The 56,117-nt window shown below is 69.7% G+C and carries 56 protein-coding genes and 1 tRNA gene (2 of these 57 only partly in view); 22 read left to right on the top strand and 35 right to left on the bottom strand.

All coding sequences use genetic code 11. The features are described from left to right. From AC3WRM_RS01145 to AC3WRM_RS01130, 4 genes are all read right to left on the bottom strand, one after another. A protein-coding gene (locus AC3WRM_RS01145) for an RtcB family protein (RefSeq protein ID WP_492246765.1) crosses the window boundary here: on the bottom strand, positions 1–194 show its 5' portion. 1,045 nt of this gene lie to the left of the window's left edge; 194 of the gene's 1,239 nt are visible here — the first part of the coding sequence; the start codon lies at positions 192–194; the stop codon falls past the left edge of the window. Between the two features lie 53 nt (positions 195–247). Continuing rightward, a tRNA-Arg gene (locus AC3WRM_RS01140) sits at positions 248–326 on the bottom strand. Positions 327–356: 30 nt separating this feature from the next. After that, a complete protein-coding gene (locus tag AC3WRM_RS01135) occupies positions 357–734 on the bottom strand; it encodes a WhiB family transcriptional regulator (protein ID WP_492246766.1) in 378 nt (125 codons plus the stop codon). 163 nt (positions 735–897) lie between these two features. Next, complete coding sequence (locus AC3WRM_RS01130) at positions 898–1,050, bottom strand: hypothetical protein (protein WP_492246767.1); 153 nt, start codon at positions 1,048–1,050, stop codon at positions 898–900. Between the two features lie 166 nt (positions 1,051–1,216). Here AC3WRM_RS01130 and AC3WRM_RS01125 point away from each other — a divergent pair, with 166 nt between their 5' ends. Genes AC3WRM_RS01125 through AC3WRM_RS01105 form a run of 5 tightly spaced genes read left to right on the top strand, consistent with a single transcriptional unit; the run spans position 1,217 to position 5,045 of the window. Further along, entirely contained in the window at positions 1,217–2,047 is an 831-nt protein-coding gene (locus tag AC3WRM_RS01125) for a histidine phosphatase family protein (RefSeq protein WP_492246768.1), read from the top strand. A 45-nt stretch (positions 2,048–2,092) separates the two neighbouring features. After that, a complete protein-coding gene (locus AC3WRM_RS01120) occupies positions 2,093–2,653 on the top strand; it encodes a DUF3090 family protein (RefSeq protein ID WP_492246769.1) in 561 nt (186 codons plus the stop codon). Then, complete coding sequence (locus tag AC3WRM_RS01115) at positions 2,650–3,444, top strand: SCO1664 family protein (RefSeq protein ID WP_492246770.1); 795 nt, start codon at positions 2,650–2,652, stop codon at positions 3,442–3,444. Before AC3WRM_RS01120 ends, AC3WRM_RS01115 begins: the two co-directional genes overlap by 4 nt. 8 nt (positions 3,445–3,452) lie before the next feature. Continuing rightward, positions 3,453–4,316, top strand: coding sequence for a Rossmann-fold NAD(P)-binding domain-containing protein (locus AC3WRM_RS01110; protein WP_492246771.1), 864 nt, complete (start codon positions 3,453–3,455; stop codon positions 4,314–4,316). A 39-nt stretch (positions 4,317–4,355) separates the two neighbouring features. Beyond that, positions 4,356–5,045 carry an SDR family NAD(P)-dependent oxidoreductase gene (locus AC3WRM_RS01105; protein ID WP_492246772.1) on the top strand — a complete coding sequence of 230 codons (690 nt, stop codon included), beginning with the start codon at positions 4,356–4,358 and terminating at the stop codon, positions 5,043–5,045. Between the two features lie 21 nt (positions 5,046–5,066). Here the strand turns inward: AC3WRM_RS01105 and AC3WRM_RS01100 are convergent, their stop codons facing one another. Beyond that, on the bottom strand, positions 5,067–6,995 hold the full coding sequence (locus AC3WRM_RS01100) for a primary-amine oxidase (protein WP_492246773.1): 1,929 nt from the start codon (positions 6,993–6,995) through the stop codon (positions 5,067–5,069). Positions 6,996–7,097: 102 nt separating this feature from the next. Next, on the bottom strand, positions 7,098–7,790 hold the full coding sequence (locus tag AC3WRM_RS01095; protein ID WP_492246774.1) for a TetR family transcriptional regulator: 693 nt from the start codon (positions 7,788–7,790) through the stop codon (positions 7,098–7,100). Positions 7,791–7,972: 182 nt separating this feature from the next. Here AC3WRM_RS01095 and AC3WRM_RS01090 point away from each other — a divergent pair, with 182 nt between their 5' ends. The 3 genes from AC3WRM_RS01090 (at position 7,973) to AC3WRM_RS01080 (ending at position 11,508) form a co-directional block, all read left to right on the top strand. Then, positions 7,973–9,082, top strand: a complete 1,110-nt coding sequence (locus AC3WRM_RS01090) for a ferredoxin reductase (protein ID WP_492246775.1) — start codon at positions 7,973–7,975, stop codon at positions 9,080–9,082. 41 nt (positions 9,083–9,123) lie between these two features. Beyond that, positions 9,124–10,278, top strand: coding sequence for a fatty acid desaturase family protein (locus tag AC3WRM_RS01085; RefSeq protein ID WP_492246776.1), 1,155 nt, complete (start codon positions 9,124–9,126; stop codon positions 10,276–10,278). Between the two features lie 807 nt (positions 10,279–11,085). Next, on the top strand, positions 11,086–11,508 hold the full coding sequence (locus tag AC3WRM_RS01080) for a hypothetical protein (RefSeq protein WP_492246777.1): 423 nt from the start codon (positions 11,086–11,088) through the stop codon (positions 11,506–11,508). Positions 11,509–11,542: 34 nt separating this feature from the next. Here AC3WRM_RS01080 and AC3WRM_RS01075 read toward each other — a convergent pair whose 3' ends face one another. Together AC3WRM_RS01075 and AC3WRM_RS01070 are read right to left on the bottom strand one after the other, a co-directional pair. After that, positions 11,543–12,214 (bottom strand): NADPH-dependent F420 reductase, encoded by a 672-nt coding sequence (locus AC3WRM_RS01075; protein ID WP_492246778.1) that lies wholly within the window; start codon positions 12,212–12,214, stop codon positions 11,543–11,545. Continuing rightward, a complete protein-coding gene (locus tag AC3WRM_RS01070) occupies positions 12,211–13,305 on the bottom strand; it encodes an LLM class flavin-dependent oxidoreductase (RefSeq protein ID WP_492246779.1) in 1,095 nt (364 codons plus the stop codon). The genes AC3WRM_RS01075 and AC3WRM_RS01070 overlap by 4 nt, the downstream gene beginning before the upstream one ends. Before the next feature lie 179 nt (positions 13,306–13,484). On the opposite strand from AC3WRM_RS01070, the gene AC3WRM_RS01065 reads away from it, so the two are divergent. Both AC3WRM_RS01065 and AC3WRM_RS01060 read left to right on the top strand, forming a co-directional pair. Further along, positions 13,485–14,222, top strand: coding sequence for an NERD domain-containing protein (locus AC3WRM_RS01065; RefSeq protein WP_492246780.1), 738 nt, complete (start codon positions 13,485–13,487; stop codon positions 14,220–14,222). Between the two features lie 98 nt (positions 14,223–14,320). After that, positions 14,321–15,220, top strand: a complete 900-nt coding sequence (locus tag AC3WRM_RS01060; RefSeq protein ID WP_492246781.1) for a bestrophin family protein — start codon at positions 14,321–14,323, stop codon at positions 15,218–15,220. A 40-nt stretch (positions 15,221–15,260) separates the two neighbouring features. Here AC3WRM_RS01060 and AC3WRM_RS01055 read toward each other — a convergent pair whose 3' ends face one another. The 12 genes from AC3WRM_RS01055 to AC3WRM_RS01000 all read right to left on the bottom strand — a co-directional run bounded on the left by AC3WRM_RS01055 (position 15,261) and on the right by AC3WRM_RS01000 (position 29,517). Beyond that, positions 15,261–16,049, bottom strand: a complete 789-nt coding sequence (locus AC3WRM_RS01055) for a TspO-related membrane protein (protein ID WP_492246782.1) — start codon at positions 16,047–16,049, stop codon at positions 15,261–15,263. Positions 16,050–16,099: 50 nt separating this feature from the next. After that, positions 16,100–18,082 carry an ABC1 kinase family protein gene (locus AC3WRM_RS01050; RefSeq protein WP_492246783.1) on the bottom strand — a complete coding sequence of 661 codons (1,983 nt, stop codon included), beginning with the start codon at positions 18,080–18,082 and terminating at the stop codon, positions 16,100–16,102. A gap of 9 nt (positions 18,083–18,091) precedes the next feature. Further along, on the bottom strand, positions 18,092–19,279 hold the full coding sequence (locus tag AC3WRM_RS01045; protein WP_492246784.1) for an XdhC family protein: 1,188 nt from the start codon (positions 19,277–19,279) through the stop codon (positions 18,092–18,094). Then, entirely contained in the window at positions 19,276–19,761 is a 486-nt protein-coding gene (locus AC3WRM_RS01040; protein WP_492246785.1) for a (2Fe-2S)-binding protein, read from the bottom strand. Before AC3WRM_RS01040 ends, AC3WRM_RS01045 begins: the two co-directional genes overlap by 4 nt. A 10-nt stretch (positions 19,762–19,771) precedes the next feature. Next, positions 19,772–22,102: a molybdopterin cofactor-binding domain-containing protein gene (locus AC3WRM_RS01035; protein WP_492246786.1), complete on the bottom strand. Its 2,331-nt coding sequence runs from the start codon at positions 22,100–22,102 to the stop codon at positions 19,772–19,774. Positions 22,103–22,209: 107 nt separating this feature from the next. After that, the gene (locus tag AC3WRM_RS01030) at positions 22,210–22,779 is read right to left on the bottom strand and encodes a nucleotidyltransferase family protein (protein WP_492246787.1); all 570 of its coding nucleotides are present in this window, start codon (positions 22,777–22,779) and stop codon (positions 22,210–22,212) included. Positions 22,780–22,854: 75 nt separating this feature from the next. Next, a complete protein-coding gene (locus AC3WRM_RS01025; protein ID WP_492246788.1) occupies positions 22,855–25,308 on the bottom strand; it encodes an MMPL family transporter in 2,454 nt (817 codons plus the stop codon). A gap of 34 nt (positions 25,309–25,342) precedes the next feature. After that, a complete protein-coding gene (locus tag AC3WRM_RS01020) occupies positions 25,343–25,981 on the bottom strand; it encodes a TetR/AcrR family transcriptional regulator (protein ID WP_492246789.1) in 639 nt (212 codons plus the stop codon). Positions 25,982–26,070: 89 nt separating this feature from the next. Beyond that, on the bottom strand, positions 26,071–26,751 hold the full coding sequence (locus tag AC3WRM_RS01015) for a DedA family protein (protein ID WP_492246790.1): 681 nt from the start codon (positions 26,749–26,751) through the stop codon (positions 26,071–26,073). Next, positions 26,748–27,251, bottom strand: coding sequence for a GtrA family protein (locus AC3WRM_RS01010; RefSeq protein ID WP_492246791.1), 504 nt, complete (start codon positions 27,249–27,251; stop codon positions 26,748–26,750). Before AC3WRM_RS01010 ends, AC3WRM_RS01015 begins: the two co-directional genes overlap by 4 nt. After that, on the bottom strand, positions 27,248–27,994 hold the full coding sequence (locus AC3WRM_RS01005; protein WP_492246792.1) for a polyprenol monophosphomannose synthase: 747 nt from the start codon (positions 27,992–27,994) through the stop codon (positions 27,248–27,250). Before AC3WRM_RS01005 ends, AC3WRM_RS01010 begins: the two co-directional genes overlap by 4 nt. Positions 27,995–28,008: 14 nt before the next feature. After that, complete coding sequence (locus tag AC3WRM_RS01000; protein ID WP_492246793.1) at positions 28,009–29,517, bottom strand: hypothetical protein; 1,509 nt, start codon at positions 29,515–29,517, stop codon at positions 28,009–28,011. A gap of 92 nt (positions 29,518–29,609) precedes the next feature. Here AC3WRM_RS01000 and AC3WRM_RS00995 point away from each other — a divergent pair, with 92 nt between their 5' ends. The 5 genes from AC3WRM_RS00995 to AC3WRM_RS00975 are packed head-to-tail and all read left to right on the top strand — an operon-like array spanning position 29,610 to position 33,690. Beyond that, positions 29,610–30,272: a response regulator transcription factor gene (locus AC3WRM_RS00995; protein ID WP_492246794.1), complete on the top strand. Its 663-nt coding sequence runs from the start codon at positions 29,610–29,612 to the stop codon at positions 30,270–30,272. Beyond that, on the top strand, positions 30,269–31,579 hold the full coding sequence (locus tag AC3WRM_RS00990; RefSeq protein WP_492246795.1) for a sensor histidine kinase: 1,311 nt from the start codon (positions 30,269–30,271) through the stop codon (positions 31,577–31,579). The genes AC3WRM_RS00995 and AC3WRM_RS00990 overlap by 4 nt, the downstream gene beginning before the upstream one ends. Before the next feature lie 45 nt (positions 31,580–31,624). Continuing rightward, a complete protein-coding gene (locus tag AC3WRM_RS00985; RefSeq protein ID WP_492246796.1) occupies positions 31,625–32,020 on the top strand; it encodes a hypothetical protein in 396 nt (131 codons plus the stop codon). A gap of 1 nt (position 32,021) precedes the next feature. After that, positions 32,022–33,236: a glutathionylspermidine synthase family protein gene (locus tag AC3WRM_RS00980; RefSeq protein WP_492246797.1), complete on the top strand. Its 1,215-nt coding sequence runs from the start codon at positions 32,022–32,024 to the stop codon at positions 33,234–33,236. A gap of 34 nt (positions 33,237–33,270) precedes the next feature. Beyond that, positions 33,271–33,690, top strand: coding sequence for a DUF350 domain-containing protein (locus tag AC3WRM_RS00975; protein WP_492246798.1), 420 nt, complete (start codon positions 33,271–33,273; stop codon positions 33,688–33,690). Positions 33,691–33,880: 190 nt separating this feature from the next. Here the strand turns inward: AC3WRM_RS00975 and AC3WRM_RS00970 are convergent, their stop codons facing one another. The 3 genes from AC3WRM_RS00970 to AC3WRM_RS00960 form a co-directional block, all read right to left on the bottom strand. Continuing rightward, complete coding sequence (locus AC3WRM_RS00970) at positions 33,881–36,406, bottom strand: Ig domain-containing protein (protein ID WP_492246799.1); 2,526 nt, start codon at positions 36,404–36,406, stop codon at positions 33,881–33,883. Positions 36,407–36,812: 406 nt separating this feature from the next. Next, entirely contained in the window at positions 36,813–38,051 is a 1,239-nt protein-coding gene (gene bcmE / locus AC3WRM_RS00965) for a thiamine pyridinylase (RefSeq protein WP_492270904.1), read from the bottom strand. Positions 38,052–38,262: 211 nt separating this feature from the next. Continuing rightward, positions 38,263–39,594, bottom strand: a complete 1,332-nt coding sequence (locus AC3WRM_RS00960; RefSeq protein WP_492246801.1) for a cytochrome P450 — start codon at positions 39,592–39,594, stop codon at positions 38,263–38,265. Between the two features lie 215 nt (positions 39,595–39,809). Here AC3WRM_RS00960 and AC3WRM_RS00955 point away from each other — a divergent pair, with 215 nt between their 5' ends. Continuing rightward, positions 39,810–40,154: a hypothetical protein gene (locus AC3WRM_RS00955; protein WP_492246802.1), complete on the top strand. Its 345-nt coding sequence runs from the start codon at positions 39,810–39,812 to the stop codon at positions 40,152–40,154. 165 nt (positions 40,155–40,319) lie between these two features. Here AC3WRM_RS00955 and AC3WRM_RS00950 read toward each other — a convergent pair whose 3' ends face one another. The 5 genes from AC3WRM_RS00950 to AC3WRM_RS00930 form a co-directional block, all read right to left on the bottom strand. After that, positions 40,320–42,230, bottom strand: coding sequence for a potassium transporter Kup (locus AC3WRM_RS00950; protein ID WP_492246803.1), 1,911 nt, complete (start codon positions 42,228–42,230; stop codon positions 40,320–40,322). A 178-nt stretch (positions 42,231–42,408) separates the two neighbouring features. Further along, positions 42,409–42,921: a phosphotransferase-like protein gene (locus AC3WRM_RS00945; protein WP_492246804.1), complete on the bottom strand. Its 513-nt coding sequence runs from the start codon at positions 42,919–42,921 to the stop codon at positions 42,409–42,411. A gap of 7 nt (positions 42,922–42,928) precedes the next feature. Next, positions 42,929–43,267 (bottom strand): MerR family transcriptional regulator, encoded by a 339-nt coding sequence (locus AC3WRM_RS00940; protein WP_492246805.1) that lies wholly within the window; start codon positions 43,265–43,267, stop codon positions 42,929–42,931. A 234-nt stretch (positions 43,268–43,501) separates the two neighbouring features. Then, the gene (locus AC3WRM_RS00935) at positions 43,502–44,098 is read right to left on the bottom strand and encodes a peptidoglycan recognition protein family protein (RefSeq protein WP_492246806.1); all 597 of its coding nucleotides are present in this window, start codon (positions 44,096–44,098) and stop codon (positions 43,502–43,504) included. Next, on the bottom strand, positions 44,098–44,244 hold the full coding sequence (locus tag AC3WRM_RS00930) for a twin-arginine translocation signal domain-containing protein (RefSeq protein ID WP_492270906.1): 147 nt from the start codon (positions 44,242–44,244) through the stop codon (positions 44,098–44,100). The genes AC3WRM_RS00935 and AC3WRM_RS00930 overlap by 1 nt, the downstream gene beginning before the upstream one ends. A gap of 495 nt (positions 44,245–44,739) precedes the next feature. Here AC3WRM_RS00930 and AC3WRM_RS00925 point away from each other — a divergent pair, with 495 nt between their 5' ends. Beyond that, positions 44,740–45,081 carry a hypothetical protein gene (locus AC3WRM_RS00925; protein ID WP_492246807.1) on the top strand — a complete coding sequence of 114 codons (342 nt, stop codon included), beginning with the start codon at positions 44,740–44,742 and terminating at the stop codon, positions 45,079–45,081. Between the two features lie 558 nt (positions 45,082–45,639). Here AC3WRM_RS00925 and AC3WRM_RS00920 read toward each other — a convergent pair. The 5 genes from AC3WRM_RS00920 to AC3WRM_RS00900 all read right to left on the bottom strand — a co-directional run bounded on the left by AC3WRM_RS00920 (position 45,640) and on the right by AC3WRM_RS00900 (position 50,406). Continuing rightward, positions 45,640–46,191 (bottom strand): hypothetical protein, encoded by a 552-nt coding sequence (locus tag AC3WRM_RS00920; protein ID WP_370200957.1) that lies wholly within the window; start codon positions 46,189–46,191, stop codon positions 45,640–45,642. Between the two features lie 115 nt (positions 46,192–46,306). Next, positions 46,307–46,900 carry a DUF305 domain-containing protein gene (locus AC3WRM_RS00915; RefSeq protein ID WP_370215000.1) on the bottom strand — a complete coding sequence of 198 codons (594 nt, stop codon included), beginning with the start codon at positions 46,898–46,900 and terminating at the stop codon, positions 46,307–46,309. Between the two features lie 745 nt (positions 46,901–47,645). Then, a complete protein-coding gene (locus tag AC3WRM_RS00910; RefSeq protein WP_370200961.1) occupies positions 47,646–47,918 on the bottom strand; it encodes a heavy-metal-associated domain-containing protein in 273 nt (90 codons plus the stop codon). 50 nt (positions 47,919–47,968) lie between these two features. After that, entirely contained in the window at positions 47,969–48,295 is a 327-nt protein-coding gene (locus tag AC3WRM_RS00905) for a metal-sensitive transcriptional regulator (protein WP_370200963.1), read from the bottom strand. Then, positions 48,292–50,406, bottom strand: coding sequence for a heavy metal translocating P-type ATPase (locus AC3WRM_RS00900; protein WP_370200965.1), 2,115 nt, complete (start codon positions 50,404–50,406; stop codon positions 48,292–48,294). Before AC3WRM_RS00900 ends, AC3WRM_RS00905 begins: the two co-directional genes overlap by 4 nt. Positions 50,407–50,521: 115 nt before the next feature. On the opposite strand from AC3WRM_RS00900, the gene AC3WRM_RS00895 reads away from it, so the two are divergent. From AC3WRM_RS00895 to AC3WRM_RS00885, 3 genes are read left to right on the top strand one after another with little or no spacing between them, the layout of a single operon-like run. Continuing rightward, positions 50,522–50,746, top strand: coding sequence for a hypothetical protein (locus AC3WRM_RS00895; protein WP_492246808.1), 225 nt, complete (start codon positions 50,522–50,524; stop codon positions 50,744–50,746). 22 nt (positions 50,747–50,768) lie between these two features. Further along, positions 50,769–51,158, top strand: coding sequence for an ArsR/SmtB family transcription factor (locus tag AC3WRM_RS00890; protein ID WP_492246809.1), 390 nt, complete (start codon positions 50,769–50,771; stop codon positions 51,156–51,158). Next, the gene (locus AC3WRM_RS00885; RefSeq protein ID WP_492246810.1) at positions 51,155–51,802 is read left to right on the top strand and encodes a cation diffusion facilitator family transporter; all 648 of its coding nucleotides are present in this window, start codon (positions 51,155–51,157) and stop codon (positions 51,800–51,802) included. The genes AC3WRM_RS00890 and AC3WRM_RS00885 overlap by 4 nt, the downstream gene beginning before the upstream one ends. 325 nt (positions 51,803–52,127) lie before the next feature. Here the strand turns inward: AC3WRM_RS00885 and AC3WRM_RS00880 are convergent, their stop codons facing one another. Both AC3WRM_RS00880 and AC3WRM_RS00875 read right to left on the bottom strand, forming a co-directional pair. Then, a complete protein-coding gene (locus tag AC3WRM_RS00880) occupies positions 52,128–54,098 on the bottom strand; it encodes an ATP-dependent nuclease (protein WP_492246811.1) in 1,971 nt (656 codons plus the stop codon). 322 nt (positions 54,099–54,420) lie between these two features. After that, positions 54,421–55,416 (bottom strand): hypothetical protein, encoded by a 996-nt coding sequence (locus AC3WRM_RS00875; protein WP_492246812.1) that lies wholly within the window; start codon positions 55,414–55,416, stop codon positions 54,421–54,423. Positions 55,417–55,703: 287 nt separating this feature from the next. On the opposite strand from AC3WRM_RS00875, the gene AC3WRM_RS00870 reads away from it, so the two are divergent. Both AC3WRM_RS00870 and AC3WRM_RS00865 read left to right on the top strand, forming a co-directional pair. Beyond that, on the top strand, positions 55,704–56,009 hold the full coding sequence (locus AC3WRM_RS00870) for a hypothetical protein (RefSeq protein WP_492246813.1): 306 nt from the start codon (positions 55,704–55,706) through the stop codon (positions 56,007–56,009). Continuing rightward, positions 56,006–56,117, top strand: the beginning of a protein-coding gene (locus AC3WRM_RS00865) for a hypothetical protein (protein ID WP_492246814.1). Its footprint extends 152 nt past the window's final position; 112 of the gene's 264 nt are visible here — the first part of the coding sequence; it begins with the start codon at positions 56,006–56,008; its stop codon lies beyond the right edge, outside the window. Before AC3WRM_RS00870 ends, AC3WRM_RS00865 begins: the two co-directional genes overlap by 4 nt.

The following is a 56,117-nucleotide window of genomic DNA, read 5'->3' as shown; positions in this document are numbered from 1 at the left end:
CCCTTGCCGAGGTGCACGTCGGGCATGACGCGCAGGCCGTGGACCCACGGCAGGCGCGAGATGGTGCGCAGCTGCGCGAGGGCGGCGTCCTCGACGTCGGCCGGGTCGGCCCACATCAGCGTGTCCGCGACGGCGCCGGGCAGGCGGGTCGGGAACGCCGTGGCGTCGGGCGGGATGGTGGTGGTGGTGGTCATGGTGGGTCGCCTCCTCGGGCGGTCGGTGTGGATGTCGTGGTGGACGTGCGTGCTGGGTCTCCCCGGGAGGGCTCGAACCTCCGACCTCCCGGCTCGCGACCGGGGGCTCTGTCCAGCTGAGCTACGGAGAGAGGGCCGCCCGACGGCGTGGTGCGGACGCCGTCAGGCAGCGGTCTGGGGCGTGGTCCGCGAGCGGCTGCCCCGCGGCCTCCCCCTGGTGGGGACGGAGGCCAACGGGGCGCCGTCGGCGAGCAGCACCCCACCCCAGACACCGCTCTCGGACCTCGCGGTCGCGAGCGCCAGGCAGGTCTCCCGGAAGGTGCACGTCCCGCAGACCGCCTGCGCGGCGAGCAGCTGGCCGTCGTCGCTCGGGAAGAACAGCTCGGGGTCCTGGCCCGCGCACGCCCAGTCGTCCGCGAGGACGCGCGGCGTCGGGTGGGCGAAGGCCGCGACCACGCCGTGCGTGGTCAGGACCGACGCGACCGTGCTCTCGGTGCGCGCCACGGTCCTGGCGCGGGTCCTGCCGTTCTGCGTCTCCATCGGTGGTCACCTCCCGGGTGGGTCGTCGGTTCGTGCTGGGTCGTGGCTGTGCGTGTGGGGTGGAGGGGTTCGGACGGGGTCTGCGACGTCCGGACATGCGAAGGGGCCGCCCCCTCGAGTCGTGCGACTCGCTGGAGCGGCCCCGGGCCGGTGCATGGTGCACCTAGGTCACGGGTCGCTCCGTCGCGGGCAGCTTCTCGCCTCGCGGGTCCTGGTTCCCCTGGGGGGAGACGTCCTGCGGGACCACCGAGGCAGCGTGCATCGCGCGCTCGGCCGAGAGGCCGATCGCTTCGAGGCTGCTGCGATACGTGGTCACGGGTGGGTCTCCTGCTGCGAGGGTGGCGGGTGGCCGGCTGGCGCACCGGGGACCACCGTAGGGGGCGCGACGCGTGGTCGCCAAGTGATTAACCGCGGCGGTGCCGAGGACGGGCCCGACGCACCACGTCCGGTGGGATGCGGGGGGCGCCTCTAGGCTCGTGGACATGGCCACTCTCGTCCTGCTGCGGCACGGCCGCACGACTGCCAACGCGTCCGGTGTGCTCGCTGGTCGACGGCCCGGGGTGCTGCTCGACGACCACGGGCGCGACCAGGTGTCGCGGGCGGGCGAGCGGTTGACCGACGTGCCGCTCGCGGCGGTCTACTCGAGCCCGATGGAGCGCTGCCGCGAGACGAGCGCGGCCGTGCTGGCGCACCAGGGCGCCTCGATCGCGCTGCGGGTGGAGGACGCCATCAGCGAGTGCGACTACGGCTCCTGGCAGGGACGACCGCTGGAGGAGCTCCGGAAGGAGCCGTTGTGGAAGGTCGTGCAGTCGCAGCCGTCCGCCGCGGTGTTCCCCGGCGGTGAGTCGATGACGACGATGCAGTCGCGCGCGGTCGAGGCCGTCCGTCGGATCGACGCCGAGGTGGAGGCCGAGCACGGCGCCTCCGCGGTCTGGGTGGCCGTGAGCCACGGCGACATCATCAAGGCGGTGCTGGCCGACGCGCTCGGCATGCACCTCGACCTGTTCCAGCGCATCCAGGTCGACCCCGCGTCGATCTCGATCGTCCGCTACACCGAGGCCCGTCCCTACGTCCTCGCGCAGAACACCCATGCCGGCGACCTCGGCTGGCTGCGCCCGGCCGCCGACGCCGCGGCCACCACCGACGCGGTGCCCGGCGGGGGTGCCGGGCCCGGTGACCGGCAGAGCGCGGCAGATGGTCCCGGCGGGGGTGCCGGGCCCGCCGGGCCGCCGGCAGGATCCGAGGACGAGCCCGCGACGCTCGACGAGCTGGACGACGGTCCGGCGGAGCTGGCGGGACCCGGCCGTTCCTGACGTCGCCGCACGGCGGCACGTGGCAGCGGACCCTAGAGTGGAGCCATGGCCACCATCGTCCACGGATTCGACTGGCCCGACCGCTTCGTCGTCGGCACGGTCGGCTCACCTGGCGCGCGCACCTTCTACCTGCAGGCGAAGGCCGGTCGCGAGCTCGTGAGCGTGGCGGTCGAGAAGGAGCAGTCGGCGGTGCTCGCCGACCGGCTCGACGAGGTGCTCGACGAGCTGATGGCCGAGGACGGCAACCCGTTCAGCATCCCGGCGAGCGCCCCGGACGGCCTGGCCGACCACGAGCCGCTCGACCAGCCGGTGGAGGAGCAGTTCCGCGTCGGGGCGATGGGTCTGGGCTGGGACCCGTCGACCGCGCAGATCGTCATCGAGGCGTTCCCGGTGCTCGACGTGGAGGCCGAGGCGGACGCCGACGGCGTGGTCGAGGTCGATCCGCCGGAGGCGCTCGTGGTGCGCATCCCGGTGGGCAGCGCCCGCGCGTTCGCCCAGCGCACCCGCGAGGTGGTCTCGGCGGGACGTCCGGCGTGCCCGATCTGCGAGGTCCCCATGGACTCTCCCGACGACCACGTCTGCGAGCTGCCCGACGAGTTCCGGTGAACGAGGTCCCGGTGTCCGCCGACGTCGAGCCGGCGCTGCTGCACGACGAGCTGGTGCTGACGGGCCGCGTGGTCTCGGCCTCGAACGCGACGTTCGTGGCGACCGTCGGCGACGTCCAGGTGGTCTACAAGCCGGTGGCCGGCGAGCAGCCGTTGTGGGACTTCCCCGACGGGCTCCTCGCGCACCGCGAGCTCGCCGCGTACCAGGCGTCGCAGGCGACGGGATGGGACGTCGTGCCGCCCACGTGGCTGCGCGACGGGCCGCACGGTCCGGGCATGGTGCAGCGCTGGCAGACGAGCGACCCCGACCAGGAGGCGGTGACCATCGTCCGCGCGCGCCGCGTCCCGGAGGGCATGCTGCACGTGTTCGACGGCGTCGACGAGCGTGACCGACCGGTCTCGCTGGTGCACGAGGACACCCCCGCGCTGCGGCGGATGGCGGTGCTGGACGTCGTGCTGAACAACGCCGACCGCAAGGGCGGCCACGTGCTGGAGATGCCCGACGGCCACCGCTACGGGGTCGACCACGGCCTCACGTTCCACACGGAGCACAAGCTGCGGACGGTGCTGTGGGGCTGGCTCGGCCAGCCGCTCACCGACGACGAGCTCGACGGCGTGCGCCGGCTGCGCGCCTCGCTCGACGACGACGCCGGTCTCGGCGGTGTGCTGCCCGACCTCGTCACGGCGGCGGAGGTGCAGGCCTTCGGCGACCGCTGCGACGCCCTGCTGTCCGCCGGTACCTTCCCCGCGCCGCACGGACCCATGCCGGCCGTGCCGTGGCCACCGTTCTAGGAGGAACCATGACGTCCCCGGACACCCTGCTCGTCGGTTGCGGTCGGCTCGGGGCCGACGTCGGCCTGCGGCTCGCGGCCCTCGGCCACCGGGTGGTCGGCATCCGCAGGCAGGCCGACCAGGTGCCGACCCCGCTCGTCGGGCTCTCCGCCGACCTGTCGCGCGAGGAGCCGACGCTGCCGGACCTCGACCTCGACCTGCTCGCCGTCGTGCTGACGGCGCGACCGCGCAGCGAGGAGTCCTACCGCGCCACCTACGTCGACGGCATGCTCCGTGCACTCGACGCCCTCGAGCGACAGGGGGCGCACCCCCGTCGCGCCGTGCTGGTGTCCTCGACAGCCGTGAACGGCGACGGTGACGAGATGATCACCGAGCGGACGCCTCCGGCGCCCGCCGACGCTCCCGCCGCCGTGCTGCTGGAGGCCGAGGAGGCGTTCCTGGACCGTGTGCCCACCGGCAGCGTGCTGCGCCTGTCGGGTCTTTACGAGGGCACACCGCGCCTGGCGGAGGAGGTGCGGGCGGGCGAGGTGAGCGATCCGCACCGGTGGACGAACCGGATCCACCGCGACGACGCGGCGCGGGCCGCGGTGCACCTCCTGACCCAGGTCGAGGCCCCGGCACCCGTCTACCTCGGCACCGATGACGAGCCGGCCCTGCGGGGCGACGTCGCCGCGTTCCTGGCCGAGCGGCTCGGCCTGCCGTCGCTGCCGCCTGCGGACCCGGCGCAGGGTCACGGCAAGCGGATCTCCAACGCGCTCCTGCGCTCGACCGGCTGGGCGCCCCGCTACCCCACCTACCGCGAGGGGTTCGTGGACGTCGCCGCGTCGGCAGGGTCGTCCGTTCGCGCTGCCGGTCCCTCTGACCGCGACTAGCGTCGAGAGGGCATCCCACCCGATCCCAGGAGGACCCCCGTGACCACCATCGCCATCGTCGGAGCCGGCCGAGGACTCGGAGCAGCGGTCGCCCGCCGCTTCGGCAAGGAGGGCTTCGCCGTCGCGCTGCTGGCCCGCAACCAGGAGCGCGTCGACGCGCTGGCCGCGGACCTGCACGCCGAGGGCATCGACGCCCGGGGGTGGGCCACCGACGTCCGCGACCCCGACTCGCTCGCACGGACGCTGGAGCAGGCCAACGAGACGCAGGGTCCGATCGAGGTCCTGCAGTACAGCCCGCTCCCCCAGAAGTCGTTCCTGCGGCCGCTCCTGGAGACCACCGTCGACGACACGAGGGGCGCCATCGAGTTCTCCGTCTACGGTCCGATCGCCGCGGTCCACGCCGTGCTGCAGAACATGCGCTTCGTCGGACAGGGCACGGTCCTGTTCGTCAACGGCGGCACCGCGGTGCGCCCCGCGCCGACGTTCGCCGGCACCTCGCTCTCGTTCGCCGCGCAGTCGGCGTACGCGCGGATGCTCCACGACACGCTCGCCGACGAGGACATCCACGTCGCCCAGCTCGTCATCCCCGGGTCGATCGAGGAGGGGCACCCGCAGAAGGACCCGAAGGTCCTCGCCGAGACGCTGTGGTCGATGCACACCGGCCGCGACGAGTTCCGGGTGTTCGCGACGGACATGGACGACGAGGTCTCCGAGACCTCCTCCGACTGACGACCAGGCCGGGCGCCGGCATCAGTGGCAGGCGCCCGGCCCGGTGTGGCAGGCCGACGACGGCTGGGGCTCGACGTCGAGTGACGGGTTGCGGTCGAAGAACCCGACCGGCTTGAGCCAGAACGACACGATGTCGGCCGGCATCACCGGCCAGTCCTCGGGCCGCGTGATGTGGTGGATGCCGAACGTGTACCAGAGCACGACGTCGGTGTCGGTGGTCGAGCGGCCCTGCTGCACCCACTCCGGCAGGCCGTGGTCGACCCTGCTCTGGTTGACGAACTCCCCCGCGGGCCAGCGTTCCTCGGCGTCGTGCGGGGTCACCCAGACGGTGTGGCCGATCACCTGCGCGCGCTGCAGCACCGGGGAGGCGGGGTCGAAGAACGACGGGATCGCCCCGCCGGGCACGAGCTTGTAGGAGACGGGCGTGCCGAGCCCGTTGAGCGACCGCTCGTTGACCACCTTCCACGCGCGCTGGCTCTCCCAGCGGAAGTCGTCGTGGCCCTCCACCGCGATCGGTGTGCTGACCTGCCGGATCCCGAGACCGAGCGGGTTCTCCGGCCCGATGGGGTCGACGACCGTCTCGCTGCGCACGACCGTGTTGGTCCGGCCGTCTGGCTCGAGGTCGAGCCGCGCCACCACGAAGTGCTGGTGGTACGGGGCGTAGGTGCGCTCGTCGACCAGCGTCCCGTGCGGGTGCGGCTGGCCCTCCTCGACGTGGGTGACGACCATGATGCCCGTGGCCCGCACCTCGCACTCGATGTTGCCGTCCTCGTAGAAGCGCCAGTAGGTGATGTACTCGTAGTTCGCGACCGTGACGTGGAACGACACGACGAACCGACGCTGCCGCCGCACCTCCGCGGTGGGCCCGTGCGCCCCGTGGTCGACGTGCTTCCAGCCGACGGCGCTGTCCTCCTCGTGCAGGCAGATCGCGTTCGCGATGGTGTACGGCTCACCGGCGCTGTCGTGCAGGACGGCGTCGAGGTAGCGGATCTCCCCCAGGCAGTCGCAGCCGAGCTCGAGCGACTGCGTCATGAAGCCCAGGCCCCACTCGCCGATGTCGAAGGCGGTGCGCCGGTAGTGGTCGACGCTCGGGTCGCGATAGGGCACCACCATCTCGGCGAAGCTCAGCTGGTGCGCGACCTTGCGCGTGCGGCCGGCGTCGTCATAGGTGACGGCATGCAGCGTCATCCCCTCGCGGTGGTTGAAGCCCACCCGCATGGTCCAGTTCTGCCATCGGAGCTCGTGGCCGTCGACCTCGAAGCCGATGCCCTCCGGCTGGGTGATCTCGAGGGGCTTCCGCGGCGGACGATGACCCTTCAGCCGGTCGGGGACGTGCCGCGGCACGTACTCGCCCATGACCTCGGGGCGCGCCACGGCGTGGGTGTCCTCGACGCGCAGCAGCTCCATGCTGTTGAGGTCGATGACGCAGTGCAGGCCGTTGACCGGACCGGCATAGGGGTTGGCGCCCTCGGCCGCGCGCACCCAGGTGTCGGACCAGCCGATCCGGCGGTCCCTCCACTCCTGCGGCATCACCGCGTCGCCGTAGGTCCAGGTGTCCATGAACACGAGCGACAGGTCGGTGATCCCCCGCTCGGCCAGCGCGGCGACGACCTCGGGGTGCGCCCGCAGCACGGCGTCGGCCTCCTCCCACTCGTCGACCGTGACGTTCGGCTGCACGTCGGGAACGTGCTCGAAGCGGACGACGGCGTCGGCGGAGAGGTCGACGCGGGCACGGAAGGTGCGGTTGGTGGCACGCTCCAGGCAGATCGCCTCGACGACGCGCGGCGGCACCGTGCCGTCGGCCGCGAAGACGTCGAGCGCCTGCTTCGACGGCTGCAGCCCCTCGATCGAGCAGTAGCGCCAGCCCTCCCCGACGCCGTGCTCGGCGGAGAGCAGGGCGGTGGTGGCGCGGAACTCGTCGGACGTCAGCGGGTCAAGCGGATGGCTCACCTGTCGATCATGCCCGTCACGAGCCGCCGGTGGCGAGGAAAACGTCGCGATGTCACCGGAACGTCACGGAATCGGTACCGTCGACCGCGCCCGACGTCGCGCCTATCTGGTGGTGGTGTCGTCGGTGGCCCGCAGCCGACCGCTGCCACCGCGGTCCTGCGGGCGCGAGCGCCACTGGATCGCACCGATCGACAGCATCCGCAGCTGGGTGGTGGTCGTCCGCGTCACCTCGCGCTCGAACGCCGGCGTGCCGGGCCCCTGCAGGAGCCGCTCGGCGGCCGCGACCATGGCGATGACGATGAGGTTGGCCGAGGTGCGGAGGTCGTCGGTGGACCAGTGCACGGCACCGGGCAGGCGGGCGAAGTCGGTAGCGATCTCCGCCTCGAAGAGGTCCAGCTCGTGGCGGATCGCCGCCCGCACGCCCGGGAGGCCGCCGACCCGTTCGCGGCTGATGAAGCCGAAGTGCTCGGGGTCGGCCCGGACCCGGTCCACCAGCACCTCGACGGACGGACCGATGACACCGCCCACCGACGGCTGCGCGGCGCGGACGTCGCGCAGCGTGCGCCGCAGGCTCGAGAACGACTCGTCGACGAGCGCCAGCCCGAGGTCCTCCGCGGAGGTGAAGTGCCGGTAGAAGGCGGTCGGCGCGATGCCGACCTCACGCGCCACGTGCCGCAACGACAGGGCCGACAACGAGCTCTGCTCGGTGAGCGTCAGGGCGGCGTCGAGGATGGCCCGACGGGTGCGCTCCTTGCGCTCGGTGCGCGTGGGGAGCGCGACGGGCTGGTCGTCCATGAGCCAGATCATACGCATCGGTGGACACGTGACCACCGACGCGAGGCCCTGACCTGCGCAAACACCGGACGTGCCCGTAGTCACAGCGCCAGGACGTTGACATCCGGGATGTCACATACCGACAGTTGGTGGACAGGTGTCCACCAACACCATCCATCCCGACCCGTGAAGGACACAGCCCGATGACCTCCACCGCCGCGCTCCCTCCGCTGGCCCAGCGTGTTCTCGGCTCCCGCCTGCTCGCGTCGCTCACCTCGCCGCACGGCGTCGACCACTACCTGCGCCAGATCAACCCGATGTGGGCCGCCACCGACGTCCGCGCCCGCGTCGTCGACGTGACGCGCGAGACCGACGGCGAGCACCCCGTCGCCACCCTGACCCTCGAGCCGACGAGCACGTGGCGCGGACACCGCTCCGGCCAGTACGTGCAGGTGGGCCTCGAGGTCGGCGGCCGTCGCACGACCCGCTGCTTCTCCATCTCCTCCGCCGCCTCGCTGCCCGGCGAGCGGTTCACCATCACGGTCCGCGCGCACGAGGAGGGGATCGTCTCCAAGTACCTCGTCCGCGAGGCCCAGCCCGGCCTGATCCTGCACCTCAGCCAGGCCGAGGGTGCCTTCACCGTGCACGAGAGCGCGGCGACGCCCACCAACAACCACCTCGTCATGATCTCCGGCGGGTCGGGCATCACGCCCGTCATGTCGCACATCCGCACGTTCCTGCGCGACGGCTACGACGGCCACGCCCAGCGCAAGATCACCTTCGTCCACTACGCCCGCTCCCCCGAGGACCAGATCTTCGCCGACGAGCTGCGCGAGATCGCCGCCGCCGACAACGGCATCACCGTGCACCTGCGCTACGGCCCGCACCTGTTCGACGCCGACGAGCTGCGGCTCATGGTCGGCGGCGACTACACCGACATGGACACCTGGGTGTGCGGCCCCGCCGGGCTCGTCGAGCTCGTGCAGGAGGCGTACGGCGACTCCCCCCGGCTGCGCGTCGAGTTCTTCAAGCCGCCGGCCTTCGCGAAGGACGACGACGCCGAGGGCACCCTCGCCTTCAACCTCGCCGGGTCCACGGCCTCGAACGACGGCTCGAGCATCCTCGAGCAGGCCGAGGCCGCCGGCCTGACGCCCGAGTTCGGCTGCCGCATGGGCATCTGCTTCTCGTGCACGTCGCGCAAGACCGAGGGCACCGTCCGCAACATCCTCACCGGCGAGACGTCGTCGCTGCCCGACGAGGACGTGCGCATCTGCGTCTCGGCCCCCGTCGGCAGCTGCGCCGTCGACCTCTGACCACCGACCTTCACGACCTCCCCATCCCGGAAGGACACGACATGACCACCATCCCGTTCGTCCCTCGCGCCAAGAAGACCAAGACCCGCGCGTCCGACCCGAAGGTCCCGAACCTGACGCCCGAGCAGCTGGAGGCGTTCGGCAACGAGATGGACGCGCTGCGCCAGCGCATCCTCGCCGACCTCGGCGAGGAGGACGTGAAGTACATCCGCGGCGTCGTCAAGCGTCAGCAGCAGCTCGAGGTCGCCGGCCGCGCCCTCTTCTACGTGCCGCCGGCCTGGCCGCTCGCCGTCGCCGCGCTCAGCCTCTCCAAGATCCTCGAGAACATGGAGATCGGCCACAACGTCATGCACGGCCAGTACGACTGGATGGGCGACCCGAACCTCAGCTCGCGTATCTACGACTGGGACAACGTGTGCCCGGGCGAGCAGTGGAAGTACAGCCACAACTACATCCACCACACGTTCACGAACATCCTCGGCAAGGACCGTGACATCGGCTACGGCATCCTGCGCATGGACGCCGACCAGAAGTGGCACCCGTACTACCTGGGCAACCCGGTGTACGCGCTCCTGCTGATGATCTTCTTCGAGTGGGGCGTCGCGATGCACGACCTCGAGGTCGAGAACATCGTCAAGGGCAAGCGCAAGATCGAGGAGAACGCGCACATGCACTCCGCGATCATGAAGAAGGTGAAGAAGCAGGCCCTGAAGGACTACCTGGTCTTCCCCGCCCTCACCGGGCCGCTCTTCCCGCTGACCCTCGCGGGCAACGCCGCCGCGAACCTCATCCGCAACGTCTGGGCGTTCAACATCATCTTCTGCGGCCACTTCCCCGCGGGCGTCGCCACGTTCACCGAGGAGGAGTGCGAGGACGAGTCGCGCGGCCACTGGTACTACCGCCAGCTGCTCGGCTCGGCCAACATCAGCGGCGGCGAGCTGCTGCACCTGATGTCGGGCAACCTGTCGCACCAGATCGAGCACCACCTCTTCCCCGACATCCCGGCCCGCCGCTACCGGGCCATCTCCGTCGAGGTCCAGGAGATCTGCGAGCGCTACGGCATCGAGTACAACACCGGACCGCTGCACAAGCAGCTGTTCAGCGTCGCCAAGAAGATCTGCCGCTTCGCCCTCCCCGACCGCAAGCCGCGCGAGGCCGCCCCGGCTCCCGCCGAGGCCGCCCCCGCCGCCGCCTGACGCACCAACCCCACGCCGCCCCCACCCCTCGCCGGGTGGGGGCGGCGTCGGCGTGTCGCGACGTCGCCTGCGGCTGCGCTGGCGCGGGTCCTCGTGGAGATAGGGCTGCGTTGGCGCGGGTTCTCGGGGAGGTGGGGCTGCGTTGGTGCGGCTTTGACTCGTCCTGCGCTCCGAAAGGGCCTCGACCGGGCGGCTGGGCGGGAGCCGGCTTCGGGTCTCGGGCTGTGGCCCGCGGGGGACGCAAGATTCTGCGTTCGTGCGCTGGCACTCGAAGGATGCTGCGTTTGCTACGGGATCCCGTCGTGAACGCAGAAGCGTTCCGATCTCAACGCGCGAAGGCAGAATCTTGGCTGCCCTTTGCGTTGGGGAGACGAAGGATTCTTCCTTCTCGTGGACCGTTCCACGAGAAGGAAGAATCCTTCACGCCCTCCGCCGCTCAGCGGTGGATCTGCCACCTGAACAGCGCCCGTACGGTGGCAGATCCACCGCCGGACCGCGCAAACGCAAAATCTTGGGCCAATCGCGCACGAAGGGAGAATCTTGGGTGCAACGCGGGCCACAGCCCGAGAACCCCGACCAGCGCGCCCGCCAGCCGCCCGGTCGAGGCCCTTTCGGAGACCACCTCCACGAGAAGCCGAGGCAGCGCAGCCCCACCCGAGGGAGAAGCCGCGCCAACGCACCCCCACCCGACCACGAGACCGCAGCAGCGCAGCCCCACCCAACGGAGAAGCCCCCGCCCCGCAGACCGAGCGCGTGCCCTGTGGACGAGCGCTGGGCCACCCCGAGCCGGGTGAGGACCCTGGGGGGATGAGTCCTCTCGACCGCTCGCTCTCCTCCATGGCTGCCCTCACCGCCGCGTGGCGGTTCGTCGACGGCGGGCACGGGTACTCGGCCCCGCAGCTGTTCGTGCTCGTGCTCGACCGTCGGGGGCGGGTCACCGGCGACGTGATCCAGCTGTACGACGAGCAGTACGCGGAGGCACCCGACGAGGAGCTGCTCGGCCTGCTCGTCGAGCGGCTCGTCGAGACCGTCGAGGAGCAGGCGCCCGGGGGCGGGGTGGCGGTCATGAAGGCCCGCCCGGGGCGCTCGACCGTCATGACCGCGGCCGACCTGCGTTGGTGCCGGGCCCTGCACCGTCAGCTGCGGATCGCGCCGTTCGCGAGCCGTCCGCTGTTCTTCGCCACCGACGCCGGACCTCGCGTCGTCGCGCCCGACGAGCTGATCGGCTGACCCTGGACGGGCGACCGCGGCCGACCGAGCACGGCTAGGCGCGGGCGGCGAGCACCTCACGACCGCGCTCGGACTCCGGGAAGCGCGCCACCATCGCGCGCAGCTCCTCGGCGCCGACGTTCGCGCCGAACGGCTCCGTCCCCGGCTCGAGCCGCACGCCGTCGGCGAGGGACCCGACGACGACCGGCTCGAACCCGAGCTCGTCGACGAGCCGCGACACCACGGCCACGGCGTCGCCGTCGTCACCCGCGACGGCGATCGCCCGCCGGTCCGCCGAGCCCGACGGCTGGGCACCGTCCTCGAGGTCGTGGTAGCCCATGTGGTTGAACGCCTTCACGACCCGCGCGCCGGGCAGGAACGCCTGCACGACCTCGCTGGTCGACGTCCGCGGGTCGGTCAGGTCGTCCCGGACGCCGTCGACCTCCCACCAGTAGTTCATCGCGTCGACGACGACCTTGCCCGCCAGCGCGTCGACCGGGACGGTGCGGTGCTTGCCGAGGGGCAGGGCCAGCACGACGACGTCGGCGCGGCGGGCGGCGTCCTCGGCCACCGTCGACGTCGCACCGGGTGCGAGCACGTCGACCGTGAGCTCGATGTCCTCCGCGGGCCCCGACCCCGCCACGAGCACCTCGTGACCCGCCGCCACGGCGAGCCGGGCGAGGACGGTGCCGACCTTGCCGGCACCGAGGATGCCGACGGTGGTCATGCCTGCGCCGTCCCGGCCGCGACCGTCGTGTCGGCCGCGAGCAGCTCGCGCACCCGCGGGATCACCTCGGTGCCGTACAGCTCGACCGAGCGCAGACGGTCCGCGGCGGGCGTGGAGCCGGTCGTGTAGATCATGTCGAACCGGCCGACGCCGAGCGTGCGGATGGCGGCGGCCATCTTCTGCGCGACCGTCTCGGGCGACCCGAGGTAGAGCGACCCGTGCTCGATCTCGCGCTCGTAGTCGCGCGGGGTGACCGGAGGCCAGCCACGGTCCCGGCCGATCCGGTCGCGCGAGGCCTTGAAGTGCGGCCAGGCGATGCGCGCGGCGGCCTCGTCGGTGTCCGCGACGAACCCGGGCGAGTGCATGCCGACCGGGTGCGCGGTCGTGCCGAACTTCTCCGCGGCCCGGCCGTACAGCTCCAGGTACGGCGCGAAGCGATCGGGCGAGCCGCCGATGATCGCGATCATGAGGGGCAGGCCGTAGTGCGCGGCGCGGACGACCGACTGCGGCGAGCCGCCGACGCCGACCCACGTGTCGAGGTGCCCGGAGTCCGTCTTCGGGAACACGTCGGCATCCTGCAGCGGGGCACGGGTGGTGCCCGACCAGGTCACCGGCTTCTCCTTGAGCAGCTCGGTGAAGAGCTGGATCTTCTCCTCGAAGAGCACGTCGTAGTCGGCGAGGTCGAAGCCGAACAGCGGGAACGACTCGGTGAACGAGCCGCGACCGAGGATCACCTGGGCCCGGCCGTTCGACAGCGCGTCGAGCGTCGCGAAGCGCTGGAACACGCGCACCGGGTCGTCGGACGACAGCACGGTCACGCCCGACGCGAGCCGGATGCGCTCCGTGCGCGACGCGATGCCGGCCAGCACCGTCTCGGGGCTGGAGATCGCGAAGTCGTCGCGGTGGTGCTCGCCGAGCGCCATGACGTCGACGCCGACCTGGTCGGCGAGCACGGCCTCCTCGACGACCTGGCGGATGGCGTCCGCGTGCGACAGCAGCTGCCCGTCGGGTCCGAGGGGGATGTCGCCGAACGTGTCGAGCCCGAACTGCACGGCGGGGGTCGTCGTGGTGTCGTCGGTCTGCGTGGTCATGCTGGTCACCTTCCGCTGTGGTCTCTCGACCAAAGTAGTTCAAGATTCATCTACTTCAAGCACCGGCCCTCCCCCACTATTCCGCGTGCTCCCCTCTCCGGCGATCAACGCCTGCAGGATGGCGCGGGAGCGCGTACGGTTCAGCCACCGACGGTCGTGGAGAGCGAGGGGGTCTGACGGTGACGGTGCACGAGGTGGAGCGACCCGCGTACGGGCGCCACCGGGCCGAGACGTCGGGCGGCGAACGCCGGATCGTCCTGCGCCGGCCTGGCACGTGCAACCTCTGCGCGAGCACGCTCGCTCCGCGCACGACCGCCGTCGCCGACCCGGACCACGGGACGGTCCGATGCCTCGACTGCGAGGGGGGCGCAGCCCTGGCAGCCTCGGCTCGGCACCGTCGGTGCGCGGACGACGAAGGCACGCCGGTGGGCTCCCCCGAGACGTCCGCCGACCTGCGACGCCGGCTCGACCAGCTGCGCGACCACGACGTGCGGCTGCTCCACGGGCGCCGCGTCCCCGGTTCGTCCGCCACCCTCGACCACGTCGTCGTCACGACCGGTGGCGTCTGGGTGGTCGCCGAGTCCGACCTCCGGGGCGAGCTGCGCGTCGTCGTCGAGGGCGGACGGCTGCGCCCCCGCACCGAGCGTCTCGTCGTGGGTCGGCGCACCGTCACGCGGCCGGTCGACACAGTGCTGAAGCAGGCAGCCGCCGTGCGCGACGTGGTGGGCCCCGACGTCCCGGTGCACCCGGTCCTGTGCGTCCTCGACGACGGCCCGGCCACCGACGGCGTCACCACCCGCGGTGTCGCGGTGGTGCGCCCCGCCGAGCTGGAGGCCCTGGTGCTGCGCTCCGGTGACGCCGGGGTCGACGTGCCCGCCGTGCGCCAGCGCCTCGCCGTCGTGTTCCGCGTCGTCTGATCCGCCGTCGTCAGGGCCGGCGCACTTCTGAGGGTCTCCTCGGTCACACAGCCCCGGTCCGACCTGCGGGCGGCCAGGAGCCGGGCGACGCTTGAGGCATGATCACCTCGCGACTCCCGAGGTCCGCATCCGTCTGGCGACCGCTGCTCGTGCCGATGGTCATGCTGCTCACCTGGGACGTCGGGGTGACCGTGGCGTTCCAGCTCGAGTGGTTCGAGTTCCCCGGCATCACGATCCAGTACACGCTGTACGGCACGGCCATCGCCCTGTTCCTCGGCTTCATGGTCAACGCGGGCTACGCCCGGTGGTGGGAGGCGCGCACCCTCTGGGGGAGCATCGTCAACCACTCCCGGAACGTGGCGCGGGAGGCGACCACCCTGCTCGACCCGACCGTCGCGAACGCACGCCGCGAGCTCGGCCCCGACATGGTGCGCACCCAGATCGCCTACGTGCACAGCCTGCGGACGTCGTTGCGCCAGCAGGACCCGCCGCCGGAGATCGACCGCTACCTCCCGCGCGACGCCGCCGTCCGGGTGAAGAACGCCAGCAGCGGTCCCACGGCCACGCTCACGCACCTCGGCCGGCTGCTGTCCGAGGCGCACCGGCGGGGCATGATCGACGACATCGCGCGCGTGCAGGTGGAGTCGACGCTCAGCGTCCTGACGGACGCGCAGGGCGGTCTCGAGCGGATCAAGAAGACGCCGCTGCCCGTGCAGTACCGGCTGCTGCCCTCGTTCTTCGCCCGCACGTTCTGCGTCATCCTGCCGTTCGCGGTCTACCAGGACCTGCAGTGGTGGACACCGATCGGCTCGGGCTTGATCGGCATGATGTTCCTGCTCGCGGTCCAGGTCGGCAAGGACCTCGCGGACCCGTTCTCCGACGACGTGCACGACGTCCCGATGACGGCGATCAGCCGCACGATCGAGATCGACCTGCTCGAGATGATCGGTGCGGACGCTCCCGGCCCGGTGACGCCGGTCGGGCAGGTGCTGTGGTGACCGTCGACCGCGCGGGGAGTGCCGTTGATGCGCCCGACGCTCAGCCGCTGCGCCCTCGCAACGCAAGCGCCAGCGCCGCCGCGACGACTGCCACCCCGGCCACGGCCGCGGCGACGAGCACCGGAGTCGTGCCGTCGGCGCGACCCGTGACCGCGATGCCGAGCATCGCCCACGCCCCGGCGGCTGCGTAGGCCACGACGCCGCCCGTGCGGACCAGCACCGCGAGCAGCGTCACCGCCGCCACGGCGAGCACGCCGACCTGCCAGCCGACCGACTGCGCCGAGACCACGTCGAGGTCGACGAGCGCGGTCGACAGGTTGAGGAAGAACGCCGCGGTGACCCAGCCCGCGAACAGACCGACCGACGTGCGTGTCAGCACCGCGAACCAGCCGGGCTCGAACGAGGAACCCCTCGTGGTCAGCCCCACGGTGAGCACGGCGTCGATCGCCGCCACCAGCATGAGGAGCAGCGCCAGCGCGGTCGCGAGGCTGCTGTCGAGGGCGGCCAGCAGGATCCACAGCGTGCCGCCGAGGTAGAGGACGACCAGGTCGACCTGGAGACGCCGCGGCACCGCACCCGACCCACGGACCAGCGTGGCCGCGGCCTGGGCGATCGCCAACGTGTAGATGACGCCCCAGATCGAGAACGCCCAGCCGACGGGCGTGATCAGCAGGTCCGGCCCCGAGCCCTGGGCGGGCGACGCGCCGGGACCACTGATCGTGACGACGGGGGCGACCACCTCCAGCACCGAGGCCACGAGCACCGCCCACGCGAGTCCCTGCGTGCCGGTCCGGGCCGCTGCGTGCGTGCTGCGCGTCGTGGTCGTCATGCCTCGAACGTACCGACGATCGGCGGGTCCGGCCCGACGAGACGGGTGGATCATCGACCCTGGTCCGACGGCCGCTCCTGCCCATGGAACATGCCGACCGCGACGCGGAGGGCGACGGTGACGCCGGCGAACCCGAGCAGGCCGCCGAGCAGGTCGAAGAGCGAGAGACGCGGGGTGAGGTCGGGTCCTCCACCGACCAGCACCAGCACGACGGCGAGCACGCTGGCTGCGACACCGAACGCCGCGACGAAGGCCCCGTTGAGCTGGTCCCGTAGCCAGGTGCGGTCCTGGGTGTGGCCCAGTGTCCTCGTTCGGACGGTGAACGTGCCGTCGCTGAGCGCCCGGCTCACGTGCTCGACCCGGCCTGGGAGACGGCGCGCCACCGCCGCCAGCACGCCCGCCTGCCCCGCAGCCTGTGTGCCGACTCGGCGCGGCGACGTCAACCTGCGCACGACGGACGGCAGCTGCTCGCGGGCGGACGCGAGCAGGCTGCGTCGCGGGTCGAGCAGCGTGACGACGCGCTCGGCGGACGTCAGGGTGCGGAACGCGCCGGCCACGTCGCCCGGCACGCCGATGCCGTGACGACGCATGACGCCGAACAGTCGGGTGAACGTGTCGGCGTCGAGCACCGACCGAAGCTGCAGTGCCGCGATCTCCCGGCCGAGCTCGCGCCGCAGCGCCAGCACGTCGGTGTCGGTCGGGACGTCGAAGGCCAGCACGAGCGCATCGACGGCCGTCACCGCGTCGTCACCGAGGACGCCGAGCAGGAGCAGGGCCAGGAGGTGCCTCGTCTCGCTGTCCAGCAGACCCACCGCGCCGAAGTCGAGCACGCCGAGGCGGCCGTCGTCGGTGAGGAGCACGTTGCCCGGGTGCAGGTCGGCGTGGAACACGCCGGTGACGAAGATCGTGTCAAGGAGGGCAGCCACGAGCGTGTCGGCCAGCTCCTGACGTCGCTCCGCCGACAGACCGGCGACGACGTCGGGGCCGCCCGACAGCGGTCGCCCGACTAGACGCTCCATGACCAGCAGGCGCCGGGTGCTCAGACTCGTGTCGATCGCCGGGACCACCAGGTCGGGCCACTCCGTGAGCGCTGCACGTCCGGCCAGCGTGTTCGCGGCCTCGACGCGGTAGTCGAGCTCCTCCCGCAGCGACTGCCCGAGGCCGTCGGCCAGGCGCACGACCGACATCTCGCGCGCCCACGGCCACTGCCGCTCGGCGCGGCGAGCCAGCCGTCCGAGGATGTCGACGTCGACCAGCACCTGCCGCTGCGCGTCGTGCCGCTGGACCTTGACCACCACATCCCGTCCGTCGACGGTGGTCGCTGCATGGACCTGCGCGAGCGACGCAGCCGCGAGAGGCGTCGTCTCGAAGGAGGCGAAGACCTCCCCGGGCGGGGCTCCGAGCTCGGCGACGACCGTCGCGCAGAGGTCCTCGGCCGACTCCGGCTCGGCATCGGACTGCAGCGTCGCCAGCGCTCGGGTGGTCTCCTCCGGCAGCAGGTCCTCCCGGGTGGCGAGGATCTGCCCCACCTTGACGAAGGTGACGCCGGACCGCTGCAGCACCGTCGCCAGCGTGGGGCCGAAGGTGCTCGACCCCGGACCCCGACGCAGTGTGACGAGGGCCCCCGACGTCACGACGACCGTGCCGAGCTGCGCGTACCGTCGCCCGCGACGCACGGCGTCGCGCAGCGCCAGCGCGGCACGGCGCGGACCGGGCACCGACCCGGTCGGCACCAGCACCTCCAGCACGAGCACCACGGCGAGGCAGGCGGCGAAGACCCACAGCGCGGCGACGCAGAAGAAGACGACGCCGACGGCCACGGGGGCGGTCAGACCCTCCTCAGCGGACCCCAGGTCGGCGCGCTCGGCGAGCGCCGAGGTGACCGGAACCCCGACCACGAGCGCCATGAGGGACACGAGGACGGTGCGGAGGCTACCGACGCGCGCCCCGAGCACTCGGCGGATCACCACGGCGAGCCCGACCGCGAGCAGGACCACGACCATGGTCGAGAGCACCCAACCCAGCACCGCCATGCCGGAAGGCTAGCGCACCGGCGACCTCGTACGGCCGACGTCGACGGTGGGCCATCCGGACGTCCCGGCAGGGGGCCGGTCGGGCGCCGGTGCGGCCCGGTGGATCGGCCCCTCGGTGTCCCCCAGCCCGCGGCCGGTCCCGCCACGACGGACGGCGACGACCTCGGCGAGGATGCTGATCGCCGTCTCCTCCGGCGTGCGCGCGCCCAGGTCCAGGCCGAGCGGCGAGTGCAGGCGGTCGAGCTCCCCGGGCGTGAGCCCTGCCGCGCGGAGCTGCTCGAGCCGTTCCCGGTGGGTGCGCCGCGAGCCCATCGCCCCGACGTACGCGATCGGGAGCCGCAGGGCACGGGTCAGCGTGGGGACGTCGAAGCGGGCGTCGTGGGTGAGCACGCACACCACGGTCCTGGCGTCGAAGCGACCTGCAGCGACCTCGGCGTCGAGGTAGCGGTGCGGCCAGTCGACGACCACGCGGTGGGCGTCGGGGAAGCGGTCGCTGGTCGTGAACGCGGGCCGGGCGTCGCACACGGTGACGTCGTAGCCGAGGAAGCGTCCTGCTCCGGCCAGGGCCCGCGCGAAGTCGACCGCGCCGAGCACCACGAGGCGCGGTGGCGGCGTCCACGTCTGCACGAACGCCCGCACTCCGGACGCCAGCGGCGAGCCGTCGGGGCCGCAGTGCACGTCGCCCGTGGCACCACTGGCCAGCATGGCGAGGGCGCGTTCCTCGAGCGTCCGACGCAGCCCCGTCGCGCCGCTCGTGGACGGGGCGTCGACGACCAGCCGCTCCCCCACGCGCCGTGGGTCCGGGTGCTCCAGGACGGTCACGACCGCCACGGCGTCCCCGCGGGCGACCCGCGCCGCCACGTCGGCCAGCCCGTCGTCGGGCCCGACGCGCTGGACGAGCACCTCGATGCGTCCACCGCAGGTCAGCCCGACGTCGAACAGGTCGTCCGCCGCGAACCCGAACGTGCGCAGGGTCGGCTCGCCCGACGTGAGCGTGGCCTCGGCGAGGTCGACCACGGCCGCCTCCACGCACCCGCCCGACACCGACCCGGCGATGCGGCCGTCCGCCGCGACCACCATGGCCGCACCCGCCTGCCGAGGCGCGGAGCCCGACGTGCCGACGACCGTGGCCAGCGCCACGGGTGAGTCCTGCACCCAGCGAGCGGCGCTCGCGAGCGCGTCGTCGGCGACCGTCACCGGCGCATCAGCCTCTCGCCGGTCCGGACCGCCTCGCGGATGCGCGTGTAGGTGCCGCAGCGACAGACGTTGCGGATCGCGTCGAGGTCGGCGTCGGTGATGGCCCGACCCTCGCGCTGCACCCGCTTGACGAGCGCCACCGCAGTCATGATCTGGCCGGGCTGGCAGTAGCCGCACTGCGCGACGTCGTGCTCGAGCCAGGCCTCCTGCATCGGGTGGAGGTCGTCACCGGGCACGGTGTCCGCGAGGCCCTCGATCGTCGTGACCTTGTCACTGGGCCGGATCTTCTCGACCGGCACCGCGCACGGGTTGAACGCCTTCCCGTTCAGGTGCGACGTGCAGGCCTTGCAGACGTTGATGCCGCAGCCGTACTTCGGGCCGGTCACGCCGAGGACGTCGCGCAGCACCCACAGCAGGCGCACGCCCCTCTCGACGTCGACGGTGACCTTCTCGCCGTTGAGCTGGAAGCTGTATCGGGGCATGTCGGGCTCCTCAGGAGACGAAGGTCAGGCCGTTGGTGGGCGAGGCGGGCACGGGCGGGACGAAGGACTTGGGCGTGAAGTGCAGGGGTTGGCGGAAGTTGACGGGGAACTCGGTCGGCATGGTGCCGGTGGCGCGCGCGTAGGCGCAGGCCACCGCGGCGGCGGACGCGGCGACGCCGGCCTCGCCGATGCCACCCGGCTCGGTGCTCTCGGACTCCATCACCTCGCACCGGAACTCCAGCGGCGTGTTCCACTGCCGGGTGTACGCCGAGTTGTCCCAGCTCGCCTCGAGGAAGTGACCGTCGACGAGGTGGTTGCTGTAGGTGAGCACCTGCGACATCCCGTCGCTGAAGCCCCCCATCATCTGCGCCTCGATGCCGAGCGGGTTGATGGCGAGACCGCAGTCGACGACCACGGTCGCCCGAAGCACGCGTGGTCCGGTGACGGCGTCGCGGACCTTGCGGTTCACGGTGGCCGGACGGCAGTCGAGCTCGACCACCACCGCCGTCGCACCCTTGTACTCCTTGTGGATCGCGATGCCCTGGGCCACGCCCTTCGGCAGCGTCCGGCCCCACTCGCCGAGCTCGGCGGCGCGGTCGAGCACCCGGCGGACGACGCCGCTCTTGGTGAACGTCCTGCGGAACTCGACCGGGTCGGTCCTGAAGCGGGCGGCGAGCTGGTCGACGACCAACTCGTTCGCGACCCGGACGTCGGGTGAGTAGATGTTGCGCACCGAGCTGGTGTTGAACCTGCTCTGGTCGTAGTTCGACTCGTTGAGCAGCTGGGTCACGACGCCGAAGTTGTAGGGCAGCTCCTGCGTCAGCAGGAACACGGTCTCGGAGAAGCCGAGGTTCCCCAGCCCCGACGGCAGCGACGCGACCTCGGCGGTGATGCGCTCGCCCAGGCCGTGGGTGAAGTCGCACGAGACCGACGTGTGCCGCTGCTCGAAGGTCGCGACCGTGTCACCGACGACCGTGGCACGGATGCGCGACGTCGCCATCGGGTGCACGCGACCCTGGCGCGGCTCGTCCGCCCGGTGCCACATGAGCTTGACGGGGACGCCGAAGGCCTTCGAGATCTGAGCCGCCTCGATGGCGCCGTCGCTGAAGAGCTTGCGACCGAAGGAGCCGCCACCGGTGACGACGTTCACCTCGACCTTCGACTGCGGCAGGCCGAGCAGCTTGGCGATCTTCGACTGTGCGTCGATGGGCGACTTCAGACCGCTCCAGATCCGCGCGGAACCCTGGCGCACGTCGGCGACCGCGCAGTTGGGCTCGAGAGCCGAGCCACTGCGGAAGTGGAAGGTGAACGATCCCTCGACGGTGGTCGCGCCCAGCGCGGGCACGGCCAGCGGCAGCTCGGCAGCCTTCAGCTCGCGGGCGACGTCGTCGGCCTTCTTGCCGGGGACCGTGCCCTCGGACCATTGGACGTCGAGCGCGCGGACCGCGTCGATGCACTGGCCGAACGTCCGGGCGCGGACGGCGACGCCGGTGGGCACGACGCCCACGTGCGTCACGCCCGGCATCTTCCTGACCTTCGCGGCGTTGCGGACCTTCACGGGCTTGCCGTTCAGGGCGGGCGCGCGGCACACCATGGTCGGGAGCGCGTTCCTGACCTTGAGGTCCATCGCGAAGGTCTTGCGACCAGTCACCGCGTCGAGCGCGTCGAGCCGACGCTGCGGCGTCCCCACGACCGTGCGCTCGCGGGACTCGTCGAGGGTCACCTTCACCTCGCGCGTGCGTGACGTGTCGACCTTCTGCGCGGCCTGCCCGTACGTGACGGACGAGCCCAGCGAGTCGAGGATCGTGCCGCCCTTCGTCGTCAGGCTGGTCACCTGGGCACCCAGCATGATCGCCGCGGCCTCGAGCAGCGACTGCCGGGCGACGGCGGCAGCCACGCGGATCGGCGTGTAGGTGGAGATGGTGGTGTTCGAGCCGCCGGTGAGCTGGTTGAAGAGCAGCTCAGGTCGCGCCGGGGCGAGCGTCACGTGCACGCGGTCCAGCGGGAGGTCGAGCTCCTCGGCGAGGATCATGGCCGTCGACGTCGTGATGCCCTGGCCCACCTCCATGCGCGGGAGCGCGAAGTGGGCGTCGCCCTGGCGGTCGATGCGGACGGCGACGAGGTTCGACGTCGGGAGCGCGCACTGCGTCAGGAAGTCGTTGAGGTCGTAGGCCTCCGGGATCTGCGGGACGGACGGCAGCACGACGGCGGCCGACGCGGGCGAGCCGCCGAGGCCGAGGTCGGCTGCGACGAGCAGACCCGCACCGCCGATCACGTAGCCGAGGAACGTCCGGCGGGTGGGAGCAGGGGCGGGCAGGGCGGGGTCGAGTGGGATGGGCACTGCAGCACACTTTCGTCGGGCTGAGGGGATGGACGAAGTGGGGGATGCGCAGCACTGTGTCACGGGTCACGCCGTAGTGCAGACGAACTAGTCCGGTCGGACCATCCTCAGGCGCCGTCGAGCGGCGTGTCGCGGTCCTCTCCGGACGCGAGGTCGTCGCACGCGACTGCGGTGGCGGACGCCGCGGTCAGGTACGCATGTGCGCCTCGGTCGCCCGTCAGCGTCTCCGCACATGCGGACCAGTGGTCACGCCCCATCAGCACGGGGTGACCGGGGCGGGAAGAAAATTCTGCGCGGGCGAGCGCATCGGGTCCCGAGCCGCGTGCCGCGACCCGGGCGACGACGTCGGCTCCGACGTCGGGCAGGTCGACGAGGTGGATCATCACGGCGTCGGCCGACGTCGCGGCGACGGCCCGCAGCCCGGCACGCAGCGACGCCGACATGCCCTCGGCCCAGTCGTCAGCGACGACCACCCGCGCCTCGGGCGGGACGAGGGCGCGTGCCGTGTCGGCGTCCGCGCCCAGCACCACGTGGACGGGGTCGCACCCGCCCTCGCGCAGCACCCGCACGGCGCGCGCGACCCACGGCTCGCCGTCGGCGCCGACCACGGTGGCCTTCGGTCGTCCGAGGCGTCGTCCGGCCCCGGCCGCGAGCACCAGTCCGTGCAGCTCACCCACGCGCGCCTCCTCGCCTCCCCCTGAGTGTGACGTTCGCGGGGCCAGGACGCTCAGTCCACCCCGCGAACGTCACGCTCAGCGGGGGCGGGGGTCGCCGGTGGGGGCCTCGTCGAGGTGGCCTCCGGGCACCGGGTGGGTGCGCTCGAGCGCGGCACCCTCGACGTCCATGTCGGGCAGGATCCCGTCGAGCCAGCGCGGCATCCACCACGCCGACTCCCCCAGCAGGTGCATGACCGCCGGGACGAGCAGGATCCGCACGACGAACGCGTCGACCAGCACCCCGAACGCCAGCCCGAAGCCGACGGACTTGATCATCCCGGAGTCGGCGAAGATGAAGCCGGCGAAGACGGACACCATGATGAGCGCCGCCGCGATCACGACCGACCGGCCCGCGTGGAACCCTCGCTGGACCGCCACCCGTGCCGGTGCCCCGTGCGCGTGCGCCTCGCGCATCCCGGACACGAGGAACAGCTGGTAGTCCATCGCGAGCCCGAACAGCACGCCGATGAGGATGACCGGCAGGAAGCTCAGCACCGGACCGGGGTCGTGCACGCCGAACACCGAGCCGATCCAGCCCCACTGGAAGATCGCGGTGAGTCCGCCGAACGTCGCGAGCAGCGACAGCACGAAGCCCAGCGTCGCGGTGAGCGGCACCAGGATCGACCGGAACACCAGCACGAGGATCAGCAGCGACAGCCCCACGACGACCGCGAGGTAGACCGGCAGCGCGTCGGCGAGCTGCGCACTCACGTCGATGTTCCCCGACGTCGCGCCGGCGACACCGAACGACGCCACGCCGTCGGCGCGCAGGTCGCGCACGTCGCGCACGAGCTGCTCGGTCGCCTCGTCGGACGGTCCGGTCTTCGGCACCACCTGGAACGCGAGCAGCATCTTGTCCTCGGACGCACCGACGGGTGCCACCGCGGTGACGTCGCCCTGGTCGCGCAGCAGCTCTCCGAGACGCAGCTGCTCCGACGTCAGCGTGGCGTCGGTGACCGGGTCGTCGAGCGTCGCGACGACCAGCAGCGGGCCGTTGGCGCCGGGACCGAACGCCCGCTCGACGGTGCTGTACGACTGGTACACGACCGAGTCCTCGGGCTCGGACGTGGCCGAGTTGAGGCCGAGCCGCATCGAGAGCGCGGGGATCGCCACGACGAGCAGCACGACGACCGTGAGCACGACGGTGACCCACGCGCGGGCGGTGCTCATCGGGTGGTCGGCCGGCAGGTGCGCGCCCTCGGGCTGCGGTGCCTGGCCGCGTTCCTTGCGGGTCAGGGCCCGGCGTCCGAGCAGACCGAGCATCGCGGGCGTCAGCGTGATGGCGACGAGGATCGCGACGAACACGCAGATCGCGCCGACCGTGCCCATGACGCCGAGGAACCCGATCCCGACGACGTTGAGCGCGAGGAGGGCGATCAGCACGGTGCTGCCGGCGAACACGACCGCGTTGCCCGACGTCCCGTTGGCGAGGCCGATCGACTCGTGCACGTCCATGCCGCGCGCGAGCTGCTTGCGGTGGCGGTTGATGATGAAGAGCGAGTAGTCGATGCCGACCGCCAGGCCGAGCATCACGCCCAGGGCCGGGCTGACCGACAGCATCTCGACGACCCCGGACAGCGAGAGGCTGGTCAGGACGCCGACACCGACGCCGAGCAGCGCGTTCAGCAGCGGCAGGCCCGCGGTCACGAACGTCCCGAGCATCACCACGAGGACGATGGCGGCCACGACGAGGCCGACGGCCTCGCCCGGTCCGAACACGTTCGGGATCTCCTGGGAGATCTCGGCCGAGGGCAGCACCTCGACGCCGTCGACCGGGTCGTCGGTGAGCGCGTCCAGCACGTCCTCGCGGACCTCCGGCGTCACCTCGACGAGCTCGTCCTTGAACTGCACCTGCGCAAGAGCGGTGGTCCCGTCCTCGGAGACCTGCCGCAGACCCTCGCTGAGCTTCAGCAGCGCCGCGCCGTCGTCGAGTGTGCGCCCCTGGGCCTTGAGCTGCTCGCGACCCTGCGCGAGCTTCTCCTCCTGGGCGGCGAGCTGCTGGCGCTGCGCCTGCGGCACCGACGGCGCGGCCTCGAGCTGCTGCCGTGCCACGGTGAGCTGCCGCTCGCCCGCCTCGAGGCGGTCACGTCCCTGCTCGAGCTGACGTCGGCCGTCCTCCAGCTTCTGGACCTGCGCGCCGACCTGCTGCTCGACGGCGAACGGGTCGACCGTACCGGTGACGCCGTCGACCTGGTCGACCTTCTTGAGCACCGCCGCGATCCCGGCGCGCTGGGCGTCGGTGAGCGGCTCGCCGTCCTTGCTGCGGAAGATGACCGTGGCGCTGCCGCCGCTCGCGTCGGGGAACCGGTCTGCGAGCTGGTCGGCGACCCGCTGCGTGGGGGTGTCCGGGATGGTGACGGTCGTCGTCAGCGCACCGCCGAAGAGGGCGAAGGCGCCGCCGGCGAGGGCGAGCACCGCCACCCAGGCGGCCAGCACGGTCCAGGCGCGGCGGGCCGCGAAGCGACCGAGTCGGTAGAGCAACGATGCCATGGTGGTCTCTCTCGGGTCTCGAGCGGACGGGTGGTCAGGTCCCGGCGTGGCGGTAGCCACGGCCGAGCTGGTCGGTCATGCGGGCGACGAGCGTCGTCCACAGCGCACGGGAGGCGTCGTCGACGACACCCCGGGTCTCCTCGCACCAGCGCTGGGCGACGAAGGCCGTCCCGTTCATCAGCGAGGTGACGAGCAGCGCGCGGCCGAAGGTGTCCGTCGTGTCCTCCGGCTCGCGCGCGGTGGCGAGGAGCAGGTCGCGCAGCCGGTGGAAGGCGTCGTCGATGACGTGGCCGTAGCGGCGCGGCAGCGTGTCGTCGACGCTGAGCACCGTCCACAGGAACGACATCTGCGGCGTCAGGTCGGTCTGCTCGAAGACCGCGGACATGCGGGCGAAGGTGCCGTCCAGGGTGTCGTCACCCTCGACCCGTCGCGCCGCCGACTCCAGGGCGTCGACGGCCTCGCCGATGCTGCGCGCCAGCACCTCCGTGACGACCTCGTCGAGCGTCGCGAAGTGGTTGAACACGGTCCGGCGCGACACTCCGGCTCGCTGCGCCAGCTCCTCGGTGCTGAGCTGCACCGAGCGCGTCTCGGCCACCAGGTCGGCGGCAGCGGCGAGGATCGCCTCGCGGTGCTGCTCGCCGCGCTGCTGGCGGCGGTCGGCGTTCTGGGTCACTCTTCCAGACTAGGCAGGTCGTTGCACTGAGTGCATCTTCTGTCGATGTCGCCGTGGTCACACCATGAGGGCGATCCCAGGACCTCCAGCTACGCGGCCTCGGCAGTCTCAGCGGGCTCAGCGGGCTCAGCGGGCTCCGAGGGCTCGGGGGCCTGCGCGGCGCGCGCCCGTGACCGTCGCATGCGCAGCAGCTCGATGCCGAGCGGGACCACCGAGAGCCCGGCGAAGCCGATCGTGATGACCTCCACGTGGTGCGCGACCAGCGGGATGCCGCCGAACAGCGCACCGAGCGCGACCATGCCGCTCCCCCACAGCACCGCGCCCACGACGTTGTAGACCGTGAAGCGACCGCGGGGCATCCGCGCCACGCCGGCCACCGTCGGCGTGAAGGTGCGGATGATGGGGATGAAGCGTCCGATGATGACCGCCGCGTTACCGCGGCGCTCGAAGAAGTCGTGCGCGCGGTCGACGTACTCGGGTCGCAGGAACCGGGAGGTCTCCCGGCGGAAGACGGCGGGCCCGTACCGGCGACCGATCAGGTACCCGAGCTGGTCGCCGGCCGCCGCGGCGAGCACGACGCCGGTCATGACCAGCCAGATCGGCACACCGATGACGTGCGAGGTCACGAGCGCGCCGGACAGGAACAGCAGCGAGTCCCCCGGCAGCACGAACCCGAGCAGCAGCCCCGTCTCGGCGAAGACGACGAGCATGACGACAAGCACCGCGGCCGGCCCGAGGGTCAGCAGGAGGGGCGTGAAGACGGCGGTCATGAGGCGATCGTCCCCGGCTCCACCTGACTGCCACCTGACTGCTCGCGGCGGTCAGGACCACCGACGCCCGCCCTGGGCCGGGTGTCCTCGCGGAACACCAGCAGCCGGTAGGTCCAGAACCTGAAGACGGTCCCGAGCAGCAGGCCGACGCCGTTGGCGCTCACGTTGTCGGCCAGCCGCGACGTGAGGTGCAGGAGGTCGTGCGAGACCAGGAGGCAGACGACCGAGAACCCCAGGCCGACGACGTTCAGCAGCACGAACCAGGCCACCTCACGGCGTCCCCATCGCCGCCCCGACCACGTCAGGGCCGCGTTGCCGGCGAAGGTGATGATCATCGCGATGCCGACGGCGAGCACCCGGGCGACGCTCGGGTCCCACGACCGGAACGGCGGCAGCACGAGCAGCTCATTGAACGCGACGACGTCGACGACGTACCCGGAGCCGCCGACCACGAGGAAGGTCAGCACCTCACGCGTCAGCAGCCGTCGCAGCAGGGTCATGCGGCGCCGACCTCGACCCGACGTCGGGGTGCCAGGGCGGCGCGCAGCTCCTCGCGACGCCAGACGAGCGGGAGCCGCAGCGCCTCGAGCGCGATCCGCGTCGACATCTTCGACGCCCCGGCCGTGCGCTCGGTGAAGACGATGGGCAGCTCACGGACCCGCAGGCCGAGGCGCTCCGCACGCCACGTGTTCTCGACCTGGAAGCTGTAGCCCTGCGACCGCGACGTCAGCGCTCCGACCGCGACGAGCGCCTCGGCCCGGAAGGCCTTGAAGCCGGCCGTGCAGTCGTGGACGTGCAGGCCGAGCACGGCACGCACGTAGACGTTGCCCGCCCGCGACAGCAGACGCCGCCGCCAGGGCCACCCGCGCGACCCGCCGCCCTGCACGTAGCGGGACCCGACGGCCACGTCGACGTCGCGCAGGGCGTCGAGCAGCGCCGGCACGCGCTCCGGCGGGTGCGAGAGGTCCGCATCCATCTGCACGATGCCCTCGTACCCGTGCTGCAGCGCCCACTGGAAGCCCGCGCGGTACGCGGCGCCGAGACCGTCCTTGCCCGAGCGCTCCAGCAGGTGCACGTGCGGTCCGAAGCGCGGGTGGGCGCGCACCACGTCGGCCGTGCCGTCGGGGCTCGCGTCGTCGACGACCAGCACGTCGGCGTCCGGGGCGGTCGCGGCCAGGGCGTCGAGCAGGGTGACGATGCTGTCGCGCTCCTGGTAGGTCGGGACGATGACGATGTTCCTCATGGATCCTCCTCGGGTCAGCCGCAGTCGGCGGCGGGGACGGGACGGGTGAGCCCGTCCCGCAGGTAGACGGTGGAGCCGCACACGTCGGCGACGCGGTGGTAGCGGCGGTGGAGCTCCGCGTCGGCGGCGGCGGTGTGCAGGCCCCAGGTGTGCAGCGTGCGCCCGGTGACGACCCACGTCGGGGCACGGTGGCCGGCGAGCACCGCGGTGAACCCGGTCAGGTCGGGGTCGAGCGTCTTGGTGGGCAGGCTCCACAGCGACGGGTACGGCGACGTCAGCCCGCTGCCCTGCACCACGCCCGGGTGGCCCCAGGCGACGACGAGGGAGTCGGCACCGACCGACGCGGCGCCGATCGCCCGCCCGACGCGCTGGTCACGGGTGAGGTCGTCGGCGCGCGCAGACATGACCGTCGCGCTCAGCACCGCCGGCACGAGGCAGCACGCTGCCGCGACGGTCGCGAGACGGGGCCGTGCGGTGGCGAGCAGCCCGACGCCCACGGCGAGGGGCAGCGCCAGCTGCACGAGGTAGTGCGTCCAGAAGTTCCCGCCGATCACGATCGAGAACGCCGCCCACGCCATCCAGGCCAGCGCCACCACGGCCACGAGGCGCACGTCGCGACGCATCCGTCGCACCCCGACGACGAGGGCTCCGAGGGCGGGCACGACGCCGCTCACCACAGCGGCCTCCAGCAGGTGCAGTCCTCGTGCGTGCGCGGCGACGCCTCGCGACGATGCGAGCGCCGCGCCCGCGGCCACGCGGAACGGGTACATGGCGTACCAGACGCCGCCCGGCGACGTGCCGTGCAGCACGGCCCACCCGAGCACGGCCCCCGTCACGGCGAGGCCGCCGGCGACCGCCCCCACGAGTGCGGCGAGCAGCGTCCGCGGTCGCAGCGTCCGGGTGACCGCCCCGAGCGCCACCACGCCCGAGGCGACGACGAGCACGTCGACCATGTTCTGCTTCACGAGCAGCGCGGCCGCCAGGCCCGCGCCGGCCAGCGCCCCACCCCGCAGGTGGTCGCGGCCGCTGGCTCCGCGCCACGCGAGCACGACGCCGAGCACGCCGAGCGCCGTGAAGGGCGCTGCCAGGAGCTCACCGTTCACCTCGAAGGCCCCGGCGGCGGGGGAGGCGAGCAACGCCGCGGCGACGACGGACGTCCAGGCTGCGGCGGTCGCCGATCCGGTCGCACGGCGCACTGCGGCGCCGACCGCGACGACAGCGACGAGGACGGCCAGCGCTCCGACCACGCGAAGCCCGACAGCGCCCCCGAGTCCGTCGGCGAGCCGGTACAGCGTGATGAGCAGCGGTGGCCGGTCGACCCAGTAGTGCCCGTAGAGCGACGTCCCGGGGCCCCACTGCCGCGCCACGGCCAGGAAGCCCGCCTCGTCGGACCCGAGCCCGCGGTCGGCCCAGGTCATCCGCAGCAGCGCCGCGAGCACCCCTGCGGCGCACGGCACCCAGGCGACCAGCGGCAGGCTCGTCGCCGCGCCACGGACGCGGGTCGTGCCGGTGATGCTGGTCATGGCCCCGACGCTAGGAGCGCGCACCTGTACGCCACCTGAATGCCGCCGCCCGGTCACCCCGTGCTCACGCTGGCGTCGGGCAGGATGACCCTGTGGCCAGGATCGGCGTGTGCGAGGACGACGCCTCGGTGCGGCGCGTCCTCGTCGAGGGGCTACGGCTCTCGTCGCACGACGTGGTGCTGGCGCGCACCGGGCGCGAGGCCATGGAGCTGTTCGGCGCCGACCTCGAGCTCGACGCCCTCGTCCTCGACATCGGCCTGCCCGACGCCGACGGTCGCGACGTCTGCCAGGCGCTGCGGGCCGGCGGCCAGCACGCGCCGGTGCTGTTCCTGACGGCGCTCGACGCCGTGCACGACCGCGTCTCGGGGTTCCACGCGGGGGGCGACGACTACGTGCCGAAGCCGTTCTCGATCAGCGAGGTGCTGGTGCGCCTCGACGCCCTCATGCGTCGCTCGCGCAGCGCACCGGCCGAGGCCACCGGGCTCGTCCTCGACCCGGAGCGCTTCTCGGTCCGCTCACCCGGGGGCGAGGAGCGGCTCACGCCGACCGAGTTCCGCATGCTGGCGGCCATCGCCGCCCGACCGGGCGAGGTCGTGCGACGACGCGCCGTGGTCGCGGCCGGCTGGCCCGACGGAGCGATCGTGCACGAGAACACCATCGACACCTACGTGCGCCGCCTGCGCGTGAAGCTCGACGCCATCGACGCGCCGGTGACCCTCGAGACCGTGCGCGGCGTCGGGTTCGTGCTCCGATGAGCCGCTCGCCCGGGGTGCGCGGACGCCTCGTGCTCACGACGGCGCTCATCACGACGGGCGCGATGGCCCTCATGCTCGTGGTGGTCCTGCTCGCCGCCAACCAGCTGATGGCTGCGCAGGTGCAGACCGCCCTCGACGACCGCATCGACACGGTGGCCGCCTCGCTCGCCGACCGCCAGGGACGCGTCGAGGTGCCCGACGTGGGTGCTGACACCGTCCTCGACGGCGTCTGGGTGTTCGACGCCGCCGGCGTGGAAGTCTCGGGTCCGGACGCCGGCGCGCGGACGACAGCGGTCGTCGACGGCCTCGCCGACGTGCGGCAGGCGACGACGCTCAAGCGGGGCGAGCGGCTGTTCCGGGCCCGACCGGTCGCCGTCCCCGGACGTGACGACCTGACCGCTGTCGTCGTGGCCACCGAGTCGCTCGACGTCTACGAGGCGAGCCGCGACATCCTGCTCGGCGCGCTCGGCGTGGCCGCGCTCCTCGTGGTCGCCGGGACCGCCGCCACCACGGCGTGGACCGTGTCACGCACGCTGCGCCGCGTCGGGGAGATGACCGAGTCGGCCGACGAGTGGAGCGCGCACGACCTCGAGGCCCGCTTCGACCTGACCGGCGACGACGAGCTGGCCCGGCTCGGTCGGACGCTGGACCGCCTGCTCGACCGCGTGGCTCAGGCCATCCGCGCGGAGCAGCGCCTGACCGGCGAGCTGGCGCACGAGCTGCGCACCCCGTTGACCGCGCTGAGAGGCGAGGCCGAGCTGGCGCTGCTCGGCTCGCCTCCGCCCGACGTCCGGGAGCGGTTCGTCCGGGTGCTCGAGCAGGTGGACCGGCTGAACGGCACCATCACGGCGCTCCTGGACGTGGCTCGTCACGCCACCGGGTCGCCTCGGCGGGCCGACGTCGGAGAGGTCGTCGCCGCGCTCGTCGCGGCGCGGCCGGCCGCGGACGTCCGGACCGACGTGGCCGCCGCGGCCGGCCTGCACGTCGCGGCCGCGGCCGAGCTCGTGGAGCGGATCGTCGGACCCGTCGTCGACAACGCCGTCCGGCACGCCCGCACCCGCGTCGAGGTCGTGGTGCGCCGTCGCGCCGGCCGCGTCGTGGTCGAGGTGAGCGACGACGGGGCCGGTCTCGACCCCGCGCACGGCGAGGACGTGTTCCGCGCGGGCTTCCGGCGCAGCGACGACGGGGAGGGCGCCGGCCTCGGCCTCCCCCTCGCCCGACGGGTCGCGGCGACGGTGGGCGGCACGGTGAGCGTGACGTCGGCGCACGACCCGACGACGTTCACCATCGACCTGCCGCCCGCCTGACGTCGTTGGGCGGGCGCGCCGGACCGGCCTTCGCTACGGTGCTGCGTGGACGAGGACAGGAAGCGCTCCGCCATCGTGGGCGTCGGGGCCGTGGCCCTGGCGGTCACCGCGATCGTGGCCATCTCCAACGACGGCGGTGCCGACAACCGCGGCGTGTGCGTGGACCGGTACACCGACACCCGAGTCTCCGACGAACGCTGCGACGACGACTCCTCGGGCGGGGGCGGCGCCTCCGGTGGCGGCGGTTCCTCGGGCGGGGGCGGCTACGGCTGGTACTACATCCCCTCGGGCCGCACGGCGCCCGGCGTCGGCGAGAAGGTCTCGGGCCAGGGCTCCTACACCCCGCCGGCGTCGTCGGTGAAGCGCGGCGGCGTCGCGTACGACGGCGGCGAGGTGACCCGTGGCGGGTTCTTCTCCGGCAAGAGCTCGTTCGGCGGCTGACGTGCGTCGACTCGCGTCCGAGCCACGCCCCGACTGGCTCGCGAAGGTCGAGGGCGAGGGCCTCACGTACGCCGTCGACCGTGCCGAGGACGGCGAGCAGTTGCCCTACTGGGACGAGTCGGCCTGCTACGTGCTGAGCGAGACCGAGGTCGAGCACCTCGAGCGCGTCACCGACGACCTGCACGCGATGGCGGTGGAGGCGGCCGGTCGGATGGTCGCCGACCCGAGCGTCGTCGAACGTCTGGGCCTGCCGCCAGGGTCGGGCGAGCTGCTCGCCCGGTCCCTGCACGACCCCGACGAGATCTCCCTCTACGGACGCTTCGACCTCGCGTGGGACGGCACGGGCGAGCCGCGGCTGCTCGAGTACAACGCCGACACCCCGGCCGGGCTCGTCGAGGCGGCGGTCTGCCAGTGGACGTGGCTGGAGGAGACCCACCCCGACCGCGACCAGTGGAACATGCTGCACGAGCACCTCGTGAGGCGCTGGGGCGAGCTGCGCTCGCGAGGCGTCGACCTCGTGCACTTCGCGGTCGGGCAGCAGGAACCGACCGAGGACTGGGTGACCGTGGCGTACCTGCGGGACACCGCGCAGGAGGCGGGCGTGCAGACCCTCGGGGTGACCATCGAGGACATCGGGTGGCACCACGACCGCGAGGTCTTCCTCGACCCCGAGGACGTGGAGATGCGCTACTGCTTCGCGATGTACCCGACGGAGTGGATGCTCGACTCGATCTTCGGCCAGCACCTGATCGCCGGGCGGGGCACGACGCGCTGGATCGAGCCGCCGTGGAAGCTGCTGCTCGGTTCCAAGGCGCTGCTCCCGGTGCTGTGGGACATGTTCCCCGGGCACCCGAACCTGCTCCCCTCCTACTTCGACGCGCCGTACGCGATGCGGCGCTACGTGACCAAGCCGCTGTTCGGCTGGGAGGGTGACGGCGTGGAGGTCCACGGCGAGGGGATCGCCGAGTCCGTCCCCCGCTCGCACACCGAGAGCCAGCAGGTGGTCTACCAGCAGTACGTCGACCTGCCCTTCGACGGCAACCACCCCGTGCTGGGGACGTGGGTGATCGGCGGCCGCGCCGCGGGCCTCGGCATCCGCGAGTCGCGTGAGCGGATCACCACCACCCGGGCCCGCTTCGTCCCGCACCTGATGGACACGCCCCGCTCGTCGCCCGACCAGGTAGCGTCCTGGCTCGCCGACACCGACCACCCCTGACCGCCGCCCGATCCCACCATCCGAGGAGACCTCCATGGACCTGCTGACCTCCGTCGGCTATGCCCTCGCCTACGCCGTCGTCGGCATCGTCGTGCTCGGCGTCGGCTACGGCGTGCTCGACCTGCTGACGCCCGGCCACCTCGGCCGGCACATCATGGCCGGCTCGGTGAACGCGGCGCTGGTCGCGGCGTCGGGCATCCTCGGGCTCGGCCTCGTGGTCTACACCGCGATCTGGCACCACGCCGACGCCTCCTTCGGCGAGGCCCTCGGGTACACGATCGTCTTCGGGCTGTTCGGCGTCGTGGTGCAGGCGGTCGCGTTCCGGCTCGTCGACATCGTCATGCCCGACGACCTCGCCGCCACCACGATGGACACGACGTTCCACCCCGCCACCCTCGTCCCCGCCGCCACCCAGATCGCGGTGTCGCTGGTCGTGGTCGCCAGCATCGCCTGAGGGCTTCCCGCCCGCCGGAGCCTCCCCCCAGGCGGTAGGTGAGACGCCTTATCCGCCCTGGCGGTAGGGGACGCGCCCCATGCGGGCCTGAAGGGCGCGAGACCTACCGCCGACACGGCCAGGGCGCGCAGGACGGCGACGGGCCCGCCCGTGAGGTTCACGGACGGGCCCGGCTCCGGGTGTGGCTGGTTCAGCGCTGCGCACGCACCGGGATGGTGTGCAGGGTCGAGCCGGTCTTGACGCCGAGCACCCAGTGACCCTTGCGGCTCATGCCGCGGTCCATCCGCACCGGCAGCGAGAAGCGGTTCAGGCCCGCCTGCTTGCCGGCCCGCACGAGGTAGCTGCCCGACGCGGTCGGACGGCTGCCGCGCGGTGCAGCGTTGTAGTACTGCGGCCGGGCCGTGCCGGAGGTCAGGGCGACCACCTGGTACGTCTGGCCGTCCCGCACCTGCCACGCGCCGTCGCGGAACGTGGCGCCCGCGACGTAGAACTTCGCGACGCGGTAGGTCGCCGAGGCGGTGCTCGTGTTGCCCGCCCGGTCGGTGGCGCGGGCGGTGACGGTCACCGTCTCGCCCGAGACCTTGCGGCTGGTCCGGCACGACGCGATGCCCGAGAGGGCGTCGCGGCTCGTGCACGTGGCACGGGGCGCCTGGCCGGCGTAGACCCGACCCTTCGACACGCCCTTGACCGCGACCCGCGGAGCCGTCCGGTCGATGTTGACGCCGGCGACCGTGACGGTCGTGGCGCCGCCGTCGGCAGCGAGCACCGTGCGCGTGACCGACTGGCCCGCACCGTTGCGGCCGAGCGTGACGGGCGCCGGGCAGCTGCCGACCAGCGCGCCGCTCGTCGGGGTGCACTGGAAGGAGATGGTCACGGGCGTGCGGTACCAGCCACTGGCCGACTTCCTGACCGCGCTGCTGACCTTGGCCGTGACGACCGGGTCCTGACGTGCCGTCGAGTCCGACGAGCCGACGAAGTCGGCGTCTCCGGCGTAGGCCGCCGCGACGGCCCGCTCCTTGCCGGCCTCGACCCGGTACGCGAGCGACGCGACACCGTCGACGACGGGTGCGGTACCGACCGTCTCGCCGTCGACCGAGAAGGTCACGGTGCCGGTCGGCGCACCGGCGCCGGGAGCCGTGGGCTTCACGGCAGCGGAGAGCGCGTCCCGCGCGACCGTGAGCGTGGTTGACGTCGCGGCCTGGGCGACGGTGATCGTCTGGCTCGTCGAGGCGGCGGCGTAGCGGCCGTCGCCCTCCTGGTCGGCGTCGACGACGCAGGCACCCGGGTGCTGGAACGTCACCGTGGAGCCGTCGATGGCGCAGACGCCGGCCGAGGCCTCGTCGACGGAGAGGACGACGGGCTGTCCGGAGTCGCCGGCGGAGGTGGTGACCGCGTAGGTCTGGCCGACCACCGCGTTCGCGGGGGCCTCGGACGTGATGGCGACGGTCTGCGTCGCGAGCGACACCGTGACCGTGACGTCCTGCGTGCTCGACAGCTTCGCGTTCGACGCCTCGACCGTGACCGGGTAGGAGTCGGCGGAGCCATCGGCGGGCGTGCCGGCGAGAGTGCCGGTGCCGTCACCGTTGTCGACGAACGTCAGACCGGCCGGCAGGTCGCCGGCCACGGACAGCGCCGTGTCGGAGGGGAACCCGGCGGTCGTGGTGACCGTGAACGACCCGGCGTCACCGACGGTGAAGCCCGCAGTCGTAGGGCTCGTGATGCCCGGGACCTCGTCGACGGTCAGCGCGAGCGTCTGTGTGGCGTCGGGGTCGGTGCCGTTGGTCGCCTTGAGCGCGACGTCGTGGAGGCCACCGGTCCCGGCGGCCGGGGTGCCGGCCAGCGTGGCCGTGCCGTCGCCGTTGTCGGTGAGCGTGAGGCCGCTGGGCAGCTCGGACGTCGCCGAGATCGTCGCCGCGGGCTTCGCCTTCGTCGTGACGGTGAAGCTTCCCTCGACACCGGCGGTGAACGACGCCGTCGCGTCGCTCGTGAAGCTGGGGGCCTTGACGACGGGCGCGAGCGTCGCGTTGAGCGCGTTGGCGAGCAGGCGCGTGCCGTCGGTGGACGCGTCCCAGAAGTCCGAGCGGGCGTCGCTCGACGGGGGGAAGAAGTTCAGGTAGATCGACTTCTCGCCGCGGACCACGAGCGGCTCGCCCGTGCTCCAGTGCGCGACCACGGTCGATCCCTCGGCCGGGGCCACGGGGATGCGGTAGCTGCTGCCGCCTCCGTCGAACGAGCCGACGCCGGCCAGCAACGGGTCGTCGGCGTCGTCGACGACGAGGTGGGCGCGGCCACCCCCGCCGCCCCCGGACGACACGACGGCCGAGTAGCCCTCGGCGCTGAACCGTCCGGCGATGCTGTCCGCTCCAGCGAAGGCCGCGACCACGACGTGTCCGCCGCCGTCGACGTAGTCGGCGAGGACGTCACCGAGAGCGCGCGGGTCCTGGAAACCGCAGTCGTTCCACACCATCACGGCGTCGTACTTCTTCAGGTCCTGCAGCGTCGGGGTCCCGGCACCACACGCGGACTCGGGCAGGACGACGACGTCGGCGAAGCCATCGGTCGCCTTCAGCTTGTCCCGGGTGTCCGCGTCCCAGGACGCACTCGCGTTCGCGTTGAGCAGACCGACGGTGGGCTTGGCCTCCGGCTCGGCCTGCGCGGGCAGCGCACCGAACGCGAGGGCGGACAGGACGAGCGCGACGAGCGTCGCGACGCTCACGAGGGACCGGGGCGCGGTCGCGGCCGTACGGCGCGATCGTCCCCCTCCCCCACGGGCAGGCGTGATGGCATGACGAAACACGAGTTCTCCCAAGAAAGTGGCCGCGGGGCCGGTGAGGACCGCGGTGCACCGCCGCGTCGCGGCGGAGCTCCTGGCACCGTGGTCGACCCGCAACGTAACAGCGGTTTCATTGCTGTGTCCTCAAAACTGGGAGAAACCTCCGCACGACCTGCGCAGCATGCCGCAACCCCGAGAGGACGGTCGGACCTCCGCGTCGCGTCGCGTACGCTCCCGGCCCGCCCCGAGCCCGGTGACGACATCCTGCCCAGGCGTGGTCGACCGGAGGACCGGTGCGCTCCGGCCGTGGTCGACCACGAAGGTCAGTCGCGCGTGCCGTGGATGGGCGTCACCTCTTCCGGGCGAGGTTGGCGGGGAGACTTGCAAGCGCCGGATGGATCGGGAGGTCGTTGACGTGAATCGTGTCGTTGGCCTCGACGTCGTTCTGCAGAAGCTGGTCGCGGATGGCGACCGCCTGAGCGGCGATCCAGTCACGGACCGTCACGTCCACCGTGAAGGCGTGGCGAGGTCCGCCGGACACGATCTGATTGATGTCGTTGTAGAGCCGGTCGGTCGTGCCGAGGTAGCCGAGTGTCGACTGCCTGGCGGGGATGAGGTACTGCGGGTTCTCGTTCGACGAGCGAGCCACGCACCCCTGGGCAAGAACCTGCTGGGACGTCATCACCTGCGCCATCGCTTGAGCAGCGTCCAGGTCGGTGCTTCGGGGACTGACGCCCACGCCATCGACGAAGTAGCCGTTCTGGCCGCGACCGGCGGCCACGGCGAGCGGCTTGGGTCGGACCGTGTAGTTGCCGATCTGGTCGACCGGGAAGGTCGACAGGCTCTCGGTGACGCCTGCCATCGCTCGACCCAAGCCGCCCGTGAACCACTGCTGACGCTGTGAACCGGAGTCGTGGAAGCCGGCCTGCGCACGTCCTGCCGCCTTCGTGTAGTTGAGCAGAGCGTCGATCGAGGGCTGGTCGAGGGACGGAGGCGGGACGAACGCCGTGTCGTAGACACCGGTGTGCTGCTGGACAGCCTGCGCGTACTCGCAGGCGTCGGTCGTGCGGCCGGTGTAGTCGATCAGGAGGCCTGATCCCGGCGGTGGCTGGGGGACGGTGGGATCGGCCGCGGGACCGAGCACGTCGTACACGCCGTCACTTCCTTCCGCCAGGAGCAGGGGCGTGTCTCCACGTCGGACGACGAGCGAGCTGAGGCAACCGAGCTGCGGGTAGGCGACCGGTTGTCCGCCGACGGTGACGGCACCGACCGCGAAGTCGAAGAAGTCCGACGAGAGCTGACCGTCCACGGGGAGGAGGTAACCCGCCTGGACGAAGTGGTTGATGAAGATGGTGTCGAAGGTGAAGACGTCGAGCGTGATCGGAGGATCGCACGTGTAGCAGTCGTAGTCGACAAAGTTGATCGCCGGGCCCTGCGGACGCACCGACTGCCACGCCGCCGTGATGGCGTCCTCGAACTGCTGGGGCCGCGGGAGGTAGGGATAGATCGCCACGTTGAGGACCGGGGCGTCCGAGGTCGACGGCTGCGCAAGCCGCCGTGGTCGTAAGAGGGGTGTGTCCTTGGGCATGGTGGGGGTCCGATCGTCGAGGGTGAGAACCTCAGTGTCGGCAGCCCCTCTGGATGGACGGCTCGTTCCCGAGAAACGCATGCCCGCATGGGACGATCGAACCGGTCTGCTCGAGCTCAGGCTGGAGAACATCACCTCCGGTACGCGATCGCATCCGCGCTACGCCGTCACGGCGCCCCGTCGGGGCCTGCGCGCGAGTGCTCTCGCCGCATCAGCCTGCAAGGCGAGCGGGCAGCGCCGCGTAACCGCGCAGGATCCTGGTCGAACGTCGCTCCGCGCCCGGCTCGAGGGTCAGGTTCGGGTAGCGGGTGAGGAGGGTGCGCAGCCCCACCTCCCCCTCCATGCGCGCGAGGGCGGCGCCCAGGCAGTAGTGGCGGCCGGAGGAGAACGACACGTGCTGGTCGGCGTTCTCGCGGCTGACGTCGAAGCGCTGCGGGTCGGCGAACACGTCGGGGTCGCGGTTGGCGCCCGCGAGGAGGGTCGTGACGACGGAGCCGCGTGGGACCTCGCGTCCGCCAAGAACCGTGTCGTTGACGACGCTGCGGCCGGTGAGGAGCACGGGCGGGTCGTAGCGCAGCACCTCGTCGACCGCGCGCGACCACAGGTCCGGCTTCTCCTGGAGGAGCTCGAGCTGCTCGTGGTGCTGGTGGAGCAGGGCGATGCCGTTGCCGAGCAGGTTGACGGTCGTCTCGAAGCCGGCGGCCAGCACGAGGCCGGCGGTCGCCTTGAGCTCGAGGTCGGTCAGCTCGACACCGTCGTCGTCCTGCGCGAGCACGAGCTGGCTGAGGAGGTCGTCGCCCGGGTCGTGGCGGACGGCGGCGATGTGGTCGTCGAGCCAGCGCTCGAACGCGCGGAGCGACCGTTCGACGGTACGGAACCGTCCGAGCGGCAGCCCGAGGTCGAGGCTGGGCGCGGCACCCTCGCCGAACTCGAGCACCTTGTCGCGCTGGTCGTGCGGGACCCCCAGGATCTCGGCGATGACGGTGACCGGCAGCAGCGCGCAGTAGCGCTCGACGAGGTCGACGGTCCCGTCGTCGCTGCTGGCGAGGTCGTCGAGCAGCTGGTCGGCGATGTCCTGGGTCCGGTCCTGCAGTCCCCGCACCGCCTTGACGGAGAAGACGCGGGTCACGAGCTTGCGGTACCGCGTGTGCTCCGGTGGCTCGACCGACAGCAGCGACGGCGGCGTCAGGGGCCCGATCGGGGTGCTGCTCTCGGCCCAGCGGCGCACGGGACCGAGCAGCCCGCCCGTGCCGAAATCGACGCCGGCGTGCACGTCGGGGCTGCCGAGCACCTCCTTGACGACCGGATGCGTGGCGGTGACGTACGCGAAGGCGCTCTTGTGCAGAGGTCCGCTCGCACGCACCTCCTCGAAGAGGTCGAGCGGCAGGCTGCCGTCGTCGTCGGCGTCGCTGCCCGACGCGGTCGCCACGATCAGCCGAGCCTGCAGGTCACCGCGACGCGCCCCTGCTCGTATGCCGAGGCGAGGCACCGCATGGTTGAGCCCCCAGCGCGTCAGCGACGCCGCCTCGTCGAGGATCTGCACGATGGACCTCCGATGCTCGGTTGTGCCCAGTATCGAACAGGATCCGTCATCCTGCGGCCCGTCTCGTGTTCCGGCAGCCCGTGAGACCGATGCACCGGTACGGACGTATGGCGGCGCGACGAGCGCACCGGCGACCGAGTGTGATCTGACTTACATTCACTACCTCCAGTGCGCGCCACGCCCGACGCGGACGGGGTCGTCCTGAAGGGGCCACCATGAGCTACGACAAGGTCACCATTCACAACTCCACGCCGTACAACGCCAGCGGCACAGTGGAGTACGCCTCCATCTTCTGCCGCAACGACGACTACAACGTCACCACCAACACGACGTGGGAGGCCTCCTCGCGGGGCGTCTGTCTCCTGACGGGGATCACGGCCACGCTGGTCACCCCCAGTGGTCCGGTCACTGCAGACGCCTACGACTCGGCCGGCACCACGTACTCCCGCTTCGCCGTCATCAGCACGGGCGACAACACCTTCGCCGTCACCCGGATCACGCAGGAGACGGAGGACCACGTCCCCAGCGACTACGTCGAGCCGACCGAGCAGCAGAAGTAGTCTCGCGGGTCTCTGCGGATCCACACGGGCGTCCTGCACGCGCGACGCAACGACGGGCGTGCAGGACGACGACGAGGCAGGCAGGACGTCGACGATGCCTGGACCCGCTACGCCCGGCAGCACGCCCTCAGCGGACCGGCGCCACGTCCTCGCCTCGTCCCGTCCTCACCACGGCATCTCCCGACCGACGCTGATGGTGCGCTCCCGCGGCAGCCGCAGGACGTCGACCGGGTCCGGGCTCAGCCGCACGAGCGTCAGGAAGATCCTCTGGCGCCAGCGCGGCATGCCCGAGCGCGGGCTGAACTTCACGACCGGCACGGAGGTGAAGTAGATCGCGCGGTCGAGGTCGACGTGGTCGAGCTCGCCCTCCGCGAGCGGGATCGCCTGCTCCAGCACCGCGAGGAGGTCCGGTCTCTCGCGGTACCCGAACGTCGCGTGGACGTGCACGATGCCGTCGGTCGGGTCGTCCAGGACGTCGACGACGACGCGGTCGTCGTGCCGAACCGCTGGCACGTCCACGGACTCCCAGCTGAGCAGGACGGTCGTGGTGTGCAGGACGTGGTTGAGGTCGAGCATCGCGTCGAGCGCGATCGGGACGACGCCTGGCCCTCGGGTCAGGTAGACCGCCGTCCCGGGCACGCGGGCGAGCCCTGCCTCGGTCGCGCGGATGCGCGGCACGAGGTCCTCGACCGGTCCTTCGGCGTCGGCGCGCGCCGCCTCGATGCGCCGCTGGCCGGCCCGCCACGTCGTCATCGTCAGGACCAGGATCGCGCCGATGCCGAGCGGGAGCCAGCCACCGGAGCGGATCTTCGGGAGGTTCGCCGCGAGGAAGACGAGCTCGACTACGAGGATGGCCGCCCCCACGAGGAACCCTGGTGACGCTCCGCCGTCCCGTCGCCACCGGTAGGTGAGGTAGAGCAGGGTCGTCACGGTGATGGTCGAGGTGACGGCGACGCCGTACGCCGACGCCAGGGACGCCGAGCTGCGGAACAGCAGCACGACCGCGAGGACCGCGAGGCCGAGCGTCCAGTTCACGGCCGGGAGGTAGATCTGCCGCGCGTGGTGCCGCGACGTGTGGGTCGTCCGCAGGTGCGGCAGGAAGCCCAGACGAGACGCCTGGTGGACCACGCTGAACGCCCCCGAGATGACCGCCTGCGACGCGATGATCGTCGCCAGCGTCGCCAGGACCACCATCGGCAACCGGGCCCAGCCCGGCACGATGGCGAAGAACGGGTTGCCCACGGCCGTCGTCGAGCCGGCGACCGCTGCCGCCTGTCCGAGGTAGCTGAGCACGAGTGCCGGGAGGACGACGAACACCCATGCCCGCGCGATGGCCCGGCGGCCGAAGTGCCCGAGGTCGGCGTACAGCGCCTCCGCGCCCGTCACCGCCAGCACCACGGCACCGAGCGACAGGAAGGCGATCAGCGGCTCGTCCCGGAAGTAGAGGAAGACCCAGTGCGGGGAGAGCGCCTGCAGGGCGGACGGCTCCTTCGCGACGGCCAGCGCACCCCAGAGCGCGGTGGACGCGAACCACACGACCATGACGGGCCCGAAGAGCCTGCCGATCCTGCCGGTGCCGAACCGCTGGATCACGAACAACCCGACGAGCACGGCGAACGCGAACGGCACGACCACGTGCGACCAGGACGGGTTGAGGAGCTCGAGGCCCTCGGCCGCGGACAGCACCGAGATCGCCGGCGTGATCACGCTGTCGCCGAGGAACATCGCCGCCCCGAAGACCCCGAGCAGGCTCACCACGGCCAGCACGCGACCTGGCGCCAGCCGCTGCCGGAGCAGCCCGACCAGCGCGAGCAGACCACCCTCCCCGTCGTTGTCGGCGCGCAGCAGGAGGCGCACGTACAGCACCGTCACGACCAGCATCATCGACCAGACGATGGTCGAGACCATGCCGTAGACGAGCGGCCTCGCGACGGCGCCACCTCCCGACGTGTCGGCCTGGAGCACCGCACTCATCGCGTACAACGTGCTCGTCCCGATGTCGCCGAAGACGACGCCCACGGCTCCCAGCACCATGAACGGTCCGCCGGCAGGTCGTCCTGCACTCCGCTCAGTCACGGGCTCGAGCGTATGCCGCTCGACGACGTTCGCAGGGGAATGCGGCGTGCCGTCCGGCACGTGGCCGACGTCCACGACGGGCCGGGACGACAGAACCCCCGATCTTCACAGGTCGGGGGTTCTGCCGGACTTCTTCGGGTAGTCCTGAGTCGAGCAACGCTCCACGCGAGAGGGCGGCTCAGCGATCGGTTGGCTGCACGGCGCTCACGAGCTTGCGCGCGCAGGAATCCAGGCCGTCGGTACTGTCCAGCTCCAGGTCGTACGCGTGGAACGTGTGCACCACGGCGTGGTCGCGCTCGGCGTCGCCCGACGGGCGGTCTCCTCGCTCCCGCTCACGACGGCGCAGCTCGGCGACCGGCACGTGCAGGCCGACCCAGAGGACGTCCAGGCCCCGTAGCGCTTCGTCCCAGTCGTCCGCCTGCTGCTGCGTCTCGAGAACGACGTCGGTGATGACGTTGACGCCAGTGTCGGCGAACGCGCGCACCGCCCGGCGGTGACCGGCGAGCACCCTTGGCCGCAGCACGGTCCAGTCACGCAGGGATCCTTCGGCGTCGCGCGGGAGGGCATCGCCGAACAGGAGCAGGTCCAGCCCGAAGGCCAGGAAGGGTCGGGGCAGGAGCGGCTGCGCCGCAGCGACGAGAGTGCTCTTTCCTGCACTCGAGGCCCCGTTGACCACCACGACACTGACCACGTCCGCCTCAACCACGATCCGGCGCCGTGCTCTGCGAGGAGCTGAGGCGTGGCAGGGGCTGGCGCTGGGCGGTCGAGGAGTCGATCAGCTCCTGGAAGGGGTCCCGCAGCTCCTGGAGGGGGTCCCGGGTGCTGACGAGGTCCGCGATGCGTGCGTGGTATGCGCGGAGGTGCTCGGCGAGCGTGGGCACGGCACAGGGTTCGAGGCGGTCGGTGTCGAGGACGCAGTCGAGGAGTTCCCGGACCGCCGCGACGGGGAGCCCAACCGCGTCGGGGTGGAAGAGGCGCTGTCCCGCGGGGGTGCGTCGGGCGCGGGTGAGATGGTGATTCTCGTACCGACGCAGCATGCGCGGTGTCGTGCCGGTGAGCGGTGCGGGGTCACCAACCCGCAGCGGCTCCCTATCGTCCGCGCTTGCACCTGTCACGAGCGTCAACTCCTCCGGTCGGCCCACGGCTCACGACGTCACGTACGTCCCGGGTAGGCCCGCCACCGCCGCGGAGACCTTGTCTGCGCTACGGAGACCCCCAGCTGACCTGGAACGACACGCGTCCGTGCCGACCGCCATACCGACTCCAGCATCTCAGACGGCGCCGGGCGGCGGGCCGCCTCGCAGACGAGCGCGAACGTGGCTGCGAAAGTTGGTCATCGAGATGCCGTAGGGGTCGATCTTTCCCGTGGTGCTGGTCTCGAGATGTCCGTTGACGTGGGTCTCGTCGCGCCCGAAACGGTGCAGGATGGCCGCCGCTGCGGCGCCCGCCGCCGCGTACTGGTTGTCAGACATCTTCTGCTCGGGCTGCCAGGTGCCGTTCTCGGTGCGCGCGGGACCGAAGTAGTCGATCTCGATGCCCACGTACATGGTGTTGCCGTCCCCGGCCGGCATGCTCCCGACCTTCTTCGCCTGCCCCGCGTGGTTCGCCCGGCCAGCGGCGATCACGTGGCACCGGCCATGGATGTCGATGAGCACGTGGCACACGGGCCCAGGAAGATTCGTCCTGCCATTGATGGCCACGTTCTTGGATGGGGCTGGGTTTGACGGCGAGGAGCGGGCTGCGGTGTGGTGGATGAGAACGCCGTACGGCTCGAAGGAACCCGATCGCCCGCGGGTCGTCCAACCCGGTGTCTCGGTGACCGCCAACCCGATGTTGCGCAACTGGCGCGCGAGCCAAGGCATCGACATCAGCGATCTCCGCTCGGGATATCGGCAAGGCACTCGGGCTGCCCATCAGCTGCCTGTGCCGCCTCAGAACCTCGTGTGATGCCTAGCGCCGCAGCACCGGCGCCGACTGCGGCGGCCTGCATGAGCGAGCGCCTCGAGAGGTGCATGGTTGCGTCCATTGACACGTGCCTTCCTGCTGTCGTTTCGGGAGGGGATCGCTCCGTCTCGACGATGCTGACGAGTGCCACTGCGAATCTGCTGCGAACCAGGCGTCTGCGCTTCCAGGGCCAACCGACCGTGCGTGACAGGCACTGCGAAGCAGACCTGGACGATGCCCGCTCGGTCGCCACAGGAAGGATCCGCTCGCGGACCGGTGGCGTAGCCCGGGCGCGAAGCCTTCAAAGGCCGCCCGTTTCTTGACGTTGGTCATGTCGTCGAATGCTGCCTGCGCTCCTGGTGATGAAAGCGCGGCACATTCATGAGACTGACCTCGAACGCGTCGACCTGCACCTAGCCACCGGACCGCGGTCCACGGACGCAGCTCTTGCACCGGGCGTCGTTCTGGGATGTTCGACCTCATCCGATACGGAAAACGCGAACGACCGTTGACAGCCGACCATGCCAAGCGGAGCGTCGAAGCACCATCGATCGAGGGGGATCTCATGAAGCAACGCATCCCGAGCAGGACGCTCGGACTCGGATTGTCGGCCGCAGCCATCACCGCGAGCCTGGCTCTGGCCGTCTCGACGCCGTCGACGGCCGCGCCCGCCCACGAGTCTCGCCCGGCATCGCCGGCCGCGACCGCTGACCTGCACAAGGTGCACGTCAACTCCACTGGTTCGACGAGGCTATTCGCCACACCCAACGGTGAGGCGTACTACGGCTGGCTCGCCCCGTGCACCAACTTCTACCGCGACACGATCGTGAACGGTCGCTACCACTCCCCCGATCTCGGCGGCTACGTCTCGACCGACAAGGCGGGCCCGGGATGGTGCGGGGACTGACGGGGATGTCGAGACTCGGGGAGACACCATGACAACGACGATGTCGCCGGAGTCGACCTCGCCTCGCCCTTCCGGCGGGTCCTCGACGACCGGCTAGCCAAGACGCTCGACCACGAGGTGCGATCCACCAGTGGGCACGGCGGCGAGGCGACGCCCCCGTCGCCAGAGAGTTCGAGACGCGAACGTATGAATGGCCTTCTTCCCCAGGAACGACAGAACCCCCGACCTCTGGAGGTCGGGGGTTCTGTCGGACTTCTTCGTGGTAGTGCTCGCCAAAGTCAACTTCAACACCGCAAGACAGATGTCGAAGCCTTCCGAACACGAAGACTCGACCCAGGTCTCAACTCGTGCTCGAGCTCGCCTCACAGCGAGCTTACGTCTGCAGATAGTTGAGCACTATCAATCGGGTACGGTCAGCGCGCTCGAAACCGCTGAACGGTTCGGCGTGGGCAAGAGCACTGTGTTGCGAATCCTCCGTGACGCCGGTGTCGAAGTTCGACCGCAAGGACGCCGACTGACCTGAGAGGTGGACGGACCGACTACCTGCCCTTTGGTCCATCAGTTGACCGAGAGCACGATCTCCTGGTCGGGCTCGAGGACGAGATCCGCAGGATCGCCGGCAAACTTCACACCATTGCTAGTGACTTCGACTTCACTGTCAGCGTCCGCCTGCACTCCACCAATCTGCTGAGATGACAGCGCCACTCCCCATTGAGTGAACAGCTGACCAAGTGTGAACTGTTCGCCGACCGAGTCAGCTTCAATGTGAATGGTTCCGTCGCCCTCGTGGGTGTGCACCGCTGACATCGCGCCGGTCGCCGGGTCGACGCCGATGTTTGCCGGGACCGGGACTTGGTTCCCGTCGATGACGATGCGCAGGCTCGGGTGATAGTGCTCGGCCGTGCCCATGGGTCCTAGATCAAGGCCAGCAGCTTTCGCGTGAGCCAGGACATCACCCGGGGTTTGCCAAGGCGGCTGAGACGTGGCGTCCGGTGTTGGCAAGACGACGACAGTGCGTGCGTCCGGCAATGCCTGTTCTTGGTCGGCGGCGCAACCAGTTAGTCCAGCGATTGCCGCCAGCGTGACGACCGTTGAGAATCGAAGGTTCATGAGCGACTTCTTCCACGGGATGGAGGACAGGCAGATGGACAAGCACCGCGCTGCATCAATGCGGTGCGCCGGGCGCCCCCGCTCATCGAGAAGCGGGGGCGCCAGACTGCGCGGACTACTTGAGCAGCGCTTCCATCTGCTTGATTTCGGCCTGCTGCGTCGACTCGATGGTCTTTGCGAGTGCGATGGCCTCAGGGTTCTCTCCGTCAGCGATTTCAGACTTCGCCATGCCGAGTGCACCACTGTGGTGCTCGATCATCATTGAGAGGAAGGCCTGATCGAATGCGTCACCCGACTTCGATTCAAGGTCGGACATCTCAGAGTCGGACATCATCCCCTCCATGTCGTGAGCACTGTGATCCATCCCGCCCATCGACGATCCATCGGATGGGGCGTTCCAGTCCTTCAGCCAGCCCTTCATGGTGGTGATCTCCGGTCCCTGAGCTCCTTCGATCTTGGAGGCCAGAGCCTTCACCTCCGACGATCCAGCTCGCGTGGCAGCAAGCTGGGCCATCTCAACTGCCTGCTCGTGATGCGGGATCATCATCTGCGCGAACATGACATCCGTGTCGTTGAACTTTGCGGAGGTGTTGCTCGCGCTTGACGAGTCCGACGAGTTCGAGCTCGCGGAGTGTCCGTCGTGACCGGACGTGTTGTTGATGGCGAGGTAGGCGCCGACGGCGACGACAGCAACGATCGCGAACGCCACGATGGCGCCCTTAGTACTAATTGTCTTCATGGTTCGTAAAACTCCTTGTGATTAACCGGTATTGAAAGTCGAGTAAGACACGACTTCTCACCGGCGATTCACACAGAGTTCCGTGACGAGATCTGGGGGTGGCGGATGACGACCTGTCACATCGCTAACTGCACCAGGCTCCAGGTCGATGCAGGGCACCAACACGAATGATGCCGCGGTCAGGGCAGGCGCAGTGTCGGGACCCGCGCCACCAGAGGCGGCTGGCGTGCTCGAGCACACGTCACTGGAGTGCGCGCTTGTCGGAGATTTAGTTGGCTTGCCACTCGGATCCTCGACATCCACCGCAGTGTCGTCATGACTGTGTTCCAACATCAGGGTCGGTGACGTCGGCGTCGGCATCCCTGACATCGCGCCGACACAGGCCTGCGCTTGCCCGACCCCGCCGTGCATGACGACGAGACCGAAAGCGATCACCAAGACGACGAGCCCACGGCGTGCAGCGACAGCAGCACGAGACACCAGCGACGTCGAGACATGCCTCATGACGACGCTCCTCCGATCTCGCGGCCAGACTGGTGTGCCTTCATGACAACGATGGGCACGCCACACGAGTTCCTTGGCACCAGTATCGGTGGTCTTTCGAAACGAGAATTCACTACTTCTATTATCTCATGATTTCGAGTTCGGATTGAAAACTCATTCTGCCGCTGATCTATCGGGTCTTCAGCCTGGCAATTTCTAGGCGGTCAGCCAGTTATCGCAGCGTGTAGCCCGCAGCCCGGACCGCTGAATCGATGCTCTCCCTCGAAACGCCCCGATCGGACTGCACCTCGAGGCGACCGGTCGCAAGATCAACCGAGACCTTTCGGACCCCGTCCACCTGTCCGACGCTGTCACTCACCGAGCCCACGCAGTGGCCGCAGGTCATGCCTTCGACCTCGAAGACCTCCGGCGCGCGGGTCGTCAGAGACTCGACGCCGAGAACGACGTCACTCTTTGAGTCACCGCAGTTGCATGATGTGCACATCAGATTCCACCTTCGTTGATTGATTCGAGTCTGGTTGTCGGGGCTGTCGCTCAAGCGGACCGCAGGAGGCGGGCCATGGCGTCGTTGACTTCCTTGAGCTTCGCCTTCATGTCGGCGCCGCCACCACGTGCTGCATCAGCGACGCAGTGCGCCATGTGCTCGTCGAGTAGCTCCAGCGCAACGGCTTGCAACGCTTTGGTCGCGGCAGACACTTGAGTGAGTACGTCGACGCAGTAGGTGTCTTCGTCCACCATCCGGCTGATGCCCTTCACCTGGCCTTCGATCCTGCGGAGTCGGCGCAGATGGCTGTCTTTCCGATGGAGATACCCCGGAGCAGAGTCGGGCGCTCCATCCTGAGCGTGATCGTTCACGGTCATACCGACTTCCTTTCTCGATCATCGGTGTGCGCCCGGTCTTCCTGACTAATCTCCTTTGGGCGCAGATCGAGCCGGCGCAGCAGCTGCGCGTTGAGCGCCACCACGATGGTCGAAGCCGACATCAGGATCGCTCCCACCGACATCGGGAGGATGAAACCAATCGGAGCAAGGACACCAGCGGCCAGGGGAACGGCTGCCAAGTTGTAGCCAGCGCCCCACGCCAGGTTCTGCATGCTCTTTCGGTAGGTCGCACGGGACAGGTCGATGATCGAGAGCACCGAGCGAGGGTCGTCCGAGGCAAGGATGATCCCGGCAGAGGCAATCGCGACGTCGGTGCCTGCGCCGATGGCAACCCCGACATTCGCCTGAGCCAACGCGGGAGCGTCGTTGACACCGTCGCCAACCATGGCGACGAGCCGACCCTCCTCCTGCAGTTCCGCGACCTTGCTGGCCTTGTCCTCCGGCCGTACACCGGCAAAGACACGGTCAATGCCCAGAGCGGTTCCTACAGAGTGCGCTACAGCTTCGGCATCTCCGGTGATCATGACGACCTGAACACCACGCTCGTGGAGCTGATCGATGGCAATCCGCGATTCGGCACGGATCTCGTCAGCCAGGCTAAGAGCGCCAATGACCTCACCGTCGCGGAGCACGTGCAAGATGATCGATCCATTCCGCCGCCATTCGTCCGCGACCTCGAGCTCGCTGCCACCGGCTTGTTGGAGAAGCGCTGGCCCGCCGACCTGCACACGGCGCCCGCCGATGAGCGCACTCACACCAACCGCAGGATGAGAAGAGAAGTCCGTGGCCGCAGGCACCGCCACGCCGCGCTCCTTGGCGGAACGCACGATGGCGCGAGCCAGCGGATGCTCAGAATCTGTTTCGGCTGCCGCCGCGAGCGCAAGCACCTCATCGATGGCGATGCCGGTGGACGGTGCAGGCTCGATGGCAGTCACCGTCGGCTTACCCTTCGTGAGAGTGCCTGTCTTGTCGAAGAGCACCGTGTCGACCCGTCGCATCTGCTCCATGGCCACGCGGTCCTTCACGAGGACTCCCGCGCGGGCGGCTCGCTCCGTCGAGATGGAGATGACCAGCGGAATCGCCAATCCGAGTGCGTGCGGACACGCGATGACCAACACCGTGATGGTGCGTATGACGGCGTCTTCGGGCAGGCCGAAGATCGACCAGACCGCTGCCGTGATGATGGCTGCACCGAGGGCGTACCAGAACAGCCAACCAGCGGCTCGGTCAGCGAGTCGCTGCGTCCGCGACGCAGATGCCTGCGCGTCAGCCACCAACTTCTGAATTCCCGCGAGCGTGGTTTCGTCACCGGTCGCCGTCACTTCGAGACGCAGTCCCGAGTCGGTTGCAACAGTGCCGGCAACGACCTGCTCGCCAACCTCCCGGCGAACGGGTCGAGACTCGCCCGTGATCATCGACTCGTCCATCGAAGCGGAGCCGTCGACGATCCTGCCGTCAGCCGACACGCGGCCGCCCGGTCGGACAATCACAACGTCGCCTACTGCTAGAGAACTGGGCGCGACAACTGAGACCGATCCGTCCTTCTCAACACGTTCCGCTTCATCCGGGAGAAGTGCCGCCAGCGAGTCGAGCGCTGAGCTCGTCTGGGCCAGCGAACGCATCTCAATCCAGTGCCCGAGAAGCATGATCGAGACCAGGAGCGCGAGCTCCCACCAGAAGTCCAGGTGGTGCGGTAGGAGACCCAGGGTCGATCCCCAGGAAGCCACGAAGGCAACCGTGAGCGCGAGGGCAATCAGCAACATCATGCCGGGTTGGCGGCTCTTCGCTTCTTGCCATCCGCCAATCAAGAACGGTCGGCCTGCCCACGCGTAGAGCGCCGTTCCGAGGATCGGCGAGATCCACTCCAGACCCGGGATATCCGGAAGCGAGTAGCCGACCAGGTCCGCAAACATCGAAGAGAACAGGACGGTCGGAACTGCGAGCAACAGCGACCACCAGAAGAGGCGACGGAACACCGCGACGTGTCCCTCGTGCCCACCATGTCCGTGGTGACTGTGGTCATCTTCGTGGGCATGTTGCCCAGCGCTCGGGTCGTGTGTCTCGTGATGGTGATGGTCGTGATGCTGCATAGCTAGATCCTCCGCTTACGTGATACCCCCTGGGGGTATTTTTAATATACCCGTACCCCGTAGGGGTATCAAGTGCGCGAGCCATCCCACCACTGTCGAGCAGCGTCGACTGGCGGTGCGCCGCGGTGCCATCGAGGCCGAGTCCTCGAAGCACAAGTTCGACGAAGGTGTCATCACTCGTTCTCTTGAGCTGTGTCTCGAACTCCTGACCAGTGGTCAGAAGCACTACGAGCAGGCGGACAAGCGCGCACGACGCGAACTCAACCAAGCCATGTTCGAGCACCTCTACGTCGATGACGACGAGATCGTGCTGCGATCCGACAACAAGGCCGACGGCTGACGTAGATGGCTTCACCGCCTCCATGGCCAAGATCGCCAGGATTAGATATAATCGGGATATGGCTATGACATCAGATCTGACCGAAACTAGCGACCTTGCCCCGGCAGTAGCTCTGTTTCGATCACTCTCTGATCCCATCCGTCTTCGACTCCTGCAGCGTCTGACAGGTAGCGAAGCGCGCATTGTGGACCTGACCGCTGAGCTGCAACTGGCTCAGTCAACAGTCTCCACGCATGTGGCCTGCCTGCGGGATTGCGGGCTGATCACTGGCCGTCCCGAGGGGCGCCAAATGTTCTACACGCTCAGCCGACCAGAGCTCATTGAGCTCCTCGGCTCGGCCGAAGAGCTTCTGGCAGCTACCGACCACCAGGTGGCGCTATGCCCCCGATATGGAAAGGAAGATCAGTCATGACAGACGTCACCAAAGGGCAGCTGTCTGCCCGAGACCAACACCTCACCAAGCGAGGACTGAGGCTCGCCCAGTTTACTGTCGGCTACAACGTCATCGAAGGAGCAGTGGCGATCGCGGCAGGTATCCTCGCCGGACTCGTTTCCTTAGTTGGCTTCGGATTCGACTCGGGCATCGAGTCCATCGCCGCCGTGCTGGTTGGCCTTCGTCTGGCAGCACGACTGCGATCCGGCGAAGCAGACGAAGACCGGGAGCGTCGAGCGTTGAAGATGGTTGCTGGCACATTCTTCTTGCTGGCGGCATACGTCATCTTCGAGGGAACACGCAATTTGATCAGCGGCGAGACGCCAGACAACTCAGTTGTCGGCATCGTCCTGTTGATCGCGTCCATCGTAATCATGCCGGTCCTCGCCTACGCGAAGAAGCGCGTCGGCATCCAGCTCAACAATGATCCGCTGATCCTGGCCGATGCGGCAGAGACTCGGATCTGTGTGCTGTTGAGCGTGTCCACTTTGATCGGCTTGCTGCTCTACGCATGGACGGGCGCAGCATGGATCGATCCAGTGGCCGGGTTCGTCATCGCAGCTTTTGCCATCCACGAAGGGCGCGAAGCGTGGGAAGGCGAACTCGTCGAAGACGACGACTAACCCGACCCAGTCCGCACACGTCAGCCCGATCCGGGAGTAGAGCTTGCTCCTCCCGGGTCGGGCTCTATTTCATTGCGCAAAGAAAGGTACCCGTGAATGACCTCGAGTACGTGCACACTGATGGACGCCTGAATGGATTCATCCGACTGCGATAGACGGAGGTAGCTCGACCTCAACGCGCGGATCCACCGAGCATCGCGCAGCGATCAGAGCCAATTAGTCTTAGAATGCTTGATTGCACCATCTGTCTGGCTGTGATTCCCACGCCCGTCCGGGCGTACGCAGCGATCCTTGGCCCACTTCATAACCGACTACGTTATATCCCTCAAATTTTGACCGTAGCGTTCAGCTTCTCGATTAACGCGGTGAACTGCTTCACTGACTTGGGTTTGATCCCCGAGAAGAATTCTTCACGATGCGTCGTCAGTGCGTGGGCAGGCAGCGCGTGGTCGAAGGCGCCACGGATCGACGTGATCTTCTTGACGATTGGCTCATCAGTTTCAAGCAAATCAGCCGCCTTCAGATTGCTATCGAACGCCCAGTTGTAGAGCTTCAGATAGTCAGCCACGTCGAAGAGATCCTCGATGTCGGCATTGGTGGGCATCTTGTCGATGTCCGAGCAGACAACGATCACGCTCTCGTCGACTCCGTTGTGGTTAGCCGCCTTCTTCACACGCTGCAACTTCGCATTCGTGCGGTCGCCGTCCACAAGCGCTGAAACCGCGAGGCGGCGACCGAGGAGCGCAACGAACGCAGGCATGTTGTCGATGCCACCGACGGGCAAGATCGCAAGGCGCGGATCCAGGCCGCTGCAGTCACCTTCCGGGTTCACCAGCAGGTGCTCCGTGAGGCGCTGAATGTAGACGAAGTCACTGCTGCCTTCGACCAAGAGATGCTGTCCTGACCCAATGAAGAGGTGCTGACTCACCGAGTACCCGAGGGCGGACTCCACCGGCAAGATCGTTGAGGGGTCGGCACTCAGTTGAATTGGCGTCACTTTGACGCCTTGATCAGGATCCTGACGGGTCGCCCGGTCGTGAACGGCTCGAAGCTTTTCGTACTTGGTCGGATCGACCATGTGCTGCGAATGAGTCGTGTAGATCGTCTGCTTGGAGGCGCCCAGCTCTTCGAAAATGAAGCGAACGAAGTCTCGCTGCGCGTCGCCGTGCAGACTCGTTCCCGGCTCGTCGAGCAAGACGATGATCGAGTTGCCCGAACTCTGGTACTCGCTGAAAGCTGCGAAGAACGAGAAGAACCACTGGAAGCCAGTGGATCGAGTCGAGAAGTTCGTCTCGACGTTTCCGTGTCGCCCATCGCGAAGCTCGATCTTGAGGATTCGATGCGTTTTCTCGTTGCCACTGACCTCGCGGACGACCACATTGTCCGTATCGAAGATGACGTCAAGGTCCTGGTTCTGCTTCCAGTACTCGAACACGTGGGAACTCAAGTCGGCGCTGGCGGCCTGGAGTTCAGCCTTGCGACTGTCATAGTCAGCGTCCATGAAATCCTGCGGAGTCTCACCAGCGTGAGCCAACAGCGCGAGCACGGATCGCTCCCCATCGTCAAGTTCCTCGCCGTCATCGATCTTCGTCTGAAGCTCGTTGAGATCCGTCTCGCCCGGCAGAATGTTGTAGTTCGAGAAGTAGAAGAACTCGGGCAGGGAGTTCCACATCCGGTCTCGCTGCTCTTGCTCCATCTCGCCGTCATAGATGAAGGCGTACTTGTTGAGTGACGTGCCGAAGGCGCTCATAGCCTTGGAGCGCAGCGCCTCGCCAGCTTCCTTGAGCTGCTTGGCCGTCTCCTTGGCGGTCGAACGGGCGTCCGCGTAGGAACCAGCAGCCACGAGGCCTTCGAGATCCTCTCCGCTGATCTCCACGTCCTCTGCGGCCTTCTGAATCACTGCAGTGCGCGAGCACGACAACCAGATCAACTTGCCGTTGTCGTAGTTGCGGGCGGCGTGCACTTCGAGCGAAGCCGGCGGACGGATACCGAAGTTGGACTCAAACTCGTCAAAGTCGCTGTCAGTCAAGCCGAAGACTGCCTCCACAGGCTTGGTCTTCGAGATATTTGCGTCGGCGCGACGATCACGAGCAAGCCGCCAACGGGGGTACTCGGTAGTCAGATCGAACGATCGCTCCGAGCCGTTAGCTGGATTGAGGCGATGCAGCGCTTTCAGAACGGTCGTCTTGCCGCTTTCGTTCTTACCGACGAGACACGTGACGTCATCCTCGATATCGACGGTCTGAGCCTCGACGAAGTTACGAAACCTTTGGACCTTGATCGACTTCAAGCGCATGCGTTGTTCTCCTATTTACTGCTCCAATTCTAGCAAATTCGAGCACTGGCTGCGAGCATAAGCATCATCATGGCGTGCACCGCTGACAGGTTGACCCCAACGAAGTTGGTCGCTTTCGACCCGGGGTAGGTGTCACTGATCGGACGCAAGAATCGGGAGCTCCCGCGGTCTCCCGCGAGGGCTCCCGATCGCAGGACTAGTTCAGCGCTTCGGTCGGCCTCCACCGCCCGGCCTCTGTCCACCCGAGCCTCCGCCTTCAGGCGTGGGCTTCGGCTGCCGGATCCATGCAGTGACCATGAGTAGCTCCTTCGACGACGAACGACTACTCCCAGATTAGCCCGTACCAGTACCTCGGTTGGGTGTTCTTCCAATGACAGCGAACTTCTGTTCGCGTGCCGAGTTCGACAGCTTCCGTGCCGACAGCTCCAAATTCGAACTGCTGCGACGGCGTCACTCCGTCCTGTCGCTCCAGTCGCTCCGGTAGGTGGTCGGGGTCAAACTGAACCCGAATATCGAGCCGCTCTGCCCGCGGTAGAAGGTCGAAGCCGGTGTAGAACGGTCCCATTGCCTTCCGGTAGGCCTCCAGATTGACGGGGATTCGTCGGTAGAGCTTGAACTCGAACGACTCTCCATGGGACAGCGGGCGCGGGAACCTCACTGACAGATCGGCTTTGAATCCCGCGCCTTCCTGACCGCGCAGGATCACGGGCTCGAACGCGAGCTTCCCCGAACCAATCAGTCGGATCGTTGGATCACCGTCGAGCGAGCTCAGGTGGTACCAGATGGGGATGCGCCACTCTTCAAGGCCATCGGTTTCGGCAACCAGTCGCCGCCGCTCCATCACCACGATGGACGGATCGCTCTCTGTCGGTACGACGTAATCGTGCTCGAGCACTTCCAAGCGGTATCCGGCACCGCCAGGCGAGACCGCCCTCCGGAAGGTCGGTTTCTCGCTCGCCAGAACCGACACGAGTCGCTTCCTCAATCCCTCGAAGGGTGAATGCCGGAAGACGTTCCAGGAGAGCCCGGACTCAGCAGCGACTGCGACGTGGCGCTTCTGCACGCCCCACCCATACGCATGCTCGATCCCAAAGAGCAGAACGACTAGGTCGCGGTCCTTCTGGCTCAGCCGATTGGCTGCGGTGACGAGGGCATCCATTAGACCCGCGCGCGGATCTGAATCGTTCGACTCCTGCAGGTGTGCCTTGACGACCGGAAGTTCGAGGATCTGGCCAACCTGGTCCACATCGATGTGAGCCAGTCCTTGTGAGTGAAGGAGGCGTAGTTGTCGGTCGAGCTCTGGGTCAAGGTCTTGCATGTATCACTCCCCATTTTAGCAGTCACGACAGGCAGTTCCCGAATTTCCTGACGGCTTCAACGGGTCTCCACCGTTTCTAACAGTTTGGCCGCTGGAGCGCCCTCGAGGGCTCTGTTTTCGTGAGTTAGGGCCACTTTCGGTCCACCTCACCAGACCGGAGGAGCGATGACCATGAACGACGACTACGTCGAGATCGACGCGGCGTGGTTCAGCAGCGAGTGGCTGCTGGATTACCCGGACTTCCCCCTGGCCACTGCTCAGCCGTCGCAACCGAAGGAGTAATAGGGATGACGAACGAACTGCAGCGTTGGGCGGCGGGCGCGTCCGCCGTGGTGCCCAGCAAGGACGAGCGCCAGCACAAGCGTGCCGTGGCCAACCTCGTCCGCGAGACCAAATTCGCCGGCCTCAAGGTCGACGCCGAGGCGGCACTCACTGGCCGCATCATGGAGCGCGCCGTCGACATCGACCAGTACCGCAAGGCGCTGGCCGGCAACGACGAGACGCTCAACATGGTGCTCACCCGCATCGAGCTCGGCTTCGTTGAGAAGGCGCAGCGGGTCCAGAAGAGCTTCGGCTCGGAGTTCCCGCTGTGATCCCCCTGGTCTATGGTCTCGCCATCGGGACGGGGATCGGGGCCCTGGCCTCGACGCTCGCCAGGAAGCTCCGCGACCGTCGGAGCGCACACCGACCCGAGCACATCG

This window comes from Aeromicrobium sp. EU05-FHT14F07 (assembly GCF_058790455.1).
Note: the sequence above shows the minus strand (reverse complement) of the source record. Positions and strands in the feature narration are given on the sequence as shown.

Bases quoted from the DNA above. Each gene is read 5' to 3' on its own strand.
- AC3WRM_RS01135 (WP_492246766.1), bottom strand. From the start codon at position 734: ATGGAGACGCAGAACGGCAGGACCCGCGCCAGGACCGTGGCGCGCACC.
- AC3WRM_RS01125 (WP_492246768.1), top strand. From the start codon at position 1,217: ATGGCCACTCTCGTCCTGCTGCGGCACGGCCGCACGACTGCCAACGCG.
- AC3WRM_RS01120 (WP_492246769.1), top strand. From the start codon at position 2,093: ATGGCCACCATCGTCCACGGATTCGACTGGCCCGACCGCTTCGTCGTC.
- AC3WRM_RS01110 (WP_492246771.1), top strand. From the start codon at position 3,453: ATGACGTCCCCGGACACCCTGCTCGTCGGTTGCGGTCGGCTCGGGGCC.
- AC3WRM_RS01095 (WP_492246774.1), bottom strand. From the start codon at position 7,790: ATGGACGACCAGCCCGTCGCGCTCCCCACGCGCACCGAGCGCAAGGAG.
- AC3WRM_RS01090 (WP_492246775.1), top strand. From the start codon at position 7,973: ATGACCTCCACCGCCGCGCTCCCTCCGCTGGCCCAGCGTGTTCTCGGC.
- AC3WRM_RS01085 (WP_492246776.1), top strand. From the start codon at position 9,124: ATGACCACCATCCCGTTCGTCCCTCGCGCCAAGAAGACCAAGACCCGC.
- AC3WRM_RS01080 (WP_492246777.1), top strand. From the start codon at position 11,086: ATGAGTCCTCTCGACCGCTCGCTCTCCTCCATGGCTGCCCTCACCGCC.
- AC3WRM_RS01075 (WP_492246778.1), bottom strand. From the start codon at position 12,214: ATGACCACCGTCGGCATCCTCGGTGCCGGCAAGGTCGGCACCGTCCTC.
- AC3WRM_RS01070 (WP_492246779.1), bottom strand. From the start codon at position 13,305: ATGACCACGCAGACCGACGACACCACGACGACCCCCGCCGTGCAGTTC.
- AC3WRM_RS01060 (WP_492246781.1), top strand. From the start codon at position 14,321: ATGATCACCTCGCGACTCCCGAGGTCCGCATCCGTCTGGCGACCGCTG.
- AC3WRM_RS01055 (WP_492246782.1), bottom strand. From the start codon at position 16,049: ATGACGACCACGACGCGCAGCACGCACGCAGCGGCCCGGACCGGCACG.
- AC3WRM_RS01050 (WP_492246783.1), bottom strand. From the start codon at position 18,082: ATGGCGGTGCTGGGTTGGGTGCTCTCGACCATGGTCGTGGTCCTGCTC.
- AC3WRM_RS01040 (WP_492246785.1), bottom strand. From the start codon at position 19,761: ATGCCCCGATACAGCTTCCAGCTCAACGGCGAGAAGGTCACCGTCGAC.
- AC3WRM_RS01025 (WP_492246788.1), bottom strand. From the start codon at position 25,308: ATGGCATCGTTGCTCTACCGACTCGGTCGCTTCGCGGCCCGCCGCGCC.
- AC3WRM_RS01015 (WP_492246790.1), bottom strand. From the start codon at position 26,751: ATGACCGCCGTCTTCACGCCCCTCCTGCTGACCCTCGGGCCGGCCGCG.
- AC3WRM_RS01010 (WP_492246791.1), bottom strand. From the start codon at position 27,251: ATGACCCTGCTGCGACGGCTGCTGACGCGTGAGGTGCTGACCTTCCTC.
- AC3WRM_RS01005 (WP_492246792.1), bottom strand. From the start codon at position 27,994: ATGAGGAACATCGTCATCGTCCCGACCTACCAGGAGCGCGACAGCATC.
- AC3WRM_RS01000 (WP_492246793.1), bottom strand. From the start codon at position 29,517: ATGACCAGCATCACCGGCACGACCCGCGTCCGTGGCGCGGCGACGAGC.
- AC3WRM_RS00990 (WP_492246795.1), top strand. From the start codon at position 30,269: ATGAGCCGCTCGCCCGGGGTGCGCGGACGCCTCGTGCTCACGACGGCG.
- AC3WRM_RS00975 (WP_492246798.1), top strand. From the start codon at position 33,271: ATGGACCTGCTGACCTCCGTCGGCTATGCCCTCGCCTACGCCGTCGTC.
- bcmE (WP_492270904.1), bottom strand. From the start codon at position 38,051: ATGCCCAAGGACACACCCCTCTTACGACCACGGCGGCTTGCGCAGCCG.
- AC3WRM_RS00955 (WP_492246802.1), top strand. From the start codon at position 39,810: ATGAGCTACGACAAGGTCACCATTCACAACTCCACGCCGTACAACGCC.
- AC3WRM_RS00940 (WP_492246805.1), bottom strand. From the start codon at position 43,267: ATGCTGCGTCGGTACGAGAATCACCATCTCACCCGCGCCCGACGCACC.
- AC3WRM_RS00935 (WP_492246806.1), bottom strand. From the start codon at position 44,098: ATGTCGATGCCTTGGCTCGCGCGCCAGTTGCGCAACATCGGGTTGGCG.
- AC3WRM_RS00930 (WP_492270906.1), bottom strand. From the start codon at position 44,244: ATGCACCTCTCGAGGCGCTCGCTCATGCAGGCCGCCGCAGTCGGCGCC.
- AC3WRM_RS00925 (WP_492246807.1), top strand. From the start codon at position 44,740: ATGAAGCAACGCATCCCGAGCAGGACGCTCGGACTCGGATTGTCGGCC.
- AC3WRM_RS00920 (WP_370200957.1), bottom strand. From the start codon at position 46,191: ATGAACCTTCGATTCTCAACGGTCGTCACGCTGGCGGCAATCGCTGGA.
- AC3WRM_RS00910 (WP_370200961.1), bottom strand. From the start codon at position 47,918: ATGTGCACATCATGCAACTGCGGTGACTCAAAGAGTGACGTCGTTCTC.
- AC3WRM_RS00905 (WP_370200963.1), bottom strand. From the start codon at position 48,295: ATGACCGTGAACGATCACGCTCAGGATGGAGCGCCCGACTCTGCTCCG.
- AC3WRM_RS00900 (WP_370200965.1), bottom strand. From the start codon at position 50,406: ATGCAGCATCACGACCATCACCATCACGAGACACACGACCCGAGCGCT.
- AC3WRM_RS00890 (WP_492246809.1), top strand. From the start codon at position 50,769: ATGGCCAAGATCGCCAGGATTAGATATAATCGGGATATGGCTATGACA.
- AC3WRM_RS00885 (WP_492246810.1), top strand. From the start codon at position 51,155: ATGACAGACGTCACCAAAGGGCAGCTGTCTGCCCGAGACCAACACCTC.
- AC3WRM_RS00880 (WP_492246811.1), bottom strand. From the start codon at position 54,098: ATGCGCTTGAAGTCGATCAAGGTCCAAAGGTTTCGTAACTTCGTCGAG.
- AC3WRM_RS00875 (WP_492246812.1), bottom strand. From the start codon at position 55,416: ATGCAAGACCTTGACCCAGAGCTCGACCGACAACTACGCCTCCTTCAC.
- AC3WRM_RS00870 (WP_492246813.1), top strand. From the start codon at position 55,704: ATGACGAACGAACTGCAGCGTTGGGCGGCGGGCGCGTCCGCCGTGGTG.